The organism is Pirellulales bacterium (assembly GCA_019694455.1).
In the GTDB taxonomy this organism is placed as follows: Bacteria; Planctomycetota; Planctomycetia; order Pirellulales; family JAEUIK01; genus JAIBBY01.
Genome location: JAIBBY010000028.1, coordinates 1 through 57,671, shown reverse-complemented (window position 1 = coordinate 57,671; position 57,671 = coordinate 1). Strand labels below are relative to the sequence as shown.

At 62.5% G+C, this 57,671-nt stretch carries 47 protein-coding genes and 1 tRNA gene (1 of these 48 running past the window's edge); 32 read left to right on the top strand and 16 right to left on the bottom strand.

What is annotated here, in order from left to right; all coding sequences use genetic code 11:
* The 3 genes from K1X71_12845 to K1X71_12835 form a co-directional block, all read left to right on the top strand.
* On the top strand, positions 1-111 hold the 3' end of the coding sequence (locus K1X71_12845) for an acyl-CoA thioesterase (protein ID MBX7074027.1). 285 nt of this gene lie to the left of the window's left edge; 111 of the gene's 396 nt are visible here — the last part of the coding sequence; the start codon falls outside the window, past its left edge; its stop codon occupies positions 109-111.
* Positions 112-204: 93 nt separating this feature from the next.
* The gene (locus tag K1X71_12840) at positions 205-1,383 is read left to right on the top strand and encodes an iron-containing alcohol dehydrogenase (GenBank protein MBX7074026.1); all 1,179 of its coding nucleotides are present in this window, start codon (positions 205-207) and stop codon (positions 1,381-1,383) included.
* 7 nt (positions 1,384-1,390) lie between these two features.
* Entirely contained in the window at positions 1,391-2,320 is a 930-nt protein-coding gene (locus K1X71_12835) for a hexose kinase (GenBank protein MBX7074025.1), read from the top strand.
* A gap of 56 nt (positions 2,321-2,376) precedes the next feature.
* Here the strand turns inward: K1X71_12835 and K1X71_12830 are convergent, their stop codons facing one another.
* Positions 2,377-3,540: a serine/threonine protein kinase gene (locus K1X71_12830; protein MBX7074024.1), complete on the bottom strand. Its 1,164-nt coding sequence runs from the start codon at positions 3,538-3,540 to the stop codon at positions 2,377-2,379.
* A 470-nt stretch (positions 3,541-4,010) separates the two neighbouring features.
* Here K1X71_12830 and K1X71_12825 point away from each other — a divergent pair, with 470 nt between their 5' ends.
* The 8 genes from K1X71_12825 (at position 4,011) to K1X71_12790 (ending at position 15,627) form a co-directional block, all read left to right on the top strand.
* Entirely contained in the window at positions 4,011-5,387 is a 1,377-nt protein-coding gene (locus K1X71_12825) for a sulfatase (GenBank protein MBX7074023.1), read from the top strand.
* Positions 5,388-5,397: 10 nt separating this feature from the next.
* Positions 5,398-5,838, top strand: a complete 441-nt coding sequence (locus K1X71_12820) for a hypothetical protein (protein ID MBX7074022.1) — start codon at positions 5,398-5,400, stop codon at positions 5,836-5,838.
* Positions 5,831-7,042 carry a hypothetical protein gene (locus tag K1X71_12815; GenBank protein MBX7074021.1) on the top strand — a complete coding sequence of 404 codons (1,212 nt, stop codon included), beginning with the start codon at positions 5,831-5,833 and terminating at the stop codon, positions 7,040-7,042. Before K1X71_12820 ends, K1X71_12815 begins: the two co-directional genes overlap by 8 nt.
* Before the next feature lie 273 nt (positions 7,043-7,315).
* Positions 7,316-8,242, top strand: a complete 927-nt coding sequence (locus K1X71_12810; protein MBX7074020.1) for an SgcJ/EcaC family oxidoreductase — start codon at positions 7,316-7,318, stop codon at positions 8,240-8,242.
* 284 nt (positions 8,243-8,526) lie between these two features.
* Positions 8,527-10,428, top strand: a complete 1,902-nt coding sequence (locus K1X71_12805) for a tetratricopeptide repeat protein (protein ID MBX7074019.1) — start codon at positions 8,527-8,529, stop codon at positions 10,426-10,428.
* A gap of 250 nt (positions 10,429-10,678) precedes the next feature.
* The gene (locus tag K1X71_12800) at positions 10,679-11,962 is read left to right on the top strand and encodes a hypothetical protein (GenBank protein MBX7074018.1); all 1,284 of its coding nucleotides are present in this window, start codon (positions 10,679-10,681) and stop codon (positions 11,960-11,962) included.
* 177 nt (positions 11,963-12,139) lie between these two features.
* A complete protein-coding gene (locus tag K1X71_12795; GenBank protein ID MBX7074017.1) occupies positions 12,140-13,426 on the top strand; it encodes a Gfo/Idh/MocA family oxidoreductase in 1,287 nt (428 codons plus the stop codon).
* Between the two features lie 56 nt (positions 13,427-13,482).
* Positions 13,483-15,627 carry a PBS lyase gene (locus K1X71_12790; GenBank protein ID MBX7074016.1) on the top strand — a complete coding sequence of 715 codons (2,145 nt, stop codon included), beginning with the start codon at positions 13,483-13,485 and terminating at the stop codon, positions 15,625-15,627.
* 57 nt (positions 15,628-15,684) lie between these two features.
* Here K1X71_12790 and K1X71_12785 read toward each other — a convergent pair whose 3' ends face one another.
* Complete coding sequence (locus tag K1X71_12785) at positions 15,685-15,939, bottom strand: hypothetical protein (protein MBX7074015.1); 255 nt, start codon at positions 15,937-15,939, stop codon at positions 15,685-15,687.
* 215 nt (positions 15,940-16,154) lie between these two features.
* Between K1X71_12785 and K1X71_12780 the strand changes: the two genes are divergently transcribed.
* Complete coding sequence (locus tag K1X71_12780) at positions 16,155-16,595, top strand: hypothetical protein (GenBank protein MBX7074014.1); 441 nt, start codon at positions 16,155-16,157, stop codon at positions 16,593-16,595.
* Between the two features lie 294 nt (positions 16,596-16,889).
* On the opposite strand, the gene K1X71_12775 is transcribed toward K1X71_12780, so the two are convergent.
* Positions 16,890-16,962 (bottom strand) — tRNA-Ala (locus tag K1X71_12775).
* 80 nt (positions 16,963-17,042) lie between these two features.
* On the opposite strand from K1X71_12775, the gene K1X71_12770 reads away from it, so the two are divergent.
* The 4 genes from K1X71_12770 (at position 17,043) to K1X71_12755 (ending at position 20,018) form a co-directional block, all read left to right on the top strand.
* Positions 17,043-17,312, top strand: coding sequence for a hypothetical protein (locus K1X71_12770; GenBank protein MBX7074013.1), 270 nt, complete (start codon positions 17,043-17,045; stop codon positions 17,310-17,312).
* Between the two features lie 146 nt (positions 17,313-17,458).
* On the top strand, positions 17,459-17,905 hold the full coding sequence (locus K1X71_12765; GenBank protein ID MBX7074012.1) for a hypothetical protein: 447 nt from the start codon (positions 17,459-17,461) through the stop codon (positions 17,903-17,905).
* A 113-nt stretch (positions 17,906-18,018) separates the two neighbouring features.
* Complete coding sequence (locus K1X71_12760) at positions 18,019-18,939, top strand: DUF1559 domain-containing protein (protein ID MBX7074011.1); 921 nt, start codon at positions 18,019-18,021, stop codon at positions 18,937-18,939.
* Positions 18,940-19,010: 71 nt separating this feature from the next.
* On the top strand, positions 19,011-20,018 hold the full coding sequence (locus K1X71_12755; protein ID MBX7074010.1) for a Gfo/Idh/MocA family oxidoreductase: 1,008 nt from the start codon (positions 19,011-19,013) through the stop codon (positions 20,016-20,018).
* Between the two features lie 21 nt (positions 20,019-20,039).
* On the opposite strand, the gene K1X71_12750 is transcribed toward K1X71_12755, so the two are convergent.
* Both K1X71_12750 and K1X71_12745 read right to left on the bottom strand, forming a co-directional pair.
* Positions 20,040-20,276 carry a hypothetical protein gene (locus tag K1X71_12750; GenBank protein MBX7074009.1) on the bottom strand — a complete coding sequence of 79 codons (237 nt, stop codon included), beginning with the start codon at positions 20,274-20,276 and terminating at the stop codon, positions 20,040-20,042.
* A gap of 285 nt (positions 20,277-20,561) precedes the next feature.
* Entirely contained in the window at positions 20,562-21,608 is a 1,047-nt protein-coding gene (locus K1X71_12745; GenBank protein MBX7074008.1) for a glycosyltransferase family 2 protein, read from the bottom strand.
* Positions 21,609-21,836: 228 nt separating this feature from the next.
* On the opposite strand from K1X71_12745, the gene K1X71_12740 reads away from it, so the two are divergent.
* Entirely contained in the window at positions 21,837-23,171 is a 1,335-nt protein-coding gene (locus K1X71_12740) for a hypothetical protein (protein ID MBX7074007.1), read from the top strand.
* A gap of 10 nt (positions 23,172-23,181) precedes the next feature.
* Here K1X71_12740 and K1X71_12735 read toward each other — a convergent pair whose 3' ends face one another.
* The 4 genes from K1X71_12735 to K1X71_12720 all read right to left on the bottom strand — a co-directional run bounded on the left by K1X71_12735 (position 23,182) and on the right by K1X71_12720 (position 28,380).
* Positions 23,182-24,243: a sugar phosphate isomerase/epimerase gene (locus K1X71_12735; GenBank protein ID MBX7074006.1), complete on the bottom strand. Its 1,062-nt coding sequence runs from the start codon at positions 24,241-24,243 to the stop codon at positions 23,182-23,184.
* A gap of 115 nt (positions 24,244-24,358) precedes the next feature.
* Positions 24,359-24,877 (bottom strand): hypothetical protein, encoded by a 519-nt coding sequence (locus tag K1X71_12730; GenBank protein MBX7074005.1) that lies wholly within the window; start codon positions 24,875-24,877, stop codon positions 24,359-24,361.
* 100 nt (positions 24,878-24,977) lie between these two features.
* The gene (locus K1X71_12725; GenBank protein ID MBX7074004.1) at positions 24,978-27,521 is read right to left on the bottom strand and encodes an ATP-dependent Clp protease ATP-binding subunit; all 2,544 of its coding nucleotides are present in this window, start codon (positions 27,519-27,521) and stop codon (positions 24,978-24,980) included.
* 241 nt (positions 27,522-27,762) lie between these two features.
* Entirely contained in the window at positions 27,763-28,380 is a 618-nt protein-coding gene (locus K1X71_12720) for a hypothetical protein (protein ID MBX7074003.1), read from the bottom strand.
* 134 nt (positions 28,381-28,514) lie between these two features.
* On the opposite strand from K1X71_12720, the gene K1X71_12715 reads away from it, so the two are divergent.
* On the top strand, positions 28,515-30,068 hold the full coding sequence (locus tag K1X71_12715; protein ID MBX7074002.1) for a thiamine phosphate synthase: 1,554 nt from the start codon (positions 28,515-28,517) through the stop codon (positions 30,066-30,068).
* A gap of 13 nt (positions 30,069-30,081) precedes the next feature.
* Here the strand turns inward: K1X71_12715 and K1X71_12710 are convergent, their stop codons facing one another.
* Complete coding sequence (locus tag K1X71_12710) at positions 30,082-31,164, bottom strand: metallophosphoesterase (protein ID MBX7074001.1); 1,083 nt, start codon at positions 31,162-31,164, stop codon at positions 30,082-30,084.
* 51 nt (positions 31,165-31,215) lie between these two features.
* Positions 31,216-33,609, bottom strand: coding sequence for a peptidase (locus tag K1X71_12705; protein MBX7074000.1), 2,394 nt, complete (start codon positions 33,607-33,609; stop codon positions 31,216-31,218).
* Between the two features lie 173 nt (positions 33,610-33,782).
* Between K1X71_12705 and K1X71_12700 the strand changes: the two genes are divergently transcribed.
* The 3 genes from K1X71_12700 (at position 33,783) to K1X71_12690 (ending at position 34,876) form a co-directional block, all read left to right on the top strand.
* Positions 33,783-34,103, top strand: a complete 321-nt coding sequence (locus K1X71_12700; protein MBX7073999.1) for a hypothetical protein — start codon at positions 33,783-33,785, stop codon at positions 34,101-34,103.
* A 134-nt stretch (positions 34,104-34,237) separates the two neighbouring features.
* A complete protein-coding gene (locus K1X71_12695; GenBank protein MBX7073998.1) occupies positions 34,238-34,501 on the top strand; it encodes a hypothetical protein in 264 nt (87 codons plus the stop codon).
* 39 nt (positions 34,502-34,540) lie between these two features.
* Positions 34,541-34,876, top strand: a complete 336-nt coding sequence (locus K1X71_12690) for a Rieske (2Fe-2S) protein (GenBank protein MBX7073997.1) — start codon at positions 34,541-34,543, stop codon at positions 34,874-34,876.
* On the opposite strand, the gene K1X71_12685 is transcribed toward K1X71_12690, so the two are convergent.
* Positions 34,873-35,874 (bottom strand): hypothetical protein, encoded by a 1,002-nt coding sequence (locus K1X71_12685; protein MBX7073996.1) that lies wholly within the window; start codon positions 35,872-35,874, stop codon positions 34,873-34,875. The genes K1X71_12690 and K1X71_12685 overlap by 4 nt on opposite strands.
* Positions 35,875-35,982: 108 nt before the next feature.
* A complete protein-coding gene (locus K1X71_12680) occupies positions 35,983-36,684 on the bottom strand; it encodes a hypothetical protein (GenBank protein MBX7073995.1) in 702 nt (233 codons plus the stop codon).
* A 132-nt stretch (positions 36,685-36,816) separates the two neighbouring features.
* Here K1X71_12680 and K1X71_12675 point away from each other — a divergent pair, with 132 nt between their 5' ends.
* Complete coding sequence (locus tag K1X71_12675; protein ID MBX7073994.1) at positions 36,817-37,308, top strand: GNAT family N-acetyltransferase; 492 nt, start codon at positions 36,817-36,819, stop codon at positions 37,306-37,308.
* Between the two features lie 105 nt (positions 37,309-37,413).
* Positions 37,414-38,097, top strand: a complete 684-nt coding sequence (locus K1X71_12670; protein ID MBX7073993.1) for an FHA domain-containing protein — start codon at positions 37,414-37,416, stop codon at positions 38,095-38,097.
* A 10-nt stretch (positions 38,098-38,107) separates the two neighbouring features.
* Here the strand turns inward: K1X71_12670 and K1X71_12665 are convergent, their stop codons facing one another.
* Positions 38,108-39,538, bottom strand: coding sequence for a sulfatase (locus K1X71_12665; protein ID MBX7073992.1), 1,431 nt, complete (start codon positions 39,536-39,538; stop codon positions 38,108-38,110).
* 271 nt (positions 39,539-39,809) lie between these two features.
* Between K1X71_12665 and K1X71_12660 the strand changes: the two genes are divergently transcribed.
* From K1X71_12660 to K1X71_12650, 3 genes are all read left to right on the top strand, one after another.
* A complete protein-coding gene (locus K1X71_12660) occupies positions 39,810-41,405 on the top strand; it encodes a DUF1571 domain-containing protein (protein ID MBX7073991.1) in 1,596 nt (531 codons plus the stop codon).
* 134 nt (positions 41,406-41,539) lie between these two features.
* Complete coding sequence (locus K1X71_12655; GenBank protein ID MBX7073990.1) at positions 41,540-42,142, top strand: RNA pseudouridine synthase; 603 nt, start codon at positions 41,540-41,542, stop codon at positions 42,140-42,142.
* A 179-nt stretch (positions 42,143-42,321) separates the two neighbouring features.
* A complete protein-coding gene (locus K1X71_12650; protein ID MBX7073989.1) occupies positions 42,322-43,260 on the top strand; it encodes a dihydrodipicolinate synthase family protein in 939 nt (312 codons plus the stop codon).
* Positions 43,261-43,267: 7 nt separating this feature from the next.
* On the opposite strand, the gene K1X71_12645 is transcribed toward K1X71_12650, so the two are convergent.
* Both K1X71_12645 and K1X71_12640 read right to left on the bottom strand, forming a co-directional pair.
* Positions 43,268-44,710, bottom strand: a complete 1,443-nt coding sequence (locus K1X71_12645; protein ID MBX7073988.1) for a DUF1501 domain-containing protein — start codon at positions 44,708-44,710, stop codon at positions 43,268-43,270.
* Between the two features lie 6 nt (positions 44,711-44,716).
* Complete coding sequence (locus K1X71_12640) at positions 44,717-47,713, bottom strand: DUF1553 domain-containing protein (GenBank protein MBX7073987.1); 2,997 nt, start codon at positions 47,711-47,713, stop codon at positions 44,717-44,719.
* A gap of 1,016 nt (positions 47,714-48,729) precedes the next feature.
* Here K1X71_12640 and K1X71_12635 point away from each other — a divergent pair.
* From K1X71_12635 to K1X71_12610, 6 genes are all read left to right on the top strand, one after another.
* Complete coding sequence (locus K1X71_12635; GenBank protein MBX7073986.1) at positions 48,730-49,746, top strand: sigma-54 dependent transcriptional regulator; 1,017 nt, start codon at positions 48,730-48,732, stop codon at positions 49,744-49,746.
* A 496-nt stretch (positions 49,747-50,242) separates the two neighbouring features.
* A complete protein-coding gene (locus tag K1X71_12630) occupies positions 50,243-50,743 on the top strand; it encodes a hypothetical protein (GenBank protein ID MBX7073985.1) in 501 nt (166 codons plus the stop codon).
* Between the two features lie 73 nt (positions 50,744-50,816).
* Entirely contained in the window at positions 50,817-50,993 is a 177-nt protein-coding gene (locus K1X71_12625) for a hypothetical protein (protein ID MBX7073984.1), read from the top strand.
* Positions 50,994-51,128: 135 nt separating this feature from the next.
* Complete coding sequence (locus K1X71_12620) at positions 51,129-52,115, top strand: hypothetical protein (GenBank protein MBX7073983.1); 987 nt, start codon at positions 51,129-51,131, stop codon at positions 52,113-52,115.
* Between the two features lie 226 nt (positions 52,116-52,341).
* Positions 52,342-53,544: a hypothetical protein gene (locus tag K1X71_12615; GenBank protein ID MBX7073982.1), complete on the top strand. Its 1,203-nt coding sequence runs from the start codon at positions 52,342-52,344 to the stop codon at positions 53,542-53,544.
* 460 nt (positions 53,545-54,004) lie between these two features.
* Positions 54,005-57,671, top strand: a 3,667-nt coding sequence (locus K1X71_12610) for a hypothetical protein (protein MBX7073981.1), incomplete at its 3' end; no start/stop codon positions are given.

Genomic DNA, 57,671 nt, shown 5'->3' with positions numbered 1-57,671 from the left:
TTTCGCGGCGAGGAGACGCTGGCGGTGGCGCATACGGTGCTGGCTTGCGTCGATCGCGAGGGGACGCCGCAGCGCGTGCCGGAGTGGTTGCGCAGGGAGGAGGGCGAGTAAAACGTTAGAAGGACCGCGGCGATGCAACGGCGCCGAGGGAACGAGTTGATCAGGGGAGCAGTGGAACAGGCGTAATAGAGAGTTGGGCACAGCATGGGAATCGGCCCGTTCGAGTTCGCCGCGCCGCGGCAAATTGTTTTCGGCTGGGGACGCCGCGCCGAGTTGACGGCGCTGGCCGCGCCATTTGCGCGGCGCGTGTTTTTGGTCACGGGCTCGCGGACGTTGGAAGAGACTGGCCGGGTCGATGATCTTTTGACCGGACTGCGCGCGGGCGGAATCGAACCGGTGCATCTGGGGTCCGTGGCGGGGGAGCCAACGGTGCGCGACGTCGATCTGGCGGCTGCCGACTTGTTGAGCCATCAGCCTGCGGCCGGCGACGCCATGCTGGCCCTGGGGGGCGGGTCGGCGATTGATCTGGCCAAAGCGGTGGCGGCCATGGCGACCAGCCCCGACCGCGTGAGCGTCAAGGAGTTTTTGGAAGGGGTGGGGAGCGGACGGACCATCGATTGGGAACCGCTGCCGATCATCGCGCTGCCGACCACGGGGGGCACAGGGGCCGAGGCGACGCGCAACGCCGTGATTTCGTCGCAATTTCCGTCGTTCAAGAAGAGCTTGCGCTCGCCGCGACTTGTGCCGCGGTTGGTGGTGGTCGACCCGGAATTGGCGGCCAGCGCGCCGCCGCACGTTACCGCCTGGACCGGCATGGACGCCATTACGCAGTTGTTGGAAAGCTACGTCTCGCGGCGCGCGACGCCGATTACCCGCGCGCTGTGTGAGACTGGCATGACAGGCGCACTAACGGCCTTGCGCGCGGCGGTGGACGATGGCGAGTCGCGCCCGGCGCGTGAGAAGATGGCGCAGGCCGCGCTCTTGTCGGGCATGGCGCTGGCCAACTCGGGTCTAGGCATGGCGCATGGCGTGGCCGCCGCACTGGGGGTGCATGGACAGATTTCGCACGGGTTGGCGTGCGCGGTGATGCTGCCGGTGGCGATTGAGGCAAACCGCGAGCAGTGTCGGGCCGACCTGGCGCGCGCGGCGCGGCTATTGACCGGCAGTGAGGCGACCGATGACGACGCGGCGATCGACGGCCTGCTTGGCGAGTTGGAGGGGTTTTACAGCGAGGCGGAAATCCCTTGCTGGCTGTCGAGCTTGAACATTTCGATCGAGTTGTTGGGCGACCTGGTGCGCGACTCGCGCGGCAGCAGTATGAGCGGCAACCCGCGCGACCTGTCGGACGACGAACTGGCGCAACTGTTGGAAGCGAACTGGTAGGGATCGCATGATTCTGGCCGCAGGACTCACGCCCGCCTGGCAACAGATTCTGGTGTTCGACCAGTTTTCAGTGGGAGAGGTCAATCGGGCGGCGCAGGCGCACTGGTGCGCGTCGGGCAAGAGCGTGAACGTGGCGCTCGCGCTGGCGGCGTTGGGCGCCGAAACGGCGTCGCTCTCGCTTACCGGCGGCACGACAGGCGCGCGGCTCAAGCACGATCTGGTTGGACATGGGATTGCCGCCGATTGGGTGGAGACCGCTTGCGCCACGCGCGTTTGCACCACGATTGTTGATCGGCGCACAGGCTCGACCACGGAGTTGGTGGAGCACGCGGCGCCGATCAGCAGTGCGGAAATGCAGGCTTTCGAGGCCACGTACGAGCGACTGGCAGCGCGGGCCGGCGCCATCGTGCTCAGCGGATCGTTGCCGCTCGGAGCGGCAGTCGATTGCTACCGGCGGCTGATGGCCAAGTCGGCGGCGCCGGTGATCCTCGACGCGCGCGGACCAGAGTTGGACGCGGCGCTTGCCGCGCGACCGCTGCTAGTCAAGCCGAATCGCGAGGAGTTGGCGCGGACCGTGCTTCGATCGATCGACAGCGACCGCGAATTGATCGCGGCGGCGCGCGGGTTGATTGAGCGCGGCGCGCGGCATGTGCTCGTCACGCAGGGCGCCGGCGCGGTCTGGTTGGTGACCGCGAATGAGGCGTTTTGCTCGCAGCCGCCACGCATCGCGGCGGTCAACGCGATTGGTAGCGGCGACTGTCTGGCGGCCGGGTGCGCGTGGTCGATCGCACGCGGGGACGACATGCTGACGGCCGCTCGTGTTGGCATGGCGGCGGCGATTGAGAATGCGCTTGCCTTGCTGCCCGCGCGGATTGATCCGCAGCGGGTGCTGGAGCGGGCGGGGACGATCGAGTTTGCGCGCAAGAGCGAGGTTTGAACCGCGGAATGGAGCAACGCAAGGGAATCGGAAACAGGGATTCGGCTATCGCCGCGTCACCATTCGCCGGACAGCATGGCGATGATTACGCCAATGACGATGCTGATGGCTGTGGCCATGAAGAACAGGAGCCAGCCCGAGATGCCGGTCGCTTCGGTGGCCCGTTCAAAGGTGCGTGTGGAGGCGTGGCGGACGCGGGCGAGAATCTCGCGCGTTTCGAAGTTGGGGCGTGTCTCTTCCTCGGCCGACATAATGGGGATGGTGTTTTGCGAGTACTCGCCCTGTGACTCGTGAGCGGGCAGGATCGCCGGCGCCGCCATATCGAACGAAGGCATGGTGTCTGGCAGTTCCAGCAACTCGTCGCTGGGGAGCGAGGCCGCCGGAAACGAACCGGAAGAATCTCCCACTGCCGGCGGAACCCAGCCGGGCTGCACCTGCCCGAGGCTGATCTTGCCTTGGCCGAGCCAAGGGGCGAGCCGCCGCACCACCTCTTCGCCCGTCTGTATGCGAGCAGTGGGCTTCTTGGTCATCATGTCGGCGACGACGTCGACAAATTCTTCGGTGAGTTCGGGGGCGAAGCGTCGGGGATCTATGGGCTGCAGATTGAGATGCGCGTAGATTTTTTCGCGCGTGCCGCCCCCCGGGAACGGCACCTTGCCGGTTGCCGCGTAATACAAGGTGCAGCCGAGCGAATAGATGTCGCTGGCGGGAGTGAGATTTTCTGGCGCGCTGATTTGCTCTGGCGAGAGGTAATCGGCGGTGCCGACGATGCGTCCGCGGCGTCCCTTGGCCGCGACGACGGTGGCGTCGAAGAAGTCGGCCAGGCCTAAGTCCGAGACTTTGGCGCGGCCAGCGGGGGTGACGAGGATGTTGCCGGGCTTCACGTCGCGGTGGATGAGCCCAATCGCGTGCGCGTGGGTGAGCCCAACCGCGGCTTGCGCCACGATACTGGCGGCGGCGCGCATGTCGAGGCGACCTTGTTTGCGCACCAAGCGGCGCAGGTCGGTGCCGGGGACGTACTCGGTGACGAGATAATGGACGTTGCCATCGTGGCCGGCATCGAGGGCGCGAACGAGGTTTTCGTGATCGAGTTGGGCCTGGGCGCGGATTTCGCGATGGAAGGCGGCGATGGCGTCGGGGGAGGAGCGATCGCGCGGCAGCACCTTGATCGCCACGATGCGCCCCATGACAGTGTGCTCGGCCTTGAAGATCTGCCCCATGCCGCCTTGACCAATCGAATCCACGACGCGGTAGGGGCCGAGGTTGAACCGCGTGCGACCCGAGAGGAGTTGCTGCGCCTGCCAACGATTCAAGCGTCCGAGTTCGACCAGTTGGCCGGCGATTTGCTCGTCGGTGGTTTCGACGGTGGTGTCGGCCTTGGTCTTGGCGTTTAGCGCACGCGTAGCGTCTGCCAGTTCGGCCGTCGAGACGAGGCCGCTGACAAGGCATCGCGACGAGAAGCTAGGACGTGCGGTACTGTCCACCGGAGCGAATGCGGAACAAGACAAGGAATATTGCCACTGGCCCCCCAGGGACGCCCTTAGCGTACTTTCGCCGCCGAAAAAGGCAAAGCAATTTGCGCAAAAATGGGGGCCCCACTTAAGAGTAGCACGCTGGCAATTGCTTGTGGCGGCCGCGGCGCGGTCGTAGCATCAAGCCAGTCAAGGGTTTTTGTTCATCGAGGAAATTGATGCTTCGTCATCTTTGCGGATTGGATTGGGGTGGATTGGGCTGTTTGGCGCTGGTTTTGTTGACCGGTCATGCCTGGGGAGCGCCGGCGGCGCCGAACATCGTGATCGTGTTCGCCGACGATCTGGGGTATGGCGACCTGGGCTGTTACGGTCATCCGACGATTCGTACCCCGCGACTCGACCAGATGGCGGCCGAGGGGATGCGCTGCACGCAGTTCTATTCGGCCGCGCCGGTGTGCAGTCCCAGCCGCGCGGCGCTGCTCACTGGCCGCTATCCAGTGCGCAGTGGCATGTATGGCCAGCGGCGGGTGTTCTTTCCGGAATCGACCGGCGGCATCGCCGACGACGAGTTGACGCTAGCCGAAGCGCTCGGCAAGCAGGGCTATCGGACCGCCGCCGTCGGCAAGTGGCATCTGGGCCACCTGCCGCAATACCTGCCGACGCGGCACGGCTTTGAAAGCTACTTTGGCATTCCATATTCCAACGACATGGGGGGAGAGGCAGGACACGGCAAGCTTCGGAACTGGCCGCTGACGCCGCTGATTCGAGATTTGGAAACGATCGAGGAGAATCCCGATCAACGACTGCTCACGCGGCGGTACACCGAGGCGGCGCTAAAATTCATCGCCGAGACGACCGAACCGGAGAACAAGGATCGCCCCTTCTTTTTGTACTTGGCGCATTCGATGCCGCATGTGCCGCTGTTCGCCAGCGACGACTTTGCCGGCCACAGCGCCGCTGGCCCGTATGGCGACGTGATCGAGGAACTCGATTGGAGCGTGGGCCAGATTTTGGATCAACTCAACAAGCTGGGACTGGCGCAGAACACGCTGGTTTTTTTCAGCAGCGACAACGGGCCGTGGATCGAGCAGAAGCAGCGTGGCGGATCGGCTGGCCTGTTGCGGCAAGGCAAGGGAAGCACGTGGGAAGGTGGGATGCGCGTGCCGGGTATCTTCTGGTGGCCGGGCCAGATCGCCCCAACGGTTTCGATGGCACTGGCCAGCGCGCTCGATTTGTTTCCGACCGTGCTTGCGCTGGCGGGGGCGCCGGCGCCGACCGATCGACCAATCGACGGCCGCGACCTGTCGGGGGTGTTGCAGCGCGGCGAGGCCAGCCCACGCGATTCGCTGTTGTATTATCGCGAAGGAGAAGTGTTCGCGTTTCGACAAGGCCCGTGGAAGCTGCATTTTAAGACGCAGAAGGGGTACGGACAGGCCAAGCCCGAGACGCATGATCCGCCGCTGTTGTTTCACCTGGAACACGATCCGGCGGAGCGCTTTGACCTGGCGAAGGAGCGGCCCGAGATCGTCACCGAGTTAACGAAGGCGGCCGAGGCGCAGCAGAGCGAGATCGCACCGGGCAAGCCACTGTTCTAAGGGGCCGCTTGTGAACGACGCTCAATCAGAACTCGATGCCCAGTCGCGAGCGGAGATCGAAGGCTTGGTTGCGCGGCTGGATGCGCTAGTGCCACAGGAGGAAGCCGCCATTGCGTTCGAGCAATACGGCGGCGACCTGGACGAATCGAAAATTGTCGCAAATCAGCGCGGTTTTTTACGATTTGGCGTTGAGATGCTTAAGTCCGCGATACTGCCGACCGGTGAGGAAGGCGATTTGCCAATCGACATTCGGTATTTGCAAACGGAACCGGCTCGTATCCGGTTTGATTGGATCGTGCGGCGCGATCGCGCAGGTTCGCCTGTCCCTGCGGACCAGCAGACTCGCTCGTACATGAAGGACCGCTTGGCGCTCGTTACTTGCGGAGTCGTCGTCTTCGCCGTTGCCGCGTTGGCGATCGTGGGGCTTTTCACTCTACTTACGTATGTGTGACACTCTCGCCATCGTCGCGCCAGGCCGCGTGCTGTTCGCCAAGAACTCGGATCGCGATCCCAACGAAGCGCAGCATCTCGACTGGCAACCGCGGCGCGCGCATCCGGCCGGGGCTAGCGTACGCTGCACCTGGATCGAGATACCGCAGGCGCGCGAAACGCACGCGGTGCTGCTTAGCCGCCCCTATTGGATGTTCGGCGCCGAGATCGGCGCCAACGAACATGGCGTGACGATTGGCAACGAGGCGGTGTTCACACGGCAGCCGTACCAGGCGCTGGGGCTGACGGGCATGGATTTGATTCGGCTGGCGCTGGAGCGGGCGGCCAGCGCGGCGGAGGCGGTGCGCACCATTGTGGAGTTGTTGGAGCGGCACGGTCAGGGAGGTGGCTGCGGTCACGAAAACCGCCGCTTCACGTATCACAACAGTTTTATCATTGCCGATCCGCGGTGCGCGTTCGTGCTGGAAACGGCGGGGCGAGAACACGCGGTCGAACCAATCCGGGGCGCGCGCAGCATCTCGAACGGACTGTCGATACCAGACTTCGCCGCGCGACACAGCGACGCGATCAAGACGCGCGTATCGGGTTGCCGACTACGCGCCGCGATCACACAGCGAGGCGCCAGCGCGGCCAATTCGCCGCGAGACTTGATGCGGATACTGCGCGATCATGGGGGCGGCGCGGATGGCAACCGGCCCGTCGAGTATCGGCCGCCACGCTATTCGCTGGTGAACGGCGGACTGCGGGCGCCATGCTGTCACGCCGGGGGACTGGTCGCGGCTTCACAGACCACGGCTAGTTGGGTGGCCGAGTTAACGCCCCACGGCTGCCGACATTGGGTGACGGCCAGCGCGGCGCCATGCACCGGCCTGTTCAAGCCCGTGGCGATCGAAGCGCCATTGGAACTGGGAACGCCGCCGACTGACCGCGCCGACGGGAGCAGCCTATGGTGGCGGCACGAGCGGTTGCACCGCGCCGTGCTGCGCAATTATGCGGCGCTGGCGCCGCGGTTTCTGCCGGAGCGCGACGAGGTGGAGTGCCGCTGGCTGGCCGAACCGCCGTCGCCGGCCGAGGCGTTTGCCGAGGGGGATCGACTGCTGGCGAAGTGGACGTACGCCATGGAGCGCCATGTTACGGCCGACCATCGGCCGTGGTTTGTGCGGCGCTATTGGAGTCGGCGAAATGCGCGGGCCGGGCTGGCATGAAGCCTGCTGAAGGGGGGGAGGAAATCTCGCCGGTTGTCGTATGGCGCCGCGGGCAGTGATAGAATTCGCGGTTAGCGATCTGGCCAATGAGGTCACGCGTCGTGTGACGAGGCGCCAGATTGGCTTGGTAACGGCAGGAATCTCATGGGCCGCGTTTGGCTCGACTTCAACGGCCAACGTCATCAGAGCGGCCTATGTGTTTGCTTGCGCACATGTCGCGCGAAGCGCAGCGCTGTTCGCTTAACCGACTAGTTTTTTCACAAGGATCGTCCGATGTCGCAATATTCGATTTCGCAACGGTTGAAATCCTGGCGCCTGGTTGCGCTGATCGGTTTGGCGCTGGTCACGCCCGTCATGGCGGATGACGATCCGGAAGCAACGGCGATTGCCGCGGTGAAGTCGAGTCACGAGCAGGTGCTTAAGTCGTTCAACGAAGGCAAGGCGGATGCCGTGGCCGCGGCGTTCTTGCCGCAAGGGGAACTGATCGACGAGGCGGGGGTGATCTACCGAGGCAACGAGGAGATCAAGTCAATCCTGACCTCGTTCTTTGAGCGATACGCGGGGGTGAAGTTGGCGCTGGACATCGAAACTGTGCGGTTGGTTGGGCCGGTGGCGATTGAAGAAGGGACGCGCGCGATGACCACGGCGGATGGCGAGGAGACTTCGCGATTTCGCTATATCGCGGTGTGGGCCAAGCCCGAGAAGCAGTGGCGACTGGCGTCGTTTCGCGACTTCGCGGAGACGCCGACGCTGAGTCCGCACGATCACCTGCAAGCGTTGAGTTGGCTGGTGGGAGATTGGCTCAACGAAGGCGCCGACGGTAGGGTGGCAATCAACTACCACTGGTCGGACGACAAGAATTATCTGTTGGGCGACTACGCCTACGAGTCAGCGGAAGGGGAGCAGCGCAAGTCGACGCATCGCATCGGTTGGGATCCGGCGGCGGGGCAGATTCGCTCCTGGCTGTTTGACGCCGATGGCGGCTTTGCGGTGGGGGGCTGGACGATGGTTGACGATGGGGCGGTGATCAAGTCGGAGTCGGTGAACCCGGATGGGACGACATCGCATGTGACGTTGCACATCATCGTGAAGGACGAAGACCATTTTGCCATCGAGGGGGTCGATCGGATCATTGGCGACAGCCTCGCGGAGGATTTCGACATTACCGTGACGCGTCGGCCCGAGGCCGTTGGCAAGTAGCGCACCGCTCGATGATAAGGGTAGAAGTCATGAACAGGTTTGTTTGCCCACGGCTGACACGACTGTTGATCGTTGTTTGTTTGCTGCACTGGACGGGTATCGCCGATGGCCGAGGCGGCCGGGGAGGTGGTGGCGGCGGTAGAGGAGGGGGGGGCATGCATGGCGGTGCCCGGCCCTCGATGGGACACATGGGGGGTGGCGGGGGCCGTTCGATGGGAGGCTATGGCGGGGGACACTCGATGTCGCGCCCGCAGACTTCACGCCCGCAAATGTCGCGACCGAACATGAGCCGGCCATCGATGAATCAGGCGTCGCGCCCCAGTGGAGGTGTGCGGCCGAATGTTGGCGCGCGGCCCGGTGGCGGCAACTTTCATCCTTCGGGGGGGCGGCCGAACTTCTCGCCGGGTGCTCGACCAGGAAGCGGCAACATCGCCAATCGACCGAGCGTGCGCCCGCCAAGTAACGTGGGGCCGACGACGCGCCCCTCGTTTCCTTCCGGTGGTCTGGCCAGCGCGAATCGACCAAACATTGGTAACCGTCCTGGCGGCGGCAACTTGCCGGGCACCGGCGGAAATCGGCCCAATATTGGCGGGAATCGCCCGACGACTTTGCCGGGCAACGTGGGACGACCGGGCGGTGGCAACCGACCCAGTATCCCTGGCAGCCGACCGGGTCAGCCGGGGGGCGGCAATCGACCGAGCATCCCGGGAAATCGGCCTGGAACGCCTGGCGACCGCCCTGGAATCGGCAACCTACCGGGACGCCCTGGCGGCGGCAATCGACCGAGCATCCCTGGCAATCGACCGGGCGTGCCCGGCGACCGTCCCGGCATTGGTAATCGACCGGGACGCCCTGGTGACCGGCCCGGCATCGGCGATCGGCCGAGCATTGGCGGAAACCGACCGGGACGACCAGGGGGGAACATCAATATCGGCAACGATGTGAACATTGGCGGTGGCAACATTGGCATCGGGAACATCGGTGGCGGCAATGTCGGAATTGGCAACCGGCCTGGCTGGGATCGACCCAATTGGAACAATCCCGGCTGGGGCTGGGGCGGCGGCTGGGGAGGGAATGGCTGGGCCGGCAACTGGCACAACCACTGCATCAATCCGCACTATGGTTGGTACAACGGCTGCTGGAACAACTATTGGGGGAGCAATTGGTATCGGCCGCTGGCGTGGGGAGCGGTGGGCTGGGGGCTAGGGTCCATGACCAGCGGCTGGGGGTATGGCGGAGGTTACTACAACCCGTACTACACCAGCGCGGTGGCGGCCAGTCCGGCTCCGTACGACTACTCGCAACCGATCGTCGTCAACACATATTCGTCCGACGTCAATAGCGGCGATGGTGGCGCGAGCGCGCCCATCGATTCGCCGCCGGCTGATCCGGCGGCAGCGCAGGCGACGAAGCTATTCGACGAGGGCCTGGCCCTGTTCAAGTCGGGCGACTATCGCGGTTCGCTGGCGAAGTTCGATGCGGCGCTGGCCAAATTGCCGGGCGATCCGGTGGTGCATGAGGTGCGCGCCTTGGCCTTGTTTGCGCTGGGTGACTACAAGCAGGCCGCGGCGGCGCTTAACTCGCTGCTATCGAGCGCGCCAGGGATGGACTGGACCACGATGAGCAGTCTGTATGGCAACACCGACGACTATCAGAAGCAGTTAGATAAGCTGCACGACTTTACCGAGGCGAACCCCAACGACTCAGCGGCGCACTTCGTGCTGGCGTATCACGCCTTGGTGTTGGGCGACAAGCAGTCGGCGATCGACGCGCTGAAGGTGGTGGTCGCGAATCAGCCAAAGGACGCCACTGCCAAGCGGATGCTCGACGCGCTCGCGCCGGCAAACGCTACGCCGAAACCCGCTACGCCCGCCGCGCCTGATGCGGCGCCAGCGCCGGAGATCGATTTGGTTGGCCTGTGGCGAGCCAAGGCCGACGGCACGCAGATCGACCTGAAGATCACGGAGGACTCGCAGTTTCAGTGGAAGGCCGCCACGGACGGCAAGCCGCCCGTGGAACTGAAGGGCACCTTGGCGTCGACCGCCGATGAGTTGGAATTTGCAAGCGAAGGGCAAGGTTCGATGGCCGGCGCCGTGAAGCCGCTGGGGCCGGACAAGTGGCAGTTCTCGCTCGCTGGCGCGCCGCCAACGGCGCCAGGGCTGACGTTTGAACGCGTGAAGAAATAGAGCAGCAGAGTTCGTAAGGAGATGCTGCGCACGCAGCGCAACGGTCAATCGCGTTGACCAGCAGCGCGCTGGCGTGGTTCGGAGGCATGGTGCGGCAGCGTGAATTGAGAGATCGCTCGCTTTTATCAGGGAGCGGCGGCGCTTTTCGAGCATGGCGCCACAAACGCGCGCTATGGGGGGTATAATCGACCGGCGCGCGGATTCGCGCGCCACGAACATGCTTCTGGCACTTTAGCCCACGAGACGTTTCATGCTTCGATATCGACTCTTGATTTGCCTGGTTGTCGGATGTCTTTTCGCCTCGCTAGCGCGGGCCGAATTCAAGGTCGGCGTGGGGAAGGAGCTGATCACTCCTGATCCGCTGTTGCCACTTTCTGGCGGTGTGGGAGCGGGGGCTCCGGCGACGAGCAAACAAGGCGATTTGCACGCCCGCGCGCTGGTGCTGGAGCAGGGGGACGTGCGCGTGGCGGTGGTGCAGCTTGACTTGTTGGGCTTTCCGGGGGTGCTTTGCGCGCGCGTCCACAAGCAGGTACCGCGGATCCCGGCCGACAACATCTTGATCGGCTCGACGCACACGCACAGCGCGCCCGACTGCTATGGCTTTCCGAGCCTGACTGGCAAACCGGGCGGCAACCTGAAGTACATGGACTATGTGTGCAACCAGGCGGCCAAGGCGATCAACGCGGCGATTGACCAACTGCAGCCGGCGCAATTGAAGATCGCCACCGGCAAAGCGGAAGGCAAGATCTCCTATAACTACTATGCGCCGGAGCTATTCGATCCGCGGATGAGCGTGATACAGGCAGTGACTCCAGAAGGCAAGACGATCTGCACGCTCGTCAATTACGCGATCCATCCCGAGGTGCTGGGCAACCGCCAAGGCATTCTCAGTCCCGATCTGGTGGGTCCCTTGTGCGACAAGCTAGAGGCCGACATGGGGGGGATGGGCATGTTTATGAACGGCGCGCAAGGGGGCATGATCACTGCCGATAATCGACTGTTGGACCAGCCCTCCGATCCCTTGAAGGCGCGCTGGCACGACGCCCGCACCTGGGAAGAGTGCTTGCGCATTGGTCACCTGATGGCGTCGGAGGCGCAGCGCATTGTGAAGGACGAAAAGCCGCAGGCTGATCCGGCGCTGTCGTGCCACGCGCTACAGGTGAAGTTTCCGGTCGACTCGCGACTGATGTGGATGATCTTAAAGGGCTCGCCGCTCAAGTATCCGCACAACGACGACAAGTCGATCAACTCGCGGATGAATCTGGTCAACATCGGCAATGCGCAGATCGTGACGATTCCTGGCGAGGCGCTGCCGAACATCGGCTACTACCTCAAGCGCAACATGAACGGCAAACACAACCTGCTGTTCGGTTTGACCAACGACGCCTTTGGGTACATTTTGACCAAGGTCGACTTCAAGAGTTTTGAGCGCTACGACTACGTTTCTGAGACGTCGCTGGGAGAGCGGACCGGCGAGATCTTGATCGAGAGCGCGCTGAAGCTGGTTCACGACTCGCCGCGACCCAGCCAATAAGGCGGCGCAAGGTAGTGGTCGCGCTGTAAAATCTTCGTCAAAGATCGGGCGGCGTACGGCATCACCCGGCGTGAGTGGCGGGCGCAACTGGATTGGCGCTTGCCGCGGCAGTATGCTGTTGTCGTCGAGGCGCGCCAGCCCGGCATTGTTCGGATTGCAACGAATGGGAGAGCAACCATGGTGAAAGCGCGAAGCGGCATCGCACGGCGTCAGTTTTTGAAATCGGCCGCGGCAGCGACAAGTGCTGCGCTGGTGGCGCCGACGATCATCCCGAGTTCGGCCCTGGGGCGCGATGGCGCCGTAGCGCCGAGCGAGCGCGTCGTGCTGGGCGGGATCGGCATTGGCAATCGCGGCACGTACGACCTGGGCTGCTTTCTGGAGCAGAAAGACGTGCAGTTCGCGGCGGTTTGCGACATCAAGGAGGAGCGCCGCGTCAAAGTTAAGGAGATGGCCGACAAGCAGTATGGCAATCAAAACTGCGCCATGTATCGCGACCTGCGCGAGCTATTGGACCGCAGCGACATCGACGCGGTGCTGATCGCGACGGGGCCCAACTGGCACGCCACGGCCGCCATGTTGGCCGCGAAGGCCGGCAAGGATATGTATTGCGAAAAACCTTGCACCAAGAACATTGCGCAAAGCCTGATCCTGGCAGAAACGATGCGCCGCACCGCCCGCGTTTTTCAGGCGGGCACGCAGCGGCGCAACCTGCCGCACTTCGCTTTCGCCTGCGAGTTGGCTCGGTCGGGCCGATTGGGCAAGCTCAAAAAGGTTTACGCGCACCCGGCGGGGATGCAAGCGCTGATGAGCGGTTGGTTGCCCGCGGAGCCCGAGCCGAGCCGAGAGGTGGTGGACTGGGATCTGTATCTTGGTCCCGCCGCGTGGAGACCCTTTAACGCCAAGCTGCTGGACGGCTTCAACTTTGAAAAGGGGGGCGGCTTGGTGGGGGGCGGCGTGCTGGAATGGGGATCGCACTGCGTCGACCTTTGCCAATGGGCGGTGGGAGACTGCCCGCCCCCGGTCGAATATAACGCGCCAAAAGATGGGCAACTGGTGGCGCGCTACGAGAATGGCGTGGAGTTGATCTTCCGCGAGACGGGTTGGATACCGCTGGGGTCTTGCCCGGTGCGATTTGAAGGGGAGACGGGCTGGGTGGAAGCGGGGGACAGCGGGAAGCTGGTTCTCAGCTCGCCGGAGCTATTGGCGGGGCGGACGGTCGAGGAGATCGGCGGCTACCCGGCGACATTCCACGTGCGCGATTTTCTCGACTGTGTGAAGACGCGCAGCCTGCCAAAGGGGAACGCCGACGCGGCCTGCAACGCGCACATCGCCTGCCACGCGGCGAACATCGCGCTCTATTTGGGTCGGCAGGTCAAGTACGACCTGGCGAAGAACGAATTCGTCGACGACGAACCGGCCAACCGTTTGCGTTCTGAGGCGCTGCGGGAGCCGTGGCGGCTGTAATAGTCTTCTTGGCGCAAAGCTTCGCGACACCTCCTCATTGTTCGAGATACGCAATTATGTTCATCAAACAATATGCTTTCCGCTGGTTCGTGATGGCCGCCTTGGTCTTTACCTTAGTCGCGCCAGCGGCCTGGGCCGAAGGGGGGCACAAAGTGTCGCCCGAGGAAGAAGCCAAGTTGCTGGCGATTTTGCGTTCCGACGCGCCGGCGGCCGACAAGGCAATTGCCTGCAAGCGGCTGGCGATCGACGGCTCCAGCGCAGCGGTTCCTGATTTGGCGAAGCTGCTGACCGACCTGGAGTTGGCGTCTTGGGCGCGTATCGCGTTGGAGGCGATTCCCGGCGCGGCGGCCGACGATGCGCTGCGGACAGCCAGCGACACTTTGCAAGGTAAGTTGCTGGTGGGCGTGATCAATTCGATTGGCGTGCGGCGCGATGCGGGCGCCGGCGAGCAATTGCGCGCCAGACTGACGGATAGCGACGCGCAGGTGGCGGCTGCGGCGGCGGTGGCGCTGGGTCGCATTGGCGACGCGGCGGCCATTGAGGCGCTGCGTGGCCAACTGGCTATCGAGCCGATGGCGGTGCGTTCGGCGGTGGCCGAAGGTTTGGTGCTGTGCGCCGAGCGATTGCAGGCCGATGGCAATGCGGCCATGGCGACGAAGATTTATGACGAAGTGCGCAAGGCCGACGTGCCAAAGCCAAGAGTGTCTGAGGCGACGCGCGGCGCGATCTTGGCACGCGGGCAAGATGGTATCCCGCTGCTCATGGAGCAACTGCAATCGCCTGATGAGGGGTTGTTTCAGGTGGCGCTCGGCACGGCTCGCGAGTTTGCTGGCGGCGAAGTTGATCGGGTGCTGGCCGATCAGGTTGCCCAGGCGACGCCCGAGCGTGGGGCGCTCATCTTGCAAGCGATGGCCGATCGACCCAAGACGATCGACTTGGCGCGCGTGCTACAGTTTGCGGCTTCCGGCTCCAAGCCAGTGCGCATCGCGGCGGTTGGCGCCTTGGGCCGCGTGGGGAACGAGTCATGCTTGGCGACGCTGTTGGACGCCGGGACTGACCCCGACGCCGAACTGGCGACGTCCGCCAACGCGGCGCTGGCCGCGCTGCCGGGCGAGAAAGTGAATGCTCAAATTGTGGCCTTGCTGCCAACTTCCGCCGGAGCCAAGTATCGGCTGCTGATCGACACCGTGGGGCAAAGGCGGATCGAAGCGACGCCGCTGTTGGTCAAAGCGCTCGAACACGCGGATGCGGCCACGCGAGCGGTGGCGTTGACCGCACTGGGAAAGACGGTCGGCGCCAAAGATTTGCCGGTTTTGATCGCGCAAGTGGTGGCGCCGGCGCATGCCGCAGACCGAGAGGTGGCCGAGCGAGCGCTTAAGGAGGCCAGTGTGCGGATGCCGGATCGAGAGGCGTGCGCCACGGAGCTGGCGGCTGCGGTGGATCGCGCATCGACGGCGGCGACAAAAGGGGCGGTGCTGGAGGTGCTGGCGGCCGTGGGGGGCGCCAAGGCGCTGGAGGCGGTCGGCGCGGCGGCCAAAAGCAGCGACCCGCAGTTGCAGGATGTCAGCACTCGCGCGCTCGGGGAATGGATGACGGAGGACGCCGCGCCGGTGCTACTCGATCTAGCGAAGACGATTGGTGAGGACAAGTACAAGGTGCGCGCGCTACGCGGCTACATCCGTATTGCGCGGCAGTTTGTCTTGCCCGAGGAGCAGCGCGTGGAGATGTGTCAGCAGGCGCTGGCGGTGGCGCAACAACCGGCGGAAAAGAAGCTGGTGCTTGACGTGCTCAAACGCTATCCGAGCGTTGCGACCTTGAAGATGGCCGTTGCCGCCATGCCGGACGCCGAGCTCAAGGCGGCGGCGACAGCGGCCACGCTGGCGATCGCGCAGAAGCTGGTGAAGAACCATGTGGATGTGAGCGAGATCTTGGCCGGCGCCGATTTTGAGCCGATGAAGGTGTCGATCGTCAAGGCGGAATACGGCGCCGATTCAACCTGGAAGGATGTGACCGAGGCATTGGTGAAGCAACTGGGCGACTCTCCGCTGGTGAAGCTGCCGGATGGCTACAACGCGTGCTTCGGCGGCGATCCGGCGCCGGGTGTAGCCAAGCAATTGAAGATTCAATACGAGATCAGCGGCAAGCCGGGCGAGGCGTCGTTTGCTGAGGACGCAGTGGTGTTGCTGCCGATGCCGAAGTGATGGTTGGGGAGCTGGGGAAGAAGAAGGAATCACCTCGATAGAAGTTAGTCGGGCAAATCAATTGAGCGGGGCGTTAGACTGTGGGACCGCAAGAGGATGATTTGATCGACGGTCAAAGAGTTTGTCGCGCACGAACCAGTCGCGAGCTTCCTCGTAGCGACGCATTGGCACACGAAACGCTCCATACGTCCGCGAACTGGGCTGGTCGTAGAAGACCACATATTCGCCGTCGTCGGTCAATAGGCGCACCTCGGTTATCACTTCGCCGTTGGAACGTGTGTCTGTGATGTCAATGCCGATCATGCGCCGCAAGGCTTTCTCCTCAAAAGTAAGATGCGGAGAATTGCCGACAGGTTCGATCGAATTCTGCTTGATCAGAGCGCAAGGCCAAGCGCAATCGGGTAGTACTGGCGATTGCTACGAATTACCTCACCAGACTGGAAGATCAAGCCGCTCTGGCTGCATATTGTCACGGGAAAAGTCGCACCGTAGAACAGACTGGTAATTAACACTTTCGGAGACCGCGTATGACGCATTACTTGGTCTATTGGAAGCCGCAAACAGTGATTGACCATGCCGACCAAGATTACGTAGGACACTCAGCAAGCGACCAATACGATCGCATTGCCACCGGCGACGTGCTATGGATCGTGTCAAGCGAGCGGCCAGGCGATTTGCTGCTGGTCGCGCGGCAGCGCGTGGACCGAGTTGTTAACCAGCAAGAAGCCGAGCGCGTGCTGCAAACCACGAAGCTTTGGCCGGCTCGCTTTCATGTACTCTCTGAGCCCGGTGAAAAGCCGATGATCGATATCTCACGATGGGCGCTGCAACTGCGTTTCGACGGCGTCGTCGATTCGCTGCCAGCAGATTTCACTGGGCAACATCTTCAGCGCATGCGCCGTCTCGATCGCGAGTCGGCCCAGTTGATGGAAGAGCTATGGGCCGATCGCCATAACGTAGTCGAGTAGGGGACGTCCTGGGCCGCGGGCAAGGTTAGAAGCGTACGTCACGTGTTGGTGGAACCGAAGCATGGTGGCCTCATATTTGTGGGCACAAATAGTCGCTCGACGCAGCTATTGCACGTAGTTTTACTGCCGGCGCATGCATTGGAAGGAAGGGACAGATACCCGAAAGAGGCGCATTAAGCAGCGCAGTTCATGCACGAAACGGTGGGGAGCGTGCAAGGGGCGGTCGATCCGCGCATAAAAAAACCCCGTGACGGCGGGGTTTTTGGCGTCGCGCGCCGACATGCGGCGACGGAGTGGAGGATAGGGGATTTGAACCCCTGACCTTCTGGCTGCCAGCCAGACGCTCTCCCAATTGAGCTAATCCCCCGAATGTTCGGTCAGAGTGAGTATCGTACAATTTTTGTCGTCGCGTGTCACGGGCAGCGCGGCGAACTTTGAAAGAATGCCATGAATCGCAAGACAACGCGCGACATGCGACCGGAAAAGCCGAGTTTTTGCCCGCTAACTTCAAGCCCGCCAAAGAGAAACGCCGCGGATCAATTGGCAGCGACGGTGCGCGATCAGTTTCCGCCGGGACTGTCGGCGCCGGCGCTACGGGCTTTGACGGCGGCTGGGCTGACCGGCTTGGATCAGCTTGCCCGAGTGACGGAAACAGAGGTGGCCAAGTTGCACGGGATGGGTCCCAAAGGTGTATCAACGCTGCGCGCGGCGCTGTGAAAGCGGGGAAAGTCGTTCAAAGTCTAGGCCAATGGCGGTGGACGGGCAGACTGCACGCGGCGCAATTGACACTGCCGCGCTGGCGCGGATAGTCTGAATCGGCTGTTCCGGCGATTCTGCGGCCGGAGTCCTATTGGGAACCGGATATGCTTTGCGCTGGTCGACGACGGTTGTGGTCGCTGACGCTGGTGGCGATGTATTTCGCCGCGAGCGCCGGGGGCGCGCTGTTTCACGACGCGCACAGCCACGGCTGCGGCGAGCAGTGCGACCTTGCCGGCCAGCGACACTCGCAACGGCCGGCGTGTGACCACCATCATGGCCACTCGCACCGGGCCAAGCACGACCATCAGCACGCGGGCCATGACCAGCACGGCGGCGAACAGCGCTCTGGCGGCGTTCCAGCCTCGCCCTTGCGGCCGCTGGAAGGATGCGCCGCTTGCCGACTTTTGGCTTCGCCGGCGCTGGCCACGATGTGGCAGCCTCTATTCGAGCCGGTGGCCACGGTCCAACCGCTGGAGCTTGCCGAGTTTCGTCTACCCGAGCTGGAACGGTTTGGCTCGTTTCGCTCGCGCGCTCCTCCCAGCGCTAGCTGAAGCGCGAGTCTCTGTTTGCCGACGGCGCATGTGCTGCGCTGGTTGTCGGCTTCTTAGCGATTGACGTCTGCCCGCGCGCCGTGCGCGTGGGAGGCGCATTGGGAGGAACGGTCATGTCACGCGTACATCGCGGTTTCACGCTCGTGGAGCTATTGGTGGTGATCGCCATCATCGGCATTTTGATCGCGCTGCTCTTGCCGGCGGTGCAAGCCGCGCGGGCCAGCGCCCGACAGGTTTCTTGTCGCAACAACCTGCGGCAGTTGGGAATTGCGCTGCACAACTACCATGGCGCGCTGGGGTCGTTGCCAGCCGGTTGGATTGGTGTGGAGGCGGCGACCGGCAAGCCAAGCCCGCAGGGAGAACCGGGATGGGGTTGGGGGGCGCTCTTGTTGCCGTATGTCGAGCAGGGGGCAGTGAGCCAATCGCTGATCCGGCGCGAGCGTCCGCTAATGGCGGCGATTCATGCGCGGGTTCGGGAGCTGCCGCTGCCGTTGTTTCGTTGTCCGGCGGATGTGGGGGAGCCAACCTTTGAGATGTTTGCGGCCCACGAGCATGAGGACGAGCACGATGATGAGCATGAACACGAGGGGGAGCCGTTGGCCGTGCTGGCGACTGCCAACTACGTGGGGACGTTTGGCACGCAGGACATTCATCCTTGCCTGGAGGTGGGGCCGGGAACGATCTGTCGCGCGGATGGCGTGTTCTTTCACAATAGCGGGATCCAGTTTCGTGACATTCGCGACGGGCTAAGCCAGACCTTCGCCGTTGGCGAGCGCTCGTCGCGGCTGATGCCATCGGCCTGGATCGGCGTGGCGCCGCACGGCGACCACTCGTTGATGCGAATCGTAGGGACCGCCGATCACGCGCCCAATCATCCGAGCGGTCATTTTGACGATTTCGGCAGTTACCACGCGGGGGGCTGCCACTTTGTGATGGGAGATGGCTCGGTGCAGCTCATCGCTGAAACGATCGACCTCAAGACGTATCAAGCGCTTGCGACGCGCGCTAGTGGGGATATAGTGGGCGAGTTCTGAGTCGAGATCCCGGGGGAAGAGATCCATCGTGGCTTTTCTCTCCCCTCGCCGTCCCAACGGAGGAGCCGCGCGTGCCGCAACCGATTCGCATAGGAGTGCTAGGCGCCGCGCGGGTGACGCAGCAGGCGTTGTACGCGCCGGCCAGGCACGTGCCGGGGGTGGCGGTGACGGCAATCGCGGCGCGCGACAGGCAGCGGGCAGAACAGCAAGCGCAGAAGCGAGGGGTGCCGCGGGTACACGACTCGTACCAGGCGCTATTGGCTGATCCGGAGATCGACGCGATATATATTCCGCTCCCCAACTCGCTGCACTGCGAATGGACGATTCGAGCGCTCGAGGCGGGCAAGCACGTGCTGTGTGAAAAGCCGATCGCCTGTAACGCCGAGGAGGCCCGGCAAATGGCGGCGGCGGCAGAGCGGACGGGGCGAGTGCTGATCGAAGCAATGCACTCGCGCTACCATCCACTGCACGATCGGGTTGCAGAGCTACTGCGAGAGGGGGTGGTGGGGGAAATTCGGCATGTCGAGGCGCATACTTGCTTTGTCATCGCCAATGGCAAGGATATTCGCTGGCAGTACGCAATGGGCGGCGGCGCGCTGATGGACCTGGGGGTTTATGGGATGTCGTGGGCCCGGTTTCTGGCGGGGGAGGAGCCGACAGTCCCTGCTGCGACCGTGAAGCTGGCGAGCCCGAATGTGGATCGCTGGATCGACGCGCGGCTTGCGTTTCCGAGCGGAGCGAGCGGGCGGATTCTGTGCTCGATGTGGGGCTGGCCCATCATGGACGGCCGCAGTTGGGTGGAAGGGACCGCGGGAAAGCTGGTGATCGACAACCCGACTGCGCCGCAACTGTTTTACAAGATTGAGTTGCAAGCGGGGGACAAGAAGACGCGCTACCAGGTGAAGAAGAGGCCGGGGACGTACGAGTTGCAACTTGCGGCCTTCGCGCGGGCGATACAGACGGGTGAAAAGCCGCGGACGGGCGCCGACTATTTCATTGCGAATATGGCGGCGATCGACGCGATTTACCGCGCGGCGGGCTTGTCGCCGCGCGGGATGCAGACAGCAGGCCGGTCGTAGCGGGCGCCGCAAGGAGTCACTCTATTCCGCGGCTTCCGCCTCGGCTTGAGTGGCGCTCGCGCCGCGTGGTTCCGTGCCGCCGCGCCAATATCCATAGCCCAACGTCGCCCAATCGGCGTAGCGTGTTTCGAGCGCCATGAGTTGCTCGTCCATCCATGCGGAGAACCCGAGAAAGACTGGCGCTCCTTTGGCGCTCCACTCGTGATAGGGATCGCTGACGAGTCCGCTGATTCCGCGAATTGGCTTGTGCTGGGTCATGGTCCGCCTCTTTCCTCTGCTCCGTCTCTCGCGCCAATGCCTCTCCAAGTTCGTCGATCTTGGCGAGCAAACCTTGTTCCTAGGCTTGCAAGCGAAAATTGGCAGTCGTTGTTACTCTCGCTCTCAAGCTATTAGTACGACGGAGGTAACGGCCAGTTGGTTCGCGCCGGAAAAAGTGGTTCATAGCGTGGTGCAAACTGACGCCGCTCGCCGCTCATGCGGACGCCCAACGACCAATCGAGATGGTTCGCTGAGTTGACCGCCGGTGGCTCCAGCAACGGACTCTTATTCGAGCCGGGCATCGATTTCGGCCTGGCGCCCCCAGGGGCCCGGCGTGGGATCGGCGACGCCGACCGTCTCGCGCACGGTCCAAAAGGGGCGTCCTTTGACGTTATCGTAGATGCGGCCCAAGTATTCGCCGCAGATGCCGAGGCAGAGCAATTGAACTCCGCCGATGAAGAGCACGCAAATGACAATGGAAGCGGTGCCGGGGACGGCATGCAGGCCCCAGAAGAATCCGGGAAACAAGCGGAGAAGCAAGGTGAACACGGCGCCGACGAAGGCCACAACGGAGACTAAGGCGCCGAATAATGTGGCCAACCGAAGCGGCACGATCGACGAGCTAAGAATGCCATCGATGGCCAAGCCGAACAGACGTTTGAAGTTGTATTTAGTGACCCCGGCGGCGCGGTGCTTCCGCTCGTACGGCAAGGGACATTGGCGAAAGCCGACCCAAGAGCGCAGACCGCGGAGGAACGGTTTGCGTTCAGGCATCCTTTTGAGAATCTCAACGACCCGACGATCCATGACGGAAAAGTCGCCGGCCTCGAGAGGGACTTCCATCTCGGCCAAGAAGGCGAGGATACGGTAGAAGGCATGATAGGCCGCGCGAAGCACCATCCCTTCTTTGCGCTGCTGGCGGACGCCGTAGATGACATCGAACCCGGCTTCCCAGCGGCGGAAGAATTGATCGAGAATCTCGGGGGGGTCTTGCAGGTCGGCATCGAGCACGGCGACCAGGTCGCCGTGCGTGGCGTGCAATCCGGCGCGGAGCGCGGTTTGGTGTCCAAAGTTGCGGCCAAAGCGAACGCACTTCCAGCGCGAGTCGCGCTCATGAAAAGCGAGCAGCAGATCCCATGTGCGATCGGTCGAGCCGTCGTCGACCAAAATCACTTCGTAGGGCGCGCCCCAGCCTTCGGCCACGGCGCTCAAGCGGCGGTACAGTTCGGGCAGCACCGCTTCTTCGTTACAGCACGGAATAACAACCGACACCAACGTATCGGGCCCAATGGCGCGGGCCTTAGCGTCGACGGTGCATTCGGTAGTGGCCATGACGTTGGCGGAGGAGAGGCGAAGAGCGCCCCGGCAGCGCGGGGCCATGCACGATTTTAACCAGCCGGCGAGCGCCGCGTAAAACCGGATTGACCGCTGGCCCGCGCCAATGGGGCAGTTGGGACCGGCATATTCGACACGACGGGCCCATTCGCATGTCTGGCGACGGGTGGTTAAGCTGCCGGAGAAGTCGAGGACTGGCAATTGGGCATGGCACGAGGAAATTTCATGCGCAGCAGCACACGACGCGAGTTTTTGGGGCAGGCCACGGCGACGCTGGCGAGCGTCGGTTGGTTGGCGCAGAACCAAGGCAAGGCTCAAGCGGCGGACGAACGGCCACGGCTCAAGGTGGCGGCCATCATCACCGAGTTCTCCTATCGCAGCCACGCGCATGTGATCTTGGAGAACTTTTTGAAGCCGTACCTGTTCAACGGCGAGTGGACCGACTCGGGCTGCGACGTGGTGGCGATGTATATCGACCAGTTTCCCGAGGGGCGAGATATGGCTCGGGGTGTGTCGGCCGAGTTTGGGATTCCGATCTATGCCACCATCGGCGAGGCGGTGCGCGCGGGAGGAAAAGAACTGGGGGTGGATGGCGTGCTGTCGATCGCCGAGCATGGCGATTATCCGCACAACGAGTTGGGGCAGCAGATGTATCCGCGGAAGCGGTTCTTCGACGAGATAGTGGCGGTGTATCGCCAGAGCGGACGCGTGGCGCCGCTATTCAACGACAAGCACTTGTCGTTTCGCTGGGACTGGGCGCGCGAGATGTACGACACGGCGCGCGAACTGAAGATTCCGCTCATGGCGGGCAGTTCCGTGCCGCTAGCCGAGCGACGTCCGCCGCAGGAATTGAAACCGGGCGAAAAGCTGGCGCGGGGCGTGTCGATTCACGGCGGCGGCCTGGAGTCGTATGACTTTCATGGCCTGGAAGTATTGCAATCGATGGTGGAGTCACGCGCCGGGGGCGAGCGGGGAGTCGAGTCGGTGCAATTGCTGGAAGGTGAGAAGTTGTGGCAGGCGGGGGCGGCGGGAGAGTGGCCGGTGGAACTGGCGCGCGCCGCGATGGTGGCGGAGCTGGGGGCGGAGGCGCCAGGCCTTAAGGAGATCGTGACGGCGCAGACAGGAGACGCCAACAAAGTTCATGGCATCCTGGCGTGCTACCGCGATGGCTTTCAAGGGACCGTGCTGGCGATTGGGGGGCAGAATCGTTGGAACTTCGCCTGCGAACGCGCCGGCAAGAGCGAACCGCTGGCCACCAGTTTTTATGTGGGGCCGTGGGTGAACCGCAATTTGTTCAAGGCGCTGTCGCACGCGATTCAGACGCACTTTCGACAGCGGCAGGCGCCGTTTCCGGTGGAACGGACTCTGCTCACCACCGGCATGGTCGACGCGGCGATGCACTCGCACCACGAAGCGGGCCGGGTGATTGAAACGCCGCACCTGGCGATCGAGTATCAGCCGGTCGATTTTCGCGCGATGCGCGAGATGGGCGCCACCTGGAAGCTGATCCCGGAGGGGACGCCCGAGCCGCCAGGGATCGACCCGGGTGGACGCCCGTGACGCGGCGAGATTAGTAGCCGCGTTCGGTGCGGATATCGTCGAAGCTGGCGAGGTGATAGTCGAGGCCGACGAAATCCAACACGCGGCAGAGGCCGCGCAGCGCCACGCCCATGCCATCGGGGCCGCTATAGCCGCCGAACTGGCCCCCTTGCTTGAGATGTGGTTCCAGATCGAGAAACACGCCGGGGATGCCACGGCGCTTGAGCTTCTTTTCGAGTTGGGGGACCATCTCGGCGAAGTCGCGAAGGATGGCGGCGTGGCCGCAATCGCCAACATCGGCGGGGACAAAGTCGCGGAGGACCGCCTCGTTGATGTGGCGTCCGGCTTGCTTGGCGGTCTTGGTCGACTTGGCTGGTTTGCTCGGAGTGGCGTGCTCGGCGCCGGTGGGCAGTTTGTAATCTTTGATGTGCATCCAGCCGAGGCCAGGTTTCATGGCCTGATATTGTTCAAAGACCTCGGCCGGGGTGTAGCCCTGACAAAGGATGTTGGCGGCGTCGAAGATGAGGAGCATTGCCGGATGATTCACCTGGCGGTAAATCTCGGCCAGGAGATGGCCGTTCTGGCCAACGAGATTAGCTTCTACCTCGAGGCCGAAGGTGAGGTCGGAGCGGTGGCAAGCCTCGGCGATCTGGCCGAGTTGTTCGACGGCTTGCGGCAAATGCTCTTGGGGATCGGCGCCCTTGGGGGGATAGAACGAAAAGCCGCGGATCAGCTTGGTCTCAAAGGCGTGGGCGATCTCGCAGGCCTTGGCGACGTTGCTCGCGAGATATTTTTTGAAGGGGATGTACTCGTTCTTGGTGCCGTCTTCGACATCTTGCAGCTTGACCTTGCCGATGGGCGAGCCAATGGTGGCGACGTTCACATCGAACGCGTCTTCCAGGTGTGCGATGTGACGAATCTCGGCCTTGGTGAGTTGCATCACGTTCTTGACGCCTTCGCCGGCGTCGATGAAGCGGATGCTGTAATAGTCGAGCCCGAGTGCCGCGAAGGCGGCGAACTGCTCGGCCGCTGTTTTGTGCGGGGAGGCTTCGTCGCCAAAACCGCTGAGAATGACGCGGGCACGATCAGTCATATTGGTGGCTCTTGTGTTGGCTAGCGCTGGCGCGACGAAACAAGACGAACGCCCGGCGTTCTGTGCGACGCCGGGCCGGATTAGCTTGGTCTTGCCCGCAGACTGTAACGCAGGCTCATTGTGGAGAGTTGGCAGGCGGGCCACAAGTGGCGGCGCGCGCAGCGGAGAATGAGCGGCGCGGGATGGGTATTGGCGATTTGGGCTTGCCGGCGCGCTCTACGAGGGGCTCCGGCCAAAATTCTTCGGCGGCGCGGCGAGCAGTGGCAATCACCAGATAAACGCTAAGGGGGAGGCAGATTACGATCCAGGCATTGGCGAGCGAAAGGAAGGACAGCGAAATGGACAATGCAAAGGCAAGCCCCATCAGGGCGGCAAAATAGACCACAAAAAACGCCAAGCAGACATGCAGAAAGTACAGGACGCATTGCGACAGCGACACGGTAATGCCAGCGATCGTCGCGCGGCTGACATGGATGACGGTGTAGATCATCGCTGGCAGCGTGAGGAGGGCGGCGGCGCCGAGTGGCCAGTCGATGGCGACGATCGCGAAGCAGATGCTCAGCGTTGTGAGCAGCACCAGCACGCCGGGGAGAGTGAGCACAAAGCGCGATGCAAGCGGTCGAGCGGGGCTCATAGCGCCATTGTGCCTTGTTTCGACCGCGTATGGAATGAAAAACGCCCACCGGAGTTGCCGGTGGGCGTGGTGAGGTTTGAATTTCTGCATCGCGGGCAGGCTATTGCTGCTCGCCGGTGGGCGCCGCAGCCGCGACCGGGGTTTCTTCGATGGTGGTTTTGCCTTCGAAGACGAGTTGCTTTTTGCCGGCCACTTCTTTGGCGTCGACCTGGATCAGATCCTTGCCTTCGAACTCGCCCTTGAGCAACTCCTCGGACAAGGGGTCTTCGACAAAGTTCTCGATCGCGCGGCGCAACGGACGGGCGCCGAAATCGGTGTTCGAGCCCTTCTTGATGAGGAACTGCTTGGCGGCGTCGGTGAGCTCCAGCTTGAGCCCGCGCTCGCCGAGGCGTTCGCGGACCTTCTTGAGCTCGATGTCGATGACGTCCTTGAGATCCTCCACGGTGAGGTGGCGGAAGACGATGATGTCGTCGACGCGGTTGATAAACTCGGGACGAAAGACCTTTTCGATTCGCTCGTTGACGCGTTCCTTCATGCTGTCGTAGGAGGCGTCGTCATCGGGGCGCTGGAAGCCGAAGGCGCTTTCGTTCTTGATGGCCTCGGCGCCGGCGTTGGTGGTCATGATGAGGATCGTGTTGCGGAAGTCGATGTTGCGGCCAAAGCTGTCGGTCAGCCGGCCTTCTTCCATCACTTGCAGCAACATGTTGAAAACGTCGGGATGGGCCTTTTCGATTTCGTCGAGCAGGACCACGGCGTAGGGGCGGCGGCGGATCTTCTCGGTGAGCTGACCGCCCTCCTCGAAGCCGACGTAGCCCGGCGGCGCGCCGATCAGGCGGCTGACGTTGTGCTTTTCCATGTACTCGCTCATGTCGATCTGAATGAGCGCGTCCTCGTCGCCAAACATGAAATCCGCCAGCGCCTTGGCAAGCAAGGTCTTACCGACGCCGGTGGGGCCGGCGAAGACAAAGACGCCGGTGGGGCGCTTGGGATCCTTGAGTCCGCTGCGGCTGCGGCGTACCGCCTTGGCGATCGACTTGATGGCCTCGTTCTGGCTAATGACCCGTTTGTGCAGCTCCTTCTCCATTTCCATGAGGCGCATCGAGTCCTCGGTGGACATGCGCGTGAGCGGGATGCCGGTCATCTTGGAGACGACCTCGGCGATCACTTCCTCATCGACCACGCCATCGGTCTCGCGCGACTTTTCGCGCCATTCGCGGGTAATCTGCTGCTTCTTTTTCTTGAGCTTGTCGGCCTGATCGCGGAGCGAGGCGGCGCGCTCGAAATCCTGGTTGGCGACTGCTTCTTCCTTCTCTTTGTTCAGCCGTTCCACCTCCTCGTCGATCTCCTTGAGATCGGGCGGGCGGGTCATCGAGCGGAGCCGGACGCGGGCGCCCGCCTCGTCGATGACGTCGATGGCCTTGTCTGGCAGGCAGCGACCGGTGATATAGCGACTGGAAAGCTCGACGGCGGAGGCCAAGGCGTCGTCGGTGATTTGCACTCGGTGGTGCGTTTCGTACCGGTCGCGGAGGCCCTTGAGAATTTCGACCGTCTCGGGCTTGCTGGAAGGCTCGACCATCACCACCTGAAAGCGGCGATCGAGCGCGCTGTCTTTTTCGATGTACTTTCGGTACTCGTCGAGCGTGGTGGCACCGATGCACTGGATTTCGCCGCGGGCCAAGGCGGGCTTGAGCACGTTGGAGGCGTCGATGGCGCCTTCGGCCCCGCCGGCGCCGACCAGCGTATGCAACTCGTCGATAAACAGGATGGTGTTCTTGGCGCGGCGCACCTCGTTCATCACCGCCTTGATGCGCTCTTCGAACTGGCCGCGATACTTGGTGCCGGCGACCATCATCGCCAGATCAAGCACCACAATGCGGCGCTCGGCCATGATCTCGGGCACGTTGCCATCGACCACGCGCTGGGCCAGGCCTTCGACGATAGCGGTCTTGCCGACGCCGGCTTCGCCGAGCAACACCGGATTGTTCTTGGTACGGCGGCAGAGAATCTGCACGGTGCGCTCGATTTCTTTTTCGCGGCCGATCACTGGATCGAGCTTGCTCTGGCGAGCCAGTTCGGTGAGGTCGCGGCCGAAGCTATCGAGCGCGGGAGTCTTGGATTTGCTGCTCTTGCCCGACTCGCCTTGCTGCTGGCCTCCCCCGGTGGTGGCGCCGGCGGGATTGCGCTCTGAGCCTTCGCCCCCTTCGATGCCGTGACCGAGCAGGTTGAGGACTTCCTCGCGGACATCTTCGAGCTTGAGGCCGAGATTCATGAGCACCTGGGCGGCGACCCCTTCTTGTTCGCGCAAGAGGCCAAGCAAGATGTGCTCGGTGCCGACATAGTTATGGCCGAGGTTGCGCGCCTCCTCCATGGCGTACTCGATCACCTTCTTGGCGCGTGGCGTTTGCGGCAGCTTGCCCATGGTGACCATGTCTGGTCCGCTTTGGACGAGCTTCTCGACTTCGAGTCGGATCTTGCGCAGATCGACATCAAGATTTTTCAAGACGTTGGCCGCGACCCCGCTCCCCTCCTTGATGAGGCCGAGCAGCACATGCTCGGTGCCAATGTATTCGTGATTGAACCGCTGCGCTTCTTGGTTGGCCAGTTGCATGACCTTCCGCGCACGGTCGGTGAAACGTTCGTACATCGCAGCTCTCCGTGGTTGCTTTCGCGCGAATTAGCGGATGGTTGTGGGGACTGCTCGCGGGAGGACGAGTCGACGTCCAATTCTACGGCAATCTAGCCTTCCACTACTTCGCAATGAGCGTACTATTTGTTCACTATCTGGTGAGGTTTCTGCCATCATTTCGTGTTGCACGGCTTACGCCAGTTCGATTGAGCGTTGCTCCCAAGCGTCCGGTGTCCGCCACAAGCGTACCGTATGGAGGTCATGCGGCGGACGCGGTGGCCGGTTTTTCCAAAGACAAGTCAGGCGCCGGCTGAGGTTCGTCGTCGTCATTGGCGGGAGAATCGTCGTTGGCTTCGCTGGCGCGCTCGGCAATGCGCCCGCGTTCTTGCGCGATTTCCCATTGCCATTTTACGGCAGACTCCATTCGCTCCAAGTGGCGCAATTCCACCGTTGCCTCGGTGACACGTCCCGTATGGCGATAGAGCGAGGCGAGAAGCAACCGCGATTCGACATCGCGCGGCTGCACGTCGATGATTTTGCGCAGCATTTGCTCGGCTTCGATCCAGTGGCCGCGCAGGTACGCGGTCTGCGCAGCGGCCAGAGGATCGGCGTCGGGTGGGGGCGCGGCGCCGCGAGGGAGTCGTTTTTGCCAACGGTAGGCCCAGATGCCAGATCCGGTCCAGCCAATTGCCAGTACGGCCAGGAACGATTGCCGGGCGGCGGAGGGCAGTATTTCATGCCAAATGAGGCTGACGGCGAGCCAATAATTGAGCGCGACGGCGAAGAGCATCGCCACCAGTAGCGCCACCCAGGAGCCGCGCAGCCAGAGCGGCGCCAGTCCTGGCCACAAACATAACCACGCTCGCGCGCCGCTCACGTCGGTAGGTATCCCATCCGTGGTCCGGCCCCAGGAAAGTTACAAGCGGGCGAATTCTAGCCCCCTGACTCAGCGGGATCAAGGCAAGTAAAATGCCAGCATAGAGTTACGCGGATTGTTTGAAATTTCCTTTCATGCGATCGACATTAACCCCTGCCGCCGAGCGCGCCACGACCGACGCTGGCCACTTCGGCAGCGTTGGCGATGCCGCCGGCGCGACAGCCGCACTGGTTCTGGGATTGCTCCATGAGACGGAGTGCCGTGCCGCGGAAATTTTGGCCGCAGCGGGTGTGACAGAGGAGCTAATGCGCGCGCGATGGCCGGCACTAACGGAGTCGGCCTTGGGGGCGTCGTTTGGCAATGCTCCCGTGGAGGGACTGCGGCGCGTGGTGCGCGCCGTGGAGGAAATGCTCGATGATTTTCCTCCTCCGTTGTCGCTGGGGACGGAGCATTTACTGCTGGGAGTGCTAGCAAACGGGGATGCGGTGGCCGACTGGCTCGCGGGATATGGCCTGCGGGTTGAACCACTGGTAGAGGAAATCCGCCAGCGCGAGGGGCGCGTGCTGGTCAACGACGAGCCAATTGAGGTCGAAGGCGAAACCGGCTGCACTTCACCCCCTGTGGCCGCAGTGGAGATTTTGCCGGCGGCGGCGACGGAAGAGGGGGTGCTACTGCGGATATTGGACGCGTCGGCCAATCGGGCGCGCGAGGGGCTGCGGGTGGTGGAAGACTATGTGCGTTTTGCGCTCGACGACGCGGCGCTGGCGCGCGAGTGCAAGCGGTTGCGTCACGAACTGGCGGTGGCGCTTGCCTACTTGCCAGCGGCGCTTTTGGCGGCGACGCGCGACACCGTGGGAGACGTGGGGACGACGATCAGCACCGCGAGCGAGATGCGGCGGTCGAACCTGGCTCACGTGGCGCTGGCGAGCCTGAAGCGGGCGCAAGAGGCGCTGCGCAGCCTGGAAGAATATGGCAAGCTGGTATCGGGGGAGTTGGCGGCAGGCTGCGAGCGGCTGCGCTACGCCAGCTACACGCTGGAAAAGCGGATCGCGTTGGTCGAAGACAGTCGCGCGCGGCTGGCGACGGCGCGGCTGTATGTGCTGATTGATGGCGGCCCGAGCATTGCCGACTTTGAGCGATTGACGCGGGAATTGATCGACGCCGGCGTGGACGTGCTGCAACTGCGCGACAAGGGGTTGGCCGATCGCGAGTTGCTCGCGCGGGGGCGGCTGTTGCGGCGAGTGACCGCAGGCACGCAGACGCTGTTTGTGATGAACGACCGCGCTGATCTGGCGCGATTGGCCGAAGCGGATGGGGTGCATGTGGGGCAGGAGGAACTGTCGGTTCGTGAAGTGCGGCGATTGGTGGGGGCGGGCTCTCTGGTGGGAGTGTCGACTCATTCGATTGAGCAGGCCCGCGAGGCGGTGTTTGCCGGCGCGAACTATATCGGAGTGGGTCCGACATTCGCCAGCGGGACCAAGTCGTTCAGCCGGTTCACGGGAGTTGAGCTCTTGCGGCAGGTGGCGGCGGAAATCCGCGTGCCAGCATTCGCCATTGGCGGCGTATCGCTGGAGAATTTGGACGAGGTGCTGGCCGCCGGATTGGAGCGAGTGGCGGTGAGCGGCGCGATCGTAAGGTCCAGCGATCCGGGGGCTTCGGCGCGAGAATTTCGCCGGCGGTTGACGTAGCATCGCGGCAGCGCTACCAGGGACGCGGCAATTGATCGTCGGGCAGAACCATGTTGAGCGGACTGCTGTCTGTCGCTATGTCACTGTTGGCTTGGTTGGCGGACACTTCATCGCCGCTGAAGAAAGGCAAATCGGCGAGGGGGGGCAACTCCAATGAGCCAGGATTGACTTGATGGCCAACCGGGTGATGTGGCGGGCGGCGTGGGGTGTCGAATGCGTCGAGCAGGTTGCCAGCGAGGTCGTAGACGCGTGTGTGGAGCCGATCGGCGTGGACCGCGACGATGCCGTAGTGAAGCTTGTCACCGGCGACGATCGCGGTGTGCTGGTTGGGCGCCGGGGGATCGTAAGTGTTGGGCGCGCCGCCGCCGCTGGTGACGTAGGTGACTTTGTCCAAAGGGCGCGTACGCTCGTAGTAGTGATTGTGGCCAGATAGGACGAGATTGGCATCGGATCCAGAGAGCGCGCTGTGCAGCCAGAGTTGTCGCCAGTACTTGTTGCCCCAGTCGCGCGGGCTGGCGGTGAAGACGGGCCGATGAATCGTGACGACGGTTGTGCCCGGATGATCGAATAGTTCGCGGCCGATAAATTTGCGCTGCACCGAGCCGGGGAGCAGCGACCGCTCGGAGTTGAGGACGAGAAAATTCAGGTCGCGGTGGCGGCAATGGTAGAAGGTGGCAGGGAGCCAGGGGAAGTGGCGGCGGAGGCGAATCTCGCCGTGATCGCTGTAGGCGGCAATGGCATCGTGATTGCCAATGGTGGGCAGCAGCCGCAGGCGATGCTGGCGCGCAAGATCGACAAACGATTGCCACTGCGCTTCGGACTCGGCCTGATCGACCATGTCGCCGAGATGCAAAACCAGTTCGACCTTGGCCTGAGCCAGTTTGGAGAATAGCTCATCGACGGCGCCGCTTTGTAGGCCTTGATGGGTGTCGCCGACAAACCCGAACGACCAAAGTGGGGCGCCTGCGGCCTTGTCGGAAGGGGAGGGGGAGGCCACTTCACCGATCGTGGGATGCACCACCATCCAGGCAAAGCCGCCAAACGCGGCCAAGCCGATCAGCAAGGCGATGAGGAGCAGGCGAAACAGTTTGCGCACAACAACATTCCCGGGCCGACGCGCGACGTCACCGATTGAGCAGGCTAACAGCTACTGTTGTCCGGACGCCAGATTGACCTTGCCCTCGGGCATAATGACCCGCGCCCAGAAGGGATGTTGGCGATCTCCGCGGGTGCGGACATCTTCGAGCATGATGGCCAGATCGGGGGTGATGGTGGCTCCGGCGCTGCGCAGCTTAGCGCCGTTGACGTTGATTTCGATGGGTTGATTGAGATCGATGAATTCCGGGGCGAGCCAGACGGTGACATGCTCGGCGCCGGTACGGACGAGAATGCCGTTGGTGGCGTTGACCTTGGCGTCGATCGGCATAGCGCGTTTGCCGCGCTGGGCGAAGTTGGCGGGATCGACGGAGCTAGTGGGGGGGAATTCGGCCAGTTCGACCCACCAATAGAAATTGTCGCTGTCGCGCATGCTGCGACATTCGAACTCGCGCGGGAAGAAGTTGCGTTTGTAGCGCGGCATCCAGTCGAAGATGCGCATGATCTCATCCAGAAAGTGCTCGTGGCCGCGACCGAGATACTCGACGTAGGTGAGATCGTAGCCGCGAATCATGTACTGTTGCAGGTCGTTGGCGTTTTGATCGAGCTTTTTGCCGTCGAGTTCGCCAGCAACCACGTAGAGCGGCATGTATTTGGCGTTGTCTTTGTAGAAATCGACGAACTTATCCGCCTGACCGACGATGGGGATGGCGCCGGCCCACAGATCAGGGTGGGCGAGGGCGATGTCCCAGGCGGCATCGCCCCCCATCGAGTGGCCGGAGAGATAGACGCGATCAGTGTCGATAGAAAAGCGGCGCGAGGCGTCGCGCAGGGCGCCCAAGACGGCGAAGTGCTCCTTTTCGCTGTAGCCGTATTGGCGCTGGCCGAGTTTGCCCCATTGGGGGGCGATGACAATGTAGCCGTAGCGCGAGGCCTGGCCGTGGCGGTGGCCTTGCTCGTCGAAGGCGCCGGCCCACCAATCGAGTTGCATGGCGGGGGTGCTGCCTCCGCCGTGCAGCGTGACCACCGCGGGATAACGGCGGTACGGGTCGTACTCTGGCGGCAGTTGGATCAGATAGGAGAACTCAGGCTCTTCCTTGGGGCCGGCGAAAGATATCTGGTACAGCCCTGCTTTGCCGTCGACTGGCTCGGGCAAGGGATAGGGAGGTTTCATGTTGGCGAGGACCAGGGCCACGGTGCGCGGGTCGGCGCCTTCCAGGGCGCGCAGCCCTTCGAGCAGTTCGTCGCGGCGGACCTTGGTGTCGGCCACCAGATATTCACTGGCGTAATTGCGCAGCGACAAGAGCGACTGCGCCACGGCCAGACTGTCGCTGGCGCCGCTGCTGCCGACGAGCCAACCGCTAACGGCGAGCGAGAGTTTTTGGACCGGCTCGAGCGCGGGATCGTCGGCCAGTTGCTGATATGCGCTGAAGCGATCGAGAGTGTTGAAATTGAGTTCGGCGGCGATTTCGGTTTGAACCCGCTCCAGCCGCTTTTTCAGATCGACATCGGTAATGGTTTGCAGATGATCGGCGAAGAGCTTGAGGACCGCCGCCCGCTGCGCCGCGCGCGCGTTGAGCGCCTCTTGCTTTTCGCGAACCTCCTGGAGAATTTCACCCGCGACCTCACCTGCGGGAAACCTTTCTGGAAAGACTTTGAGGAGCTGTGCGGTGGTTTGGTATTGGCCGGCCTGCTCGCGGAGGCGAATTTCGCTCAGCACCTGGCGGGCGGAGAGTTGCCGCAGCGATTGCATCACCGGTTTGATCTGCTCGGTGAAGTCGGGAAAGTCCTTGATGATGGCCTGCAGCTTGGCTTCGGCCTCGGGATAGCGCTCGCTTTGCAAATAGAAGCGGGCCACCTTGAGGCGATGATCGACCTTTTTGGGATCGATGCGTTTGGAGATAAGCTGGTCGATGATCTCGGCCGGGATCGACGCGGTCGAGACGCGCTGATCCCAGATGTGCTTGTAGCCTTCGAGCTTGGTCCATTGGGGAGTGATTTCGGTGATCTGTTGAATGACCACCACCTCTCCCTTGTCGGTCATGATTGTGAACTCGCGGCGGCCATACTCGTCGAAGGGGCCGATCTTGACCACGCTGCCAACATTCGACACCCGCGCGCCGGAGCGCGGCGTGCGCTGGGGAATGAGGAACTTCTCGACGATCTCGCCGTCGTCGGCCTCGCTCGTTTCTTTGACCAGACGCTTGGGGACGAAGGTGCGGCGCAGGTCGTCGTCGCACATGAGGATGAGGCGGGGGGCGGCGTCGTTGCCCTCCATCTTGCGCGGATCTTTGGACAGCGTGGCGATGGGGACGAACTTGCCAGCGAGCACGCGGCCATCTTCGAGCATAACCTTGGACGCGGCGGCTGGTCGCGCGGCGCAGCAGAGCGCGGTCGCGCAGAGCATTGCAAAGCAGATTCTCGTCGCCTTCTCCGTGTGCGGCATGCGTGTCTCCTCGGTTCGCTGTGCCCGCTGGGCCGCTTGCCGCGGCAGTCGTGGGGATACTAATACCTTAAGTCAAATTGAGCGGATGCGTTAAGGATTTTGCGCAAAGTATCTCGTTGTGCTTTCGCACTGGGCTTGCCGCGATCCTGGGTCAAATCGACAATGAGAAGCACATGATCGAGAACTTGGTCGCCCTATACGTGGTGTATTGTTGGGGGGCGATGCTCGTTTGGCTGTGCTTTCTGCACTGGCTGTTTCGTCGCCTGCGGTGCAAACATCCAACCTGTTACGAAGCAATTGGTTCTCCCAGCTTGTTCTGGAACAATTCAATGCGGAACAACTGGCTGTTCATGAAGTTTGTTTGGTCATCCAGGGCGGGCGACCTGGGAGACGTGGCGGTGGTTCGAGCCGTCCGATTCGTGCGAGTTTTTATAGTGGCGCATTTTCTGGTGTTCTTTGGTTTGTCGATCGCCTTAATTCTGTTCAGCCTGTGACCGCCAACCGCCTCATCGCGGCGGCATTGCCTTTTTGAACCTCACGGTCTGATTGAGCGGCGTTTGACAGTTTACGCCGGTCGCCGCAAAATCAGCCGGTTTGGCGATACCCCCTTGTCTCGGGAGATGTTGAGTTGAATTGGCGACGGCTACATAGCGCCGCATTGGCGCTCGCCTTGCTGATGCCGGCGGCAATCACACTATTAGTAGGGCTGGCCGCGCTACTGGTAGGGTTAGGCGACGCGCAGGGTGCGCGCTTCGCGAACGGGGTGGCGCTGGCGGCGGGAGCGGCCTGGACACTTGCGCTCATTGCACTGGTGGTGCTGGGGGCCATTCGCGCGGAACTGCAGTCGCAGTTGGAGCACGAAGGGATCGAACCTGGCGAGCGCGAGTTGTAGGCGAATGCGCTGCGGACGTCAGCGGAACGGAGCGAGGCGATGTCGGAGTTTGTCACCGTTGCCAAGGTGGGGAGCATCCCGGACGGCAAGGGGATTACGGTTGCGGTGGGAGAGCGGCTGATCGCCGTTTTTTACGCCGATGGCAAATACTCGGCGATCGACGATTTATGCCCGCACATGGGAGCATCGCTGGGCGCCGGGGAGGTGTACGACGGAGTGGTGGCCTGCCCTTGGCACGCGTGGCGGTTTCGGGTGTGCGACGGCACTTGGTGCGACAACCCGCGATTGAAGGTGAGCGCGTACGAGACGCGCGTGGAGGGGGACGAGATACAGGTGAAGGTCGTTCCGCCGCGCCAAGACGACGCGGCTGGCTAGTTGTCGACTTGATCGCTGTCGGGCTTGACGTCCGCCCCCGCCTCGGCGCTTTCTTTTTTCGATTCGGTGGGCGCGTCGGCCGGGTTGGTTTCGGCGGCGGGCGTACCGGGAAGAAGCAGGTTACAGGTGCTTGACACCTGCACTTCCTGGCGGCCGGTGGTGTTGTTGCTGGTGATGTCGATGGCCACGCGCTGCTTGATGTCGAGCGAGTAGAGCCGACCGGCCTGATTGTCGAAGAGTAGCTTGCCGTCGAGGTCCTGCTGGATAAGTTTGAGGGTGAGGTTTTCGAGCGGCTGGCCAGCCAGGGTCATTTCGCCCGCGATGCTGATGGCGTCGAGCGGGCGATCTTCGATGGTTTCCTTGCCAAGCAGCTTGTAGACGAGTTTGACCTGAAAGCCTTGGTTTTGCTTTTCGTCGGTCCAGGTCATTTCGGGCGAAACGGGATCGTGCGGCAGGGCCACCTTGGCGCCGCTGACCATCTCTTTGAGGCCATCTTCGGTGAAGCTGGCGGCCATCGCTTGTCCGGCGCCGCGATTGGCGATGAGCTTTTTGATTTGATCGGGAATGACCACGTCGCGAATTTCGCCTTCGGGAGTCATGGTGACGACAAGCTCGGCCTGCGAGATGGCGCGCAGCAGCGACTCGACGGCGGCAAGCTCGGGCTGCGGCGGATTTTTGGAGGCGGTGTCGACCTCGATGATGCCGCCGGGCAGGTCGTAGCGCACGATGATGTGATCGAATTTCATGGCGATTTCGGCGGCGCCGTCATCGGCCACGGTTTTGACGGTCCAGGTCTGATCGATGATCTGGCTGATCGACGACTTGACGCTTTGTGTACCAACCGTGGTGCGACTTTGAGTGTCTTGCACCATGTGATAGCGCAGCACGTCGCCGGTTGTGAACTTCCAGCGGAGCAGGTCTTGCGCGGCGCAGAGCGCCGGGGAAGCGATGCAGCACAAGGCAAAGCACACTGCCGCCAGTTGATGGAGAGACCGCATACGCCAACCCTTTTGAATGGTAACGCTGGGAACCAACGGCTTGATTATCACCAGATTGACGGCGGCGGTCTATCCAAGGCGGAAGTTGACTGCCGGCGCGACTGTCCGCTAATTAAGGATTTCGAGGTCTGGGTAATTGCGGCGCACAAAATAGAGGCGGAAGCCGCCGACACGGGTATCGCGCAGGTCGATTTGCGTGAGATTGGGAAGCGACTGGAGCAGCTCCAGTGCGTGATGCGTAACCGGCGCGCCGCGCAACGAGAGCCGTTCGAGAGCGGCAAAGACAAATAGCTCTTGCACTGCGGCATCGGTTACGGCGGCGCCAGAGAGATCGAGCACGCGCAGGCCGGCGAAAATAGGGCGATTAGCGACCAGCCACGCCAATTCGGCGTCCGTGACGCGCGGTCCGTTCCAGCGGACCTCGACCACAGTGTCGAGCACTTGGGCAAAGTCCTCGCCGATCTCGCGCACGAGCCAGTCTTGATGTTCTTCTCGAACGGTTCCACCGGCGCCGCGGATGCGCTCGAGGGCGGCTTCTTGCTCGACGTAGCGCTCGATCTGGGCACTGAGCCATTTGCGGCGGCCGGCGAGAAAATTAGCATACTGCGTGGCGCGCTCGAAGGCGGCTTGCAGCTCGAGAAAGTCCGACTGGCTGCCGCCAAGATCGGGATGCACGGAGCGCACCTTGGCGAGATAGGCTTGCTTCACGTCCTCGACGGTGCAAGGGAGCATGAGTCCCAACTTGATAATGAAGTCGGGGCGCCCATCGGGGCCGGCTTCGAAGTCTTCGGGATGCAGCGCTTCTGTCATGGGAGCCTAGTCTGTGCGGCGGGAAAACGGGACGCAAGGGAAAAGCTCGATCGGCGTTGGGCCCCTGGGAGGCGGGCGGTAAACTTTGAGGCGTTTGCCGGATGCGACGGCCCATTGGAACGGGAGACGAAGGTGCTCAGACCCACGATTGCGGAGGATACCGAGGCGTTGATCGCGCTGGCTGACGAGGTGGGGGTGTTCAAGCCGCTGGAGTTGACGGCCCTGCGCGAGGTGCTGGACGATTACCATGCCACCAACCGGGCGGCGGGGCATCGCTCGACCACGCTGGAAACCGCGACCGGGATTGAAGGGTTTGTCTATTTTGCCCCAGCGGCGATGACCGAGCGGACCTGGTATCTGTACTGGATTGCCGTGCGAAAGCGGCGTCACGCAGGCGGATTGGGTAGCGAACTACTTGCGCACTGCGAAGCAGAGATTCGCCGCGCTGGCGGCCGGTTGCTGTTGATCGAAACCTCTTCGCTGCCGCACTACGAGCCGGCGCGGCGGTTTTATCTGAAGCAGGGGTATGAGCGGCATGCCACGGTAGGCGATTTTTACGCCGACGGCGACGACCTGGTGGTGTTTCGCAAGCGGCTGGCCGAATGCGCGGCGGCCGCTAGTTGAGCGTGACCCGGCGGGATGCTATAAGCGCATTATTCACGTTTGGGGCTATGGGCGATCGCCGCATCGCGCCTTCTGGCTTCACAGGCTCAATCACGCCGCGCGACGATGGGACTAGTCACACTGCAGGTGCTCGATGGCGCCGATCGAGGCCGCATCTTCGAGAATTTGCAAACCTCGGTGACGATTGGTCGCGAGGAGGGGAACTCGGTTCAGCTCAATGACGAGCGGGTGAGCCGGTTTCATCTGAAGATTCAAGAAGACCAGAGCCAGTTTGTGCTCACCGACCTGGAGAGCACAAACGGCACCAAGGTGAACGGCGAAGATGTGCACCTGCGGATCTTGCGCTACGGCGACGTGGTGGCCATTGGCCGCTCGGTGTTGCTGTTCGGCTCGCGCGATCAAATCGCCGAGCGCCTGGCCAGCCTGCGCGGCGCTGAGCCGCGGCCCCCGGCCGACGCTAATGCAGACGACTCGCGAGTGGGCAAGCCCGACAGCGGGGCGTCGCTCGATTTTGAGATCAACTGGGGACATGAGCTCGCGGAGCAGTCGACGCTACACACGATGATGCCCCCCGAGTTGCCATCGCGACTTTCGCCGGCGCAGGCGGCGCAGGTGGCGGAACTGCTCGAGTACCTGCATGTGCGGATTCGCGATCTGCTGGCGAGCGTGCGGATGGAAGAGGGTTCCGACGTGGTGCGGCTGGGGTTGCGTCAGTGGCAGAACCTGCTCGATCTGCAAGCGCGGTTGGCGATTTACCTGCGCGAGATCAGCGAGCCGAAATCGGAGTGACGCGCCGCGATCAGGGCGCTTGGCCGCCGCCCCAGAGGGGCGCCGCCAGCTCTTTGCTCCAGGCCTGCCAGCGGATCTTTAGCTCTTGAACCGTGTCGGGTTCGTTGGCTGCCAAGTCGTGGGCCTCGCCGATGTCGCTGGCCAGATTGTAAAGCTTGTAGTCGGTGACCCGGCGCGGCGCGTCGATCGCCTCGGCGCTGGTGTCGTAGCGGACCAGCTTCCAGTCGCCGCGCCGGATGGCCATTTGCTTTCCCAGTCGCCAATAGAGGGTGTCGTGCGGGGCGCCTGATTGTTGATCTTGGAAATATGGCAATAGGTTGACGCCGTCGAGGCGCCAATCGGCCTGGGGCGCGACGCCGGCCGCGGCGAGCGCCGTGGGAAGAATGTCGAGCTGGATCACCGGCATTTCGTAAATCTTGCCGGCAGGGAGAACGCCTTTCCAAGCCGCGACAAACGGGACGCGGATGCCCCCTTCGAGCGTGGTGCGTTTGGAGCCACGTAGGGGGGCGTTGCTGGCGCCGTTGACCGTGGTGCCGCGCATCACCGGTCCGCCGTTGTCGCTCAAATAGAAGATCAGCGTATTTTCTTCGAGGTTGGCCGTACGCAGTTTGTTGACGACCTTGCCGACCGCCTCGTCCATGGCGGTGAGCATGGCGGCATAGGCGCGGCGTTTGGGGTCGGCGATCTTCTCGAAGCGGGCCAGTCGATCGTCGGTGGCCTGAAGTGGCGTATGCACGGCGTTGAACGCCAGATACAGGAAGAACGGCCGCTGGTGGTGGCGGCGCACGAAGTCGGCGGCTTCACGGCCCAATGCGTCGGTCAGGTACTCGCGCTCTTCGACCACCTGATTGCCGCGATAGATAGGCGCGCCCTCGCCCGGTTCATAGGGGTGCGCGCCGGCAAGAAAGCCGAAGAACTCATCAAAGCCGCGCTGGGGTGGACGATGCGCCTCGGCTTCGCCGAGATGCCACTTGCCGACGAGGCCAGTGACATAGCCGGCATCGCGCAGGCGATTGGCGATGGTGGTTTCTGAGAGGGGGAGGCCGAACTGGCCTTCGTTGCGCCGACCGCCGGGATTGAACTCGTGACCGAAGCGCTGTTGATAGCGGCCGGTGAGCAGGCCAGCGCGGGTGGGACTGCAATAGGGGCCAGAGACATAGCCGTTGGTGCATCGGACGCCCGCGGCGGCGAGCGCATCGATGTGCGGCGTGGGGATTTCGCGCTCGCGTGGGATGAGGGTGTCGGCGTAGCCCAGATCGTCGGCCAGGATAACGACGATGTTGGGCTGGCGTGGCATGTCGGCTGCGTAGTTAGAGACTGCCGGCCAAAGACAGGCGACGCTGTACAGACCGGCCGTGAGCAAGGCGGCGGCACACCGATTGCGGGCAGAGAGGAGACGGAGATTCTTTGCCGGGCGGACGAACCGAAGAAGGCGCGGCATCGTAACTTCCTGTTGGTTCTTAGCGCTGGGTGACGACACTTGGCGCGATTGACCCTACCAACTAGCTGGTTGCAACGCTAGCAAACGGCGGAGCTAGTCAGCAATGACCAGCGCGCGAAACTATGCCGGTCGCAAGCCCTGTACGGTCCGCCAGCCCAAAACAGGTGATTTTGTGCTGGAAATTGACGTCAGTTGGCTCCAGAGGCAGGGCTATACTTCGACAGGACGTTGCGCTACTTCCGCCTGCGCTTTTCGGTCGAGGCCCTTATTGATGTCCCAGCCAATTCGTTGGTTGATGGTGTTTTTGATATTGGCGTTGGCCGCGCCCACGGCCTGGGGCGCCGAAACGCCGCCGCCGATTGGCCCTCCGCCGGGCGACTTGCATCCCAAGCCAGGGGAACATTCGCTCGATCCATTGATTCGCTGGGGTAAAGCCAGTTTGCCCAAGTTGCGCGCGCTGCGCGACTACGAATGCCGGATGATCCGCCGCGAGTTTGTCGGCGGACGGCTCCGCCCGCATGAACAGTTCACGCTTAAGGTGCGGCATGAACCATTGAGTTTCTACACGGGCAAGTTGAATCGCGCCGGCAAACTGGTTGAAGAGGCGATTTACGTCGAAGGACAAAACGACGGCATGGTGATGGCGCACACCGATCGGTACCGCTTCATGGGGACCATGTCGCTGTACCCCGATTCGCGGCGGATCATGCGCGACAATCGGCACCCGATCACGTCGGCGGGGTTGGTGAGTCTGGTGGAGCAACTCATCTCTGGCGCCGAGGCCGACATGCGGTTGGGCGCGTGCGATGTGAAGGTCTACGACGACGCTAAGATCGAGTCGCGAACTTGCATTGCCCTGGTAGCCAGCCACCAGGAGCAGGAGGAAGGACAGTGGTTTAAGGAGGTTCGCGTGTTCATCGATCGGGAACTGAACGTGCCAGTGCGGTACGAACTGTACGGCTGGCCGAACACGCCGGGCGACAAGCCGGTGCCGTTGGAAGAATACACGTTTCTTGACTTGCGGGTGAACCAGGGGCTCGCGGATCGCGATTTTGACGTGGCGAACAGCGCGTACGCGTTTCCGCCATTGTTCGAGGCGCCGAGCGTAAGCTTTGCCAGCGACGCATCGCAGACGGGCCGCCGCTTTGCGCCGATCGACGACGCGCATCCGCTGCGGCCGGTGCTCGAGATGCTGGAGCGATCGACGGAGCGGTTGGCGCAGGCCGACGATTACACGGCGCTGTACACCAAGCGCGAGCGGATCGACGGTCGACTAGCCGATCACGAATACATGATGCTGAAGGTGCGGCAAGTGCCCTTCAGTTTGTATGTGAATTGCCTGGGGCCGACGCTGCCGCGTGGGCAGGAGGTGATCTTTGTCGAAGGGCGCAATGCGGGGCAGCTATTGGTGCATCGGGGGGATCGTTCGGCGGCGCAGCCGCAACTTTTGGTGCCCCCTACCGCGCCGGCGGCCATGGCGGGGGGCCGCTCGTTCGCCGAGTTAGGGCTGCGGCGACTGGCGGACTCGATGTCGACACTTTTGATGCACGAGACGAAGTTCGCCGAGTGCGACGTTTACTATATGGCGGGGGCGCGGATCGACAATCGACGGGCGACGTGCGTGGTGATCTCGCATCCGCGTCCGCGGCGCAGTTTCCGCTATCATCAGATGCGGTTGTACTTTGACGACGATCTGGGATTATGCACTCGGCTGGAAACGTTTGCCTGGCCCGCCAAGGTGGGCGGGGCGCCGGCTCTGCAAGAGGAGCACACCTTTCGGCAGATTCGGCTCGACACGGGGACGAGCGAGGATGATTTTGACCCGCGCAATCCCGATTACGGCTTTCTTACGGCGGCCAATCCGTAGTCGTATTTCGCCCCTTTCCTATGTGGCCGGGCAGCGGTCAGGCCGTTCGATAGGGGCGCCAGACCGTGCAGCTTGAAGTGCTCTACGAGGACAACCATTTGCTGGCGGTCAACAAGCCGGCCGGATTGGCGACGATGGGAGCGAGCGCCGGCACGCCAAGTTTGTGGGAGGCGGCCAAGGCGCACCTCAAGCAGCGCTATCAAAAACCGGGCAATGTCTACTTAGGGGTAGTCATGCGGCTCGACGCTGTGGCCAGTGGCGTTGTTCTGTTTGCGCGAACTTCGAAGGCGGCGGCGCGGTTGTCGGAGCAGTTTCGCACTCGCGCGGTGACGAAGGAGTATTGGGCGCTTGTCGAGGGGACGCCTGCCACCAAGAGGGAGTGCGTTGACTGGCTGGTGAAGAACGAGCAGCGACAGCGGATCGAGTTGGCGCGTGCTGGTCAGTCGGGAGCGCGTGAGGCGCGTTTGAACTACCTCTTGCGTGAACTACTGCCGCGCGGGGCGTGGCTGGAGGTTGAACTGCTGACGGGTCGCAAGCATCAGATTCGCGTTCAATTGGCCAGCCGAGGACATCCGATCTTGGGAGATCGCAAGTACGGCGCGCGGAGCCAGTTTGCGGCTGGCATCGCGTTGCACGCGCGGCGATTAGTCGTGTCGCATCCGGTGCAAAAGGAAACGATTGAACTGATTGCGCCACTGCCGCCTACCTGGCGGGGCCTGGGGACAAGCGATCAATAAGCGAGGACCCTTGGGTAAATTGTTCACGCGCCTCGGTACGCCGAGTACGTCAAAATGGCCGATTGCATTGCGATTTTGTCATCGCGGCTGCAGAAGCTCGCAGCCTGTTGAATACTTAAGCTGGTTGATAGACTGATTGAATTGACTGAGTCGTTCCATCGACGAGGAGAACCAGCCTGATGCACGCGTTTCATGGCGTCATTCCCCCGATCATCACTCCCTTTGACACGGCCGGCCGCATCCATGAAGAGGCCTTGGCCCGCTTGATCGATTGGTACGCTGCCGCCGGCTGCCAAGGGCTGTGGGTCTGCGGTGGAACTGGAGAGGGTGTGACGCTCACCAACCACGAGCGTTTGCGGATGGTGGAGTTGACGCGCGAGCACGCGCGCGGCCGTCTCAAGGTGATCTTTCATGTCGCCGCCACAACCACCGCCGACGCGGTGGAGGCCGCGCGGCACTGCCAGCAAGTGGGGGTCGAGGCGATTTGCAGCGTACCGCCGTTCTTTTATGGCAAGGGGGAGCGCGAGATCGTCGATTATTATCGGGCGCTGGCCGACGAGACCGACCGGCCGATCTTTTTGTACAACCTGCCCGACGCCAGCGGCGTGCCGTTGACGTTGCCGCTGGTGCAAGCGATCGTGGACGCCGTGCCGAGCGTGATCGGTATCAAGCAGTCGGCCGGCGTGGTGGACTACGTGCATCAGCTATTGCGTTGGAATCCGGACTTTAACGTGATTATTGGCCGCGGCGAAACGGAGTTGGCCGCATTGACTCTGGGGGCCAGCGGCGTAGTGTGCGCCAGCGTGTGTCTGGCGCCGGAACGGTTTGTGGAAGTGTATCGCGCGTTTGAAGCTGGTGATTTGCGACGCGCGATGGACGCGCAGCGTGAGGCGTCGAGGGTGAAGGAAATTTACGAGAAGTTTCCGGTGATCGCCTCGACCAAATGGCTCAACGGCGTGCAGATTGGACTCGATTGCGGGCCGGTGCGTCCGCCGCTGGGGGCGCTCTTGCCGGGCAGCGAATCGCGACTGCGGGCCTTGGCGGACGAGCTAGGGGTGCTCGATCATTCGCCGGCACGCTATCACGACGAGGTGGCGGTGACGGTGAAGCCGCGGTAGCAATATTTCAGGCCAAGATCCCTTGGATGACTTTGCCATGCACGTCGGTCAGGCGTCGGTCGACGCCGTTATGGCGAAACGTCAGGCGCGTGTGATCGATGCCCAATAGGTGTAGCACGGTGGCGTGCAGGTCGTAGCAGTAGATCGGTTCTTCGACGGCGCGGAACGACCACTCGTCGCTGGCGCCGAAGGTTGCGCCGCCGCGGAAGCCGCCGCCGGCCACCCAACTGGTAAAGGCGTCGGGATTGTGGTCGCGCCCCTTGCTGCCTTGGCTGCACGGCATGCGGCCAAACTCGGTGGTCCAGATCACGATGGTGTCGTCGAGCATGCCGCGCGCCCGCAGATCGTGGACCAACGCGGCGGCGGGTTGATCCATGCCGCGGGCCATGTCGGCATGGTCGCGGGCCAGGTCTTCGTGGCTATCCCAATTGCGGCGCGGGAAGCCATTGTCGGCGCCGCTCCATACCTGCACAAAGCGCACGCCGCGCTCGAGCAGTCGGCGGGCAATGAGGCAATTGCGGCCAAAATCTTGTGTCTCCGATTGGTCGACGCCGTAGAGCTTGAGCGTTGCGGCGGTTTCGCCCTTGAGGTCGAGCACGTCGGGCGCGCTGAGTTGCAAGCGGGCCGCCAATTCGTAGGAAGCGATGCGGGCTTCGAGGCGCGTGTCGCCAGGCCGGTTGGCGAGGTGCGCGGCGTTCAGGCGGGCCAGCAAGGCGCGACTGTCGGTTTCGCCGGCGGGGGTGATGGTCGAATCTTCGGGCGGAAACAGGTTGAAGATGGGGTTCTCGGCGCCCGTGCGGATCATCGTGCCTTGCTGCGCGGCGGGCAAGAAGCCGGCGCCCCAATTGGCGGGGCCATTAGGAGCGAAGCCGCGCGAGTCGGGCAGCGCGACGAATGTGGGCAAATTGTCGTTCAGGCTGCCAAGCCCGTAGCTCACCCAGCTACCGATGCTGGGGAATCCTGGCAGGACGAAGCCAGTGGATTGCATGAAGGTGGCGGGACCGTGGACCGCGCTCTTGCTTTGCATCGACGGCAAGAAGGTCAGTTCGTCGACGCAGGTGGCCAAGTGCGGCACAAGGTCGCTCATCCATTTTCCGCAGGCCCCATATTGGTTCCAGGCCCAGGGGCTGGCCATGACGGCGCCCGGCTCACTTTGGAACAGTTCGATCTTGCCGCCGGGATTGAAGGGTTGTCCGTGGCGTTCGATGAGCAGCGGCTTGTAGTCGAAGGTGTCGCACTGACTGGCGGCGCCCGACATGAAGAGTTGCACCACGCGCTGGGCCTTGGCGGGATGGTGCAGACCGCCATTGAGAACGGCGCGCTGTGGGGTGGCGGCAGGTTGGTCGGCGGCGACGGCGCCTTCTTGCGTCAACAAAGACGACAGGGCTAGGCCGCCAAAGCCGGCCCCCGCGTGCTGGAGAAACGCGCGTCTCGAAAGCGTAGTTTGCATGGCGCGTCAGTCGATAAAGACAAATTCGTTGGTGTTCCAGAGCAATCGGCAGACGCTGGCAAGCCCGTGTTGCGACGCGTGTGCCGCCAGTTGGGCGCGCTCGGCGCCAGTTGGTTTTCGCGCCAGGCAGAGGAGCATGGCATGGTCGAGGCGCGCGTCGAGATCGGCATGTTCGCGAGTCAGTCGATCGGCCATGTGATGTGATTGGCGAATAACGAATTCGTCGTTCAAGGTGGCGAGCGCTTGAAGGGCGGTGATGGTGGTTGTCCGCACGGGCGCGGCGACTGAGGGATCGGGGCAGTCGAGCGACTCCAGCCACGGATTCGGGACGCTGCGGGTGATGAAACGGTAGATCGAGCGACGCCACACCGCAGGCGAATCGAACGACGCGGGGTCGTAACGCGGGCTGTGGTCGTCTTTGAAATGGAACAGTTCGAAACCGGGTCCACCTATGGTTAGATCGAGTTTGCCGCTGGTTGCCAGGATCGAGTCGCGGATTTCCTCGGCCTCCAGGCGGCGGCGATTCATGCGCCAGAGGCTCTGGTTGCCGGCATCTCGGGCGGCGGCGAAGTCGTCGTGCCGCACGGTCTGCCGCCAGGCGGCGCTGGTGACAATGAGGCGGTGCAGCGACTTGAGCGATTGTCCCCCGTCGCGAAACTCGACGGCGAGCCAATCGAGCAGTTCGGGGTGAGTGGGTTCGGCGCCGTTGCGGCCGAAGTCACTGGGGGTTTCGACCAGTCCACGGCCAAAGTGGTAGTGCCAGACACGATTGACGATCGACCGCCAAGTGAGCACGTTGTCGCGATGTGTGAGCCAGTGGGCGAGTTGGTGGCGGCGCGCTTTCTCGTCGTCGCCCGTAGAGGCGGGAAAAACGCTTTCAAGCTGAGGCAGGCAGGCCAGCGCACCGGGACCGACTTCAGCGCCGGGGGAATCGACGTTGCCGCGAGCGAGCAGATGAATGGGACGTGGTGCGTGCGATTGGACGGCGTACACCCGTTGTGGGCTGGGAAGCGCGGCCAACTCGGCGGTCAGCCGTTTGACTTCGGCCTTGGCGGTTGCTCGCGCTTGGTCAAGCTCGCGAGTGACCAGTTCCGCATGACGCGCGGTGCGCTCGGCGCGCAGTTCGGCGAGGCGCAATCTGGTTTGATGACGTAGCGCTAGCGCGGCGGTTCGCTCGCCATCGAGTTCGGCCAGCGGTCGGCGACTATCGTGTTGATCGACCAAGGCCGCCATGTTCCAGCGGCCCGCTTCGATGCTGTCAAACGCTGTGACGGTGGCGCCGCTTGCCGCATTCTGCCCGGCCGATTCGACTTGCAGTTCGGCGAGCGCAAAGACGTAGTCGTCTGTCCGCTGCCAAAGCCGGGTGGCGGTGACGCGTACAAACCGCGCGCGGCGACCCGTCAGATAGATGGTGTAAGGGTCGGACGCTGGGTTGGCGACATCTGCGGCGGACTGATCATCGACGAGAACGGCCTGGTGAAAATCGGGATCGTCGGACAGTGCGACTTGGAAGCGGACAGGGAAACCGAAGCCGGGGGAATCTGGAAAGTCGGTCGGCCGGGCGGGAATGAGTCGGATGGCGTCGATCGGACGCTCGCGGCTCAGATCGATCTGGACCCACTTCACGACATCGGCGCTGGGCGCGATGACGCTATGGTAACCGTTGGTGGCGCTGGTTTGTTCGGCAGCGGCCGAGGCGAGTGGATCAGGGGCGGCGCTTTGTTGTTGCTGGAGGCTGATAATTTGTTTGTCGAGCGCATCGAGTGGCGCGCTGGTCAACTGTTGGATTTGCGACTCGATCTCTGCCAGCCGCTTAGTCGCTTGATCGCGCAATTGAGTAAGCTGCGCGCGGCGGGCGGTAGCGGCACGATCTTCGTATGCGACATCTTGACGGTCGACGCCGGCGAACACTGCCTGCAGGCGGTAGTAGTCGAGTTGCGAGATGGGATCGAAGGCGTGATCGTGACAGCGCGCGCAGTGCGCGGTCATGCTGGTGAAGGTCGAGATGGTGTTGGCGACCATGTCGTCGCGATCGAGCGCGCGGGTCTTTGCTTTTTCGCTGGTTCCTTCGCGCAGCTCGACATGGCCGACAAAGTCCCAAGGCCCGGCGGCAATAAAGCCAGTGGCGATCAGTGCTTGCGGGTCGTCCGGCGCGAGGGCGTCGCCCGCCACTTGCTGCTCGACAAAGCGAGCGTACGGCAGGTCGTCGTTGAAGGCGCGGATGACGTAGTCGCGATAGGGCCAGGCATGGTCACGTCGCTTGTCTTTGTCGTAGCCGTGCGTATCGCCGTAGTGGACTACATCCAACCAATGGCGTGCCCAGCGTTCGCCGTAACGGGGCGAAGCGAGCAGACGATTGACCAACCGCTGGTAGGCGTCGGCTGCGGGGTCGTTGACGAAATCGGCTAATTCCTCGGGTGTGGGGGGGAGGCCGTGCAGGTCGTAGGTAAGCCGCCGAATGATGGTGGCGCGATCGGCCTGGGGGCCTTGCTTCAGCCCATGCTGGCGCAGTTTGGCGCCAACAAAGGCGTCGATCGGGTGACATGGCTGGCGGTTGTCGGCGGGAGTTTTGGGAAGCTCGGGGCGTGAGAGGGGGGTGAGCGACCACCACGGCTTTCCTCCCCGTTTGTCTTGCAGGACTAGGTCTTTGGGCCAGTTGGCTCCGGCGCGGATCCATTCGCGGATTATCGCGATCTCTGTTGGGGGCAAGCGATCGCCGTCTTGCGGCATGGCAGGTTCATCCCCCTCGATCATTTGGACCAAGAGGCTGGCATCGGGGTCGCCAGGTACGACCGCAGGTCCGCTGTCGCCGCCGCGCAGGGCGCCAGCGGCGTGATCGAGTGCCAGGCCGCCACGCGCCGCAACGCCGCGGTGGCAGCCAACGCAAGCCCGTTCGAGCAGTGGCGCAACTTGATCCGCAAAGAATCGCTCGCGCGCATCGCTAGCGAGCGCGATCTGAGGGACAAGCGAGAAGGCGAACAGCAATGTGATGGCAACGCGCATGTCGCGGTAAATCGCGTGATGAGGAGATGCGGAGGGCCGCTGGCCAGAATACCGAGGCGGCGAACGTGGGACAAACTCGCACGGCCCGCGCTTCGATGCGATCGCGCTTTGGTCTATAACGAAGTGAATCCCACCTTTTTCGGAGCCCCTTGAATGTCGGATCGCCCAGTTCTCACGGCTATCAGGGTTGTCGACTTGATCTCGTTGGGATTGATTGGCTGGGGGATTTTTCACGCCATCGGAGCGTATCGCCACAACCAGAATCCGCTCAGAGCCGTGGTGGTGGTCGTCTTCATGTTGGCGTTCGTCGCCTGTTGGCGGCTGCTGCTCTTATCGCGCCGGGATCGAGGGGCACGGGACGACGCCGATTCTCGGTTCCCAAATTGAGACAAATGGCTCAATTTGCAACTGACGATGGTTGAGTCGAAAGCGGCCCGGATTGCGGAATTTTAACTATTCGCCGCTATTGGCGGAAATTTCTAGGCGCGCCAATGTTGGCGCAGCTTGCCAAAGTTCCAGGCGGCAGCGCGGTGTGTGGTATTGGTCAAGCGGGCGGATATTGGTCTTGGTTGTCCATTAAATCCGTTACACAAGTCATTAGCCTGCAAAGGGTTTAATCGAAAATATGGTTGTTGCGTTAAGCCAGTACAGCACTTAGAATCGTTACTTAACTGGATCGATCTGGCGGACCCTGAGGTATCTGACGAACGGCGAATGCAGGTAGATGAGTGAGACTCTGCCGAATGCATGATCCGCTCGTACGACACCTCGGCACAAGAATCGCTAACGATTGCACGGCTTGTGAGCCGGGCAGGCGAGGAAAGTGAGCGAGCGCTTGGTGAGTTGTTGCTTGCCGGTGATCGTCGACGATCCAGCCCCCGAAGTGCTAGCAGGAACGGAACGCTAATGACAGGGGAACCGCGTGTTAGTAAGGCTTTGTGCTTTGCTTTGCGCGCACAGTTGGCAGAACGCGCGATATTTTCCGCACCGCGTGTTTTGTCTGAGAGGCATGCAGCATGAGTGAACACCCGCAACCCAGCCGCAGCGCGCGTGGCGCAGGCGGCGACTCTCAACAGCTTGGCACGGATTGGGTGCTTGGACAAACGCCCCAGATTCGGCGCATCGCCGAGCACGCCCAGCGCGTCTCCGACGTGCAATGCACGGTTTTGATCAGCGGCGAGACGGGAACTGGCAAGGAAGTGTGGGCACGCTATGTCCACTGCGCCGGACCACGAAAATCACGGGCATTTGTACCGGTCAACTGCGCGGCGCTCACCCCCACATTGGCGGAAAGCCAACTCTTTGGCCACGAACGTGGCGCGTTTACGGGCGCGGCGGGCAGTTCGCTCGGCCACTTCCGCGCAGCAGAAGGGGGCATCGTTTTCCTGGACGAAGTGGGCGAAATGCCCATGGAATTGCAGCCGAAACTGCTGCGTGTGTTGCAAGAGCGCGAAGTGACGCCAGTGGGCGCCTCGCACCCGGTGCGGGTCGACGTGCAGGTGATTGCTGCGACCAATCGCGATTTGGAACGCGAGGTGCTGGAAGGGCGATTCCGAGAGGATCTCTACTATCGGCTTAATCTGGTCGAGTTGCGGGTGCCACCGCTGCGGGAGCGCATGGCGGACATTCCGGAGTTTGTCGAGCATCTGTCGCGGTTTTTTTCGAAGCGATACACGCGTCCGCATTGGAAGCCGGACGCGGAGACGTTGCACCGTTTTTGTGAATATGACTGGCCGGGAAATATCCGCCAATTGTCGCACGTGATCGAGCAGTCGTACGTTTTGGATTGCGCGCCGATGTTGCCGGCGGCGGTGAACGACCATCGGGTCGCGAGCCGTTTGCCGCATTTGAATCTGGAGCGACTGCGGCGTGAGGCGGTGGTCCAAGCGCTGCGCAGCACACGTGGCCATAAGGGTCGAGCTGCTCGTCTGCTGGGTGTCCACGCCAATACGCTGACGCGGATGCTTGCGCAGCTTCACCTGGGCGCTGTCGACAATACGAGCGACGAAGACCTGCAATCGGCCGCTCGCTAGCGAGCCTTGAGCCCTCCCTCCTCGATTTTCGCAATGCTCGAGACTTGCATCGCATTGACCATGCGCGCTCGCTTTCGAGCCCTTCCTCGCCTTGGGGAAGATTCATCGAGTTGAGGATTCCGGCCTTAAGTCATGTTTGAGGCTGTATTTGCGCGGTCCACCATCGCGCGGTGCTCACTGGTTTGGTGAGCTGGTGGAATCGCTTGCACGCGCACAATCTGACGGCTGATGAATTCGCAAGCCCTTTTTTAGTAGTGACTTGCGATCTGTCTTTGGCGCCGCCAGCACGGTTGGCATAAGGGGTGCTTTAGGCGGACCGGTCCATTCGGTCGACAGGGCCACGCCCAATTCCTTTGCTCGTTCGTAGCCGTGGCGTGTTTTTGTCGCATGCCGAACCTGTTGGACCACTGGCGCGGGAGCGCGCCGGCATCGATCAGGGATAACCGACACGGCCCCACGGCAGGATGACCGCGGAGCCATGGATCCGAGACATTCTATGGCGCTTCCGCAACGCCGAGCGGTTCTCGATAACGCCGTGCGTCCGACGACGCGGCGCGGGCCCAGCACAGGGCAGTGGCAATGTTTGATCATCGCTCCCAACGACAAGCATCGACGCGAACTCGTGGACGCGGCGACTGAAGCGGGTTGGGTGACGGTTGACTGCCGCAATCCGCAAGAGGCGCTCGACTGTCAACAGCGACTGCTGTTTCAGTTGGCGCTGGTCGATTTGGCCAGCCGCAACCATGTTTTGCACCATGCGCTGCGCGACGCCGCGGCAACACTGTCGCAGCAGAGCGGCGCGTTGCTGGTCGTTTGCGGCGAAGGCAGCGCCGACGAAGAGATTTGGGCTCGCCAACTTGGCGCTTGGCTGTATTTACCGGGCGTCGTCGAGGGGGGAGAACTCGCCTCGCTGTTTGGCGAGGCGCGCGAGTTGGCCGCGCGATTGTCGGCGCCACAGGGCGCCGCTTGGGGGGGGGCGCCGGTTTGGCAACGTTGATCACACGAACTTTCGTTTCACAAATTCCATTCAGTCTTTGACGCAAGTCACTCGTTTTGTAAGGAGCACGTCAATGTCCGATTACACCAGCGCTCAGCAAGACTACGAACGGTCTTCGCAAGTGGAGTACGGTCGCTACGAACCAACCCGCTCGGGTCAGCGCGCCGCGCGTCCGGAATATCGCACCAAGCGGCGACCTGTCGGCCACAACGGCATGCATCGTCGTCGCCAGAAGCGTTGGAGCTGGTAGTTCGCGCCTTGGCAACGGAGAGCGCGGGGATGCCAATTGGCAGAACGCTCGCCGACTAGATAGCTCATACCACAGACAAGTCCACAACTCGGTTAATTCACACTTCAAACGTCAATTTCACTGGGAGGCGAGTCAATGCCGAAATTCTCCAAGGCCGGAATCCCTGCGCTGCTGATGGTCGCCGTATTGGTCGCCGTTGGCGAGTCTGCGCGCGCTGCGCTGATCAGCTTTGAAACTGGTGGCGGAAACACAACGAGTCTTAATGGCACGCTGGGCGGCAGCGGCAGTGTCACGATCACAGGGGCGAGCCCGTTGGCCGGCAAGCTCTTTGGGCTCGACGCGAAATTAGTGCCGAATCCGCAGGTGACGCCAGTGGGGTTCAATCCCGACGTCATCAACATCGTGTCGCAGCCCAAGAGCGTGGGCGTGACTAACATTGGCGAACCGTTTGGTCCCAATATTACGAACATTGAGATTTCGGCGCCGGGCGGCGGGCATAACATCCTGAGCTTGAATAATGCCGACCTCGATTTGCTCAACGGTACGAACGTCAGCGTTCCGTTGGACACCATCACATTGAAGCTAGTGCTGGTGTTGCCGGGTGGCATCGAAAACCCGCAGGATTTGGTCATCGACATCAAAGGCAACATGACCGAGCTGTACACCAAGCAGATCGGCGCCGCCACTTTCAATACGACCGGCGTGGGCGAGGGGACCTTCTCGATTCCGTCGGCGCTACATGGATTTCTTTTGGCCGATATCAGTCTAAGTGGTATTGCCGCCGACACTGATTTGGAGCTTGACACCAATGTGGACATCACCGGCGATTACAAGGTGGAGTTGCTGGGGACCGGTCCGCCGGGCAATGCTCGAGTGACGCTTTCTGGAAGTCAGAACATCGCCTTGCCGCTGAACTATTTCACGGCGGTTGCGACGTCAATTCCTGGCATCGCGGAGATTACGGCTACCTTAGATTTGGCGGCCAGCATCAACATGGCGCTGTCCTACTCGTTGCAAGGGACCGTAGTCATCCCCGAGCCAGGCTCGGTGGTGCTGTTGGGCATCGGCTTGGCCACCGTACTACCACTGGTGGGACGCCGAGTCTTGCGCAAGAAGGGCTAGTCGACCAACGCGTAGATTAGTTGCAACTAGAGTCAGCTGATTGCTTTAAGGGCCGGCCCAGTCATGGGACCGGCCCTTTTTTGCGTTCCAAGAGCCAAGCCCGGCAAATCGCCGCCGATGGCAAAGTTTCGCTAACCCGCACGAGAGCGCAGACCGATACAGCCAGAATAAGCGGGCAGCTCACTCAACAATTCTGCGCTATTACGTCAACCCGGGGGGGTTAGTCATGCCGTTACGTTTTCGGCACGCGATTGCGTGCATTGGGGTCTTGCTAGCATCCAAGATTGTATTTGCCGAGGAGCGGGCGCCATTGCCGGCGCGGTTGATCGCCGCTCGCGCCGCTCAGGAGCCGATTTCGGCCGGTGACGTGATCGACGAGTCGCCAGTGGAGGCGCCGCTGGAAGAACCGGCCTCGATCGTGCATATCGAAAGTGGCCCCAGCGCGGGGTGCGCAACAGGTAACTGCTCGACAGATAGCTGCGGTTCGACCTGCGACGATTGCGGCGCCTGTCAAACGGCATGCAGTTGTCCAAAACGCTGGATGCATCGCAGCGGCGTGTTTGGCGATTTTATGTATCTGCGCGCAGGGGGCGCCAACGTGGCCTACGCGCAACCGCGCGATGGTCTGGCGCAATTGACCAGCGTGCCAGTCGGTCCGACGGCGGTGGTGTCGCCAGGTTACCGTGGCGCCTATCGCGTGGGGGGGGGGGTCGCAATCGACCCCTGTTCGAGCATCGCCGGCACGTTCACCTCGTTTGAGAGTCGGGCAGGTAACGACACGGCGATTAGTGTGCCAAACTCGTTGCACTCGCTGCTCACGCACCCGGCCACGTTGTCGGCCGCCGCGGACAGCCTGACGGCGACTGCGCGCAACGACGTGGAGTTCCGGTTAGCCGACATCGACTATCGGTCCATCTTGAGAAGTGGTCCGCGTTGGGCGCTCAACTACGTAGTTGGGGCGCGCTATGCTCACCTGGGGCAGGAACTGGTGGCGGAGCAGCCGATTTCGCCGGGCAACACGACCGTGAACACCGGCATCAATTTCGACGGCGGCGGACCGCGGATTGGCCTGGACGCGATGCGGTTCGCGCGTTGCACAGGCCTGTATGTGTATTCACGCGGCAACGCCAATTTCATGGCGGGACGATTTCACGCCAACTACAACCAGTTCAACACATTCGCGCTCGATCAAGCCAACACCAGTTGGCGCGACGACCGCATCGTGAGCATATTGGACTGCGAAGCGGGCGTTGGCTGGCAGAGCAAAGGGGGGCGGCTCAAGCTGTCTGGTGGCTATTACATCGCGGGTTGGTTCAACACTGTGACCACTCCAAGCTGGGTGGCGGCTGTGCAGTCGAGTAGCTTTGCCGATGTGTCTGACACGCTCACCTTTGATGGTCTGGTGGCGCGGGCCGAGTTGTGCTGGTAAGGTTCGCAGGTCTTCGACAACTTGAATGACAACCGAGCAGGCGAGTCGTTTGACGGCTCGCCTGCTCGCGTTGTTAGACGGCTCGCGCTCTATCTCATGCGCCGAAAATGGTTTGCGATGAAAACCAACACCTGTGAGGTGTTTGACATCGCGCCGAGCGCGAGATAGCATCCGTTGCGTCTCGACCGTGAGAGCGCGGAGCCTCCCACGTGGCCGTGTTGCAGTCTCGCTGATCTTTTCGCCATCCCGGCGCCATCAGAGGCTGAGCCATGTGGTCTGTCCTCAATGGGACTGATCATGTCGTTAGGGCGGCGACTGCGATACTGCTTCGCGCGCGAGGCGAACGCGACGGCATCACTACCAACATCTTGATTGTCAGCTTCGGAATCGAATTGATCGCAACGCGATCCCGGTTTCTTGATTCGATTGTGATTGCAACCTCTTAACATCGGAACGCACCATGTGGTCCAAACTCTTTGGCAGGCATACGCACGATAGCGCCAAGCAAATTCGGAGCGCGACGCGCCAGCTTCGATTGCAGGGGGAGCCGCTTGAGGAGCGGCGCTTGTTGGCGATCGATGTGCTGGGCGTACCCGACTGGGTCGACCAGGGACCGCGACCAATTCTCAATGGCAGCGCGACGATTCCGCCCAACAACCCAGTCACAGGCGCCGCGCAGAGCATCGCGGTGAATCCGGCGAACAGCGCGCAGATTTACCTGGGCATGGTAAACGGCGGCATCTGGCGCACCAACAACGCCAACACCGCCAATCCAGCGGCCATGACGTGGGAGCTACTCACGCCGCAAGCGCCTTCGCTGGCGATTGGCAGCATTGCGTTCAGCCCGCTCGATCCCGCAGGCAACACGCTGTTCGCCGGGACCGGAACATTCAGCAACCTGAACAACGCGGGGGGGCCGGCGGTCGGTGTTTTGCGCAGCACCGATGGCGGCGCGACGTGGGTGAATTTTGGAGTGAATCCAGCGGACGAGCCGCGCATCAAAACGGTGCTGCCGACATCCATCGACCTCGATCCAGGCGCCGGCGTCTCGCAAATGGTGTTGGTCGCCGGTATCGACGGCAGCGGAGGCCTGTACCGTAGCAACAATAATGGGCAGAGCTTTGCAATTCTGAGCGGCTCCAATGGCCTGCCAAGCGGCGCCGTGACGCAATTAATTGTCGATCCGAACAACGTGCAGCGCTTTTTCGCGGCGGTGCCCGGGATCGGCGGTGGCGTTTTCCGTGGTGACTTCAACACGGGCACTGGCGTCATTAGCTGGACGGCAGTGAACACTGGAATTCCGGTGGCCGACATCGGGACAGCTGCGAACATTCAATTGACGGTCGAGGATTTTGGCGCCACGACGGTGCTATTCGCGGGGCTGGCCGATCCGCCAGCGGCTGGCACAATCGACGCCGAGTTGACGGGCGTTTTTTGCTCAGTGAATGGCGGTGGCAACTGGACCGCGCTGGGCACACCGGCGAGCTTCAACCCTTGGCGCTCGGCGGGTAGCGGCTTCTCGATGGTCGCCGATCCCACGGATGAAGACGTTGTCTACATTGGCGGACTGCAAAGCCCGAGCGAGATCTTTCGCTACAACCCCGTTGGCGCGACTTGGGACTTGATCACGGGCGCGGGCGCGCAAGGCGGAACCGCGCCCCATGCCGACACGCGCGACATGGTGTTTCTGAGCAACACGGTGCTTTTGGAGTCGGACGACGGCGGCTTGTACTTCTTGCCGAATCCGCTCGACTCGACTAACAACGCTTGGGGGTCGTTCATCGGCGAGACCGCGCTGGGCACCGCGCTGGGCGGCGTGGAGATGCACGACATCGCATGGGACAGCATCTCGAACGTCATCGTCGGCGGATCGCAAGACAACGGCACCGAGGCGCAGCTTACGCCGAACAATTTAGTTTGGTCGCGATTTCAAGGGGGCGACGGCGGCGATGTGGCGGTCGACAGTCTGACGCTGGCGGGGGCGAATCGATCGATACGCTATTCCAGTCAGCAACGCTTGGGTAGTTTTCGGCGACAGGTGGTCGACTCGCTCAATGTGGCGGTCGGCGCCTCGGTCGAGCTGCTGCCGGCAGGCGGATTGGCGGGCTTCGTGGGGCAATTCATCACGCCGATCGCGCTGAACGCAATCGCTCCGCCGGCTGGGCAATCGACGCGGCTGGTGATTGGCGGCGGAACGGACGATGTGGTGACTGTTGGCGCGGTCTACGAAGCGAATAACGCGGGGGTGGCGGCGGACGCTGCGAGCGTGAATTGGACGCAGGTACCGACGGGCGTCGGCTTTGCATCGGTGAGCGCGCTGGTCTATGGCGGCCGCAAGGGAGGAGCAAGTAATCCCGACGTGTTGTACGCCGGATCCGACGGCAAGGTGTTCTTGCGCACGACGCCGGGGGGGACCCTGAATCCCACCGCCGGGTCGTTTGGTGTGGTGCGCGACATTGCGCTCGACCCCAACGATTGGGCGCACGCTTTCGTGGTGAGCGACGACGAAGTGTGGGAGACGACCGATGCGGGCGCCAATTGGGCGAATCGCACCGGAAATCTCGGCAACGGCAATTTGCGAACAGTGGAGTTCGTGGAACTGGGCGCGGTCGACGTGCTGTTGGTTGGCGGCGCGGGTGGCGTGTTCCGCTCGTTGAGCAACAACCCGGGTGTTTGGACCGAGCTTGGGGCTGGCATGCCCAATGCGGTGACCTACGACCTGGATTACGACGCCAGCGACGATGTGTTGGTGGCGGGGACTTTTGGAACTGGCGCTTGGACGGTTCCGGCCGCTAGCACGAAAATTGCTCAGCCCGGCGTGATGGACATTGTGGGCGACACCGACTTCCCAGGTCAGGACGACGTGATCCGCATCGTGCGCAACGCCGCCAACCCGAGTCTGCTCGATGTGACGCTCAACGGCGCCCTGTATCTGCCGCGGCCGCAGTTGTCGACACTCAATCAGATCAATGTTCACGGTCTGTCGGGCAACGACACATTGATTGTCGACAGTTCGAACGGTTTGGTGGAGGTTCCGGGGGGCATTCGTTTCGATGGCGGAACGGGCTTTGATTTGATTCGCCTGGAGCAGACGGGAGGGGACCAGCAAGACTCGCACGTCTATTCGGTGGGCGCTTTGAACAATTCGGGGACGAGCGTCATCACCGGTCCCAGCGGCGTGCAGCAGTTGTTCTTTGAGAATGTGGAACCGCTGGTCGATCTGGTTCCGGCGGTCAATCTGACGGTCAACGGCACACCCGAGTCGAACGCGATCAACTACGGCGTTGGATCCGTGGCAACCAACGGCCTGGTGACGGTGGACAACTACGAGTCGATCGAGTTTTCGAACAAGGACACGTTGACCATCAACGCCGGCTCGGGCAACGACGTGGTCAACTTGAACAACGTGAACGTGCCGACCGAACTGACGTTGATCGGCGTGCATGGCGACGACGGGGATGACGAGATCACCACGCGCAGCACGGCGGGTGTGGTGTTGTTCGCCGCGGGGGACGCGGGGAACGACACGATCGACGCCAGCGGAACCGCGTCGGTGGTTGAGTTGGAAGGCAACGACGGGGACGACCTGCTGCAAGGCGGTACGGCCGCCGACACGCTGACGGGCGGCGAAGGGGACGACACCTTCATCGCCAGCGCTGGCGACGACACGCTGACCGGTGGCGCCGGAGTGGACACGCTCTTGGTGCGCGGCACGGCGGGTGACGACGAGATTGAACTTTATCAAAGCGCTCCCGGCGTGATCGAGGTCACGGCGCCAGTGGGCTCGGGAAGTTACTCGATTTCCGACGTGGCACTAGTGCAAGTCGAGGGACTGGGGGGCAACGACACGATTCGGGTGCGAGGCAACGCCAGCGTTGACAGCGCCAACGGTGTGGCGATGGCCATCGACGCGATGTCGGGGAACGACACGCTGATTGTCGACAGTTCGAATGGCTTGGTGGACGTTCCGGGAGGCATTCGCTTTGACGGCGGGACGGGTTTTGATTTGATTCGCCTGGAGCAGACGGGAGGGGACCAGCAAGACTCGCACGTCTATTCGGTGGGCGCTTTGAACAATTCGGGGACGAGCGTCATCACCGGTCCCAGCGGCGTGCAGCAGTTGTTCT

Excerpts from the sequence above, each read along its gene's own strand:
- K1X71_12840 (MBX7074026.1), top strand. The coding sequence starts at position 205 with ATGGGAATCGGCCCGTTCGAGTTCGCCGCGCCGCGGCAAATTGTTTTC.
- K1X71_12835 (MBX7074025.1), top strand. The coding sequence starts at position 1,391 with ATGATTCTGGCCGCAGGACTCACGCCCGCCTGGCAACAGATTCTGGTG.
- K1X71_12830 (MBX7074024.1), bottom strand. The coding sequence starts at position 3,540 with ATGGGGCAGATCTTCAAGGCCGAGCACACTGTCATGGGGCGCATCGTG.
- K1X71_12825 (MBX7074023.1), top strand. The coding sequence starts at position 4,011 with ATGCTTCGTCATCTTTGCGGATTGGATTGGGGTGGATTGGGCTGTTTG.
- K1X71_12815 (MBX7074021.1), top strand. The coding sequence starts at position 5,831 with ATGTGTGACACTCTCGCCATCGTCGCGCCAGGCCGCGTGCTGTTCGCC.
- K1X71_12810 (MBX7074020.1), top strand. The coding sequence starts at position 7,316 with ATGTCGCAATATTCGATTTCGCAACGGTTGAAATCCTGGCGCCTGGTT.
- K1X71_12805 (MBX7074019.1), top strand. The coding sequence starts at position 8,527 with ATGAGCCGGCCATCGATGAATCAGGCGTCGCGCCCCAGTGGAGGTGTG.
- K1X71_12800 (MBX7074018.1), top strand. The coding sequence starts at position 10,679 with ATGCTTCGATATCGACTCTTGATTTGCCTGGTTGTCGGATGTCTTTTC.
- K1X71_12795 (MBX7074017.1), top strand. The coding sequence starts at position 12,140 with ATGGTGAAAGCGCGAAGCGGCATCGCACGGCGTCAGTTTTTGAAATCG.
- K1X71_12790 (MBX7074016.1), top strand. The coding sequence starts at position 13,483 with ATGTTCATCAAACAATATGCTTTCCGCTGGTTCGTGATGGCCGCCTTG.
- K1X71_12780 (MBX7074014.1), top strand. The coding sequence starts at position 16,155 with ATGACGCATTACTTGGTCTATTGGAAGCCGCAAACAGTGATTGACCAT.
- K1X71_12770 (MBX7074013.1), top strand. The coding sequence starts at position 17,043 with ATGAATCGCAAGACAACGCGCGACATGCGACCGGAAAAGCCGAGTTTT.
- K1X71_12765 (MBX7074012.1), top strand. The coding sequence starts at position 17,459 with ATGCTTTGCGCTGGTCGACGACGGTTGTGGTCGCTGACGCTGGTGGCG.
- K1X71_12760 (MBX7074011.1), top strand. The coding sequence starts at position 18,019 with ATGTCACGCGTACATCGCGGTTTCACGCTCGTGGAGCTATTGGTGGTG.
- K1X71_12750 (MBX7074009.1), bottom strand. The coding sequence starts at position 20,276 with ATGACCCAGCACAAGCCAATTCGCGGAATCAGCGGACTCGTCAGCGAT.
- K1X71_12745 (MBX7074008.1), bottom strand. The coding sequence starts at position 21,608 with ATGGCCACTACCGAATGCACCGTCGACGCTAAGGCCCGCGCCATTGGG.
- K1X71_12740 (MBX7074007.1), top strand. The coding sequence starts at position 21,837 with ATGCGCAGCAGCACACGACGCGAGTTTTTGGGGCAGGCCACGGCGACG.
- K1X71_12735 (MBX7074006.1), bottom strand. The coding sequence starts at position 24,243 with ATGACTGATCGTGCCCGCGTCATTCTCAGCGGTTTTGGCGACGAAGCC.
- K1X71_12730 (MBX7074005.1), bottom strand. The coding sequence starts at position 24,877 with ATGAGCCCCGCTCGACCGCTTGCATCGCGCTTTGTGCTCACTCTCCCC.
- K1X71_12725 (MBX7074004.1), bottom strand. The coding sequence starts at position 27,521 with ATGTACGAACGTTTCACCGACCGTGCGCGGAAGGTCATGCAACTGGCC.
- K1X71_12715 (MBX7074002.1), top strand. The coding sequence starts at position 28,515 with ATGCGATCGACATTAACCCCTGCCGCCGAGCGCGCCACGACCGACGCT.
- K1X71_12705 (MBX7074000.1), bottom strand. The coding sequence starts at position 33,609 with ATGCCGCACACGGAGAAGGCGACGAGAATCTGCTTTGCAATGCTCTGC.
- K1X71_12700 (MBX7073999.1), top strand. The coding sequence starts at position 33,783 with ATGATCGAGAACTTGGTCGCCCTATACGTGGTGTATTGTTGGGGGGCG.
- K1X71_12690 (MBX7073997.1), top strand. The coding sequence starts at position 34,541 with ATGTCGGAGTTTGTCACCGTTGCCAAGGTGGGGAGCATCCCGGACGGC.
- K1X71_12685 (MBX7073996.1), bottom strand. The coding sequence starts at position 35,874 with ATGCGGTCTCTCCATCAACTGGCGGCAGTGTGCTTTGCCTTGTGCTGC.
- K1X71_12680 (MBX7073995.1), bottom strand. The coding sequence starts at position 36,684 with ATGACAGAAGCGCTGCATCCCGAAGACTTCGAAGCCGGCCCCGATGGG.
- K1X71_12670 (MBX7073993.1), top strand. The coding sequence starts at position 37,414 with ATGGGACTAGTCACACTGCAGGTGCTCGATGGCGCCGATCGAGGCCGC.
- K1X71_12665 (MBX7073992.1), bottom strand. The coding sequence starts at position 39,538 with ATGCCGCGCCTTCTTCGGTTCGTCCGCCCGGCAAAGAATCTCCGTCTC.
- K1X71_12660 (MBX7073991.1), top strand. The coding sequence starts at position 39,810 with ATGTCCCAGCCAATTCGTTGGTTGATGGTGTTTTTGATATTGGCGTTG.
- K1X71_12655 (MBX7073990.1), top strand. The coding sequence starts at position 41,540 with ATGGGAGCGAGCGCCGGCACGCCAAGTTTGTGGGAGGCGGCCAAGGCG.
- K1X71_12650 (MBX7073989.1), top strand. The coding sequence starts at position 42,322 with ATGCACGCGTTTCATGGCGTCATTCCCCCGATCATCACTCCCTTTGAC.
- K1X71_12645 (MBX7073988.1), bottom strand. The coding sequence starts at position 44,710 with ATGCAAACTACGCTTTCGAGACGCGCGTTTCTCCAGCACGCGGGGGCC.
- K1X71_12640 (MBX7073987.1), bottom strand. The coding sequence starts at position 47,713 with ATGCGCGTTGCCATCACATTGCTGTTCGCCTTCTCGCTTGTCCCTCAG.
- K1X71_12635 (MBX7073986.1), top strand. The coding sequence starts at position 48,730 with ATGAGTGAACACCCGCAACCCAGCCGCAGCGCGCGTGGCGCAGGCGGC.
- K1X71_12630 (MBX7073985.1), top strand. The coding sequence starts at position 50,243 with ATGGCGCTTCCGCAACGCCGAGCGGTTCTCGATAACGCCGTGCGTCCG.
- K1X71_12625 (MBX7073984.1), top strand. The coding sequence starts at position 50,817 with ATGTCCGATTACACCAGCGCTCAGCAAGACTACGAACGGTCTTCGCAA.
- K1X71_12620 (MBX7073983.1), top strand. The coding sequence starts at position 51,129 with ATGCCGAAATTCTCCAAGGCCGGAATCCCTGCGCTGCTGATGGTCGCC.
- K1X71_12615 (MBX7073982.1), top strand. The coding sequence starts at position 52,342 with ATGCCGTTACGTTTTCGGCACGCGATTGCGTGCATTGGGGTCTTGCTA.